The sequence below is a fragment of the Streptomyces sp. NPDC099050 genome, from assembly GCF_044759865.1.
In the GTDB taxonomy this organism is placed as follows: domain Bacteria; phylum Actinomycetota; class Actinomycetes; order Streptomycetales; family Streptomycetaceae; genus Streptomyces.
In genome coordinates, this window is sequence record NZ_JBIWAE010000005.1 from 111,921 (window position 1) to 168,146 (window position 56,226).

Consider the following 56,226-nt stretch of genomic DNA (forward strand, 5'->3'; position numbering starts at 1 on the left):
CGTAGTACCGCTCCCCCGGTGCGATCGAGTCCTTGTAGACCGACCCGGTCTTCAACTGCGGCGCTCCGGCCGTGGAGGGCTTCCCCGCGACCGCCAACGCCCCGTCGGCGCCCCGGTAGGCGGGCACCGGCTGCGGGCTCCCCGCCGCGCCCGCGGTCCCCGGGAGGGCCGCGGCCAGCCCGAGGGCGGCCAGCGTCGCCGCGGCGGCCGTCCGTACCCGACGTACCCCACCCATCACACGCACCCACCCCGAGTTTGCCAACGCAAGCAACTTCTTTGCATACCGCAATAATTCGTCACAGAGCAGCACAAAGCCCCGACCGCAGCGGCAGTCGGGGCTCTGAGATCAACCTCGGGTCTCACACACCGGAACCAGAAGGCACGGAGTCGGTTGCCTCCGTCCACAGGTCCTGCTCCGCACGGTCCGCCTGGATCTGGCGGTACACGAGGAGCCCGCCGATGGCGGCCAGTGCGACCAGGAGCAGCTTCTTCACCGCGCGACCTCGTCTTTCGTTGACGTAGGAGACTTCTGGCGCCCAACAATACACACCGACCGATACCGATCGGTGACCTACCGCCCGACGAACCGACCCACCCGCCGACCCACCAACCGGCCCAACGACAAAGACCCCCAGGCCATGGGCCTGAGGGTCTTCGACACTGTGGGGCTAACAGGATTTGAACCTGTGGCCTCATCCTTATCAGGGATGCGCTCTAACCAACTGAGCTATAGCCCCATCCGCGCTGCGCGCTGACTTCTGAAGGTTAGCGCACAGACCCGGTGACTCCAAAATCGGTTCCCGTGACCCGTCTGCGCAGGTCACCAGCCCCGTATTCGGAGCTCCTACTCGTCCTCGGCGAGCGTCAGCTCCACACCGCCGACGAAGCCCGCCGACAGGTTGTAGATGAACGCGCCCAGGGTCGCCAGCGCCGTCATGAGCACCACGTCGATGACCGAGATCACCGTCGTGAAGATCAGAACGCGCGGCAGCGAAAGGAAGGTCTGGAGGTCGAAGCCGTTGCTCTCGTTCGAGCCGGTCGCCTCACTGATCGTGCCGCCGACGCTGGAGAAGATGCCCATGGCGTCCATGACCATCCACAGCACCACCGACGCGACGATCGTGCACACGCCCAGCGCGATCGACAGCAGGAAGCTGACCTTCATCACCGACCAGGGGTCGGCCTTGGCCACCCGGAGCCGCGCCTTGCGCGTCCTGGGCGCCATACGGGCCCCCGTGCGCGGCTTGCGCTGCGCACCGGGGTCGCCCGCCCCCCGCGGCGCACCGGGGCCCTGGGGCACCGAGTACGCCTGCGGCGGGTGGTAGGGCTGCTGAGGGCCGGCCCCGGCCTGAGTCTGGTGCGACTGAGGCGCTTGGGGCGGCTGCGGTCCTCGGGTGTCCGTCACGGTTCCCCCCTGAGAGTCCGCGGCGGGGCCACGGGCACCGTTCGCTCCAGTGTGGGCCGGTCCGGCGCCCGTGGCTCCGCTCACGCTTACTCCTCGTGCTCCCCAGCCGAGGGCTCCGTGCCCTCGGCAGCCTCCGCGGCCTGTCCTTCGACAGCCGCGTCGGTCCCGATCTCGTTCTCGCTGTCGTCGGCCTCGTCAGTTTCCTGACCGGCCTCCGCGTTGCGGGCGATGCCGACGACGGCATCGCGCTTGCCCAGGTTGATCAGCTGGACGCCCATGGTGTCACGGCCGGTCTCCCGTACTTCGTTGACGCGCGTACGAATCACACCGCCGCCGAGCGTGATGGCGAGGATTTCGTCCGTTTCGTCCACCACGAGCGCCCCGACGAGCGAGCCGCGGTCCTCCACGATCTTCGCCGCCTTGATGCCCAGGCCGCCACGGCCCTGGACGCGGTACTCCTCCACCGGCGTCCGCTTGGCGTAGCCGCCGTCGGTCGCGGTGAAGACGAAGGTACCCGGCCGGACCACGCTCATGGAGAGCAGTTCGTCCCCACCCCGGAAACTCATGCCCTTCACGCCCGAAGTGGCGCGGCCCATCGGGCGCAGCGCGTCGTCGGTCGCCGTGAAGCGGATCGACTGCGCCTTCTTGCTGATGAGCAGCAGGTCGTCCTCGGCGGAGACCAGCTCGGCGCCGATCAGCTCGTCGTCGCTGCCGTCCTCGGTCTCCCGGAGGTTGATCGCGATGACGCCACCCGAACGGGGCGAGTCGTAGTCCTTGAGCGCCGTCTTCTTCACCAAGCCGCCCTTGGTGGCCAGGATCAGGTACGGGGCGATCTCGTAGTCGCGGATCGCGAGGATCTGGGCGATCTTCTCGTCCGGCTGGAAGGCCAGCAGGTTCGCCACGTGCTGCCCGCGCGCGTCACGGCCGGCGTCCGGGAGCTCGTACGCCTTGGAGCGGTAGACCCGGCCCTTGTTCGTGAAGAACAGCAGCCAGTGGTGCGTGGTGGACACGAAGAAGTGGTCGACGAGGTCGTCCTGCTTCAGCTTCGTGCCGCGCACGCCCTTGCCGCCGCGCTTCTGCGAGCGGTAGTCCTCGGTCTTGGTGCGCTTGACGTACCCGCCGTGGGTGATCGTGACGACGATGTCCTCTTCGGCGATCAGGTCCTCCATGGACATGTCGCCGTCGAAGGGCACCAGCTTGGAACGCCGGTCGTCGCCGAACTTCTCGACGATGGCCGCCAGTTCCTCGCTGACGATCTGACGCTGGCGCTCCTCGGAGGCCAGGATCGCGTTGTACTCGTTGATCTTCGCCTGGAGCTCGTCGTGCTCGGCGACGATCTTCTGCCGCTCCAGGGCCGCGAGGCGGCGGAGCTGCATCTCCAGGATCGCGTTCGCCTGGATCTCGTCGATCGACAGCAGGCCCATCAGGCCCTCGCGGGCGATCTCGACCGTGTTGCTGCGCCGGATCAGCGCGATGACCTCGTCGATCGCGTCCAGCGCCTTGAGCAGACCGCGCAGGATGTGGGCGCGCTCCTCCGCCTTGCGCAGGCGGAACTTCGTGCGCCGGACGATGACCTCGATCTGGTGCGTCACCCAGTGGCGGATGAACGCGTCGATCGACAGCGTGCGCGGCACGCCGTCCACCAGCGCCAGCATGTTCGCGCCGAAGTTCGTCTGCAGGTCGGTGTGCTTGTACAGGTTGTTCAGCACGACCTTGGCGACGGCGTCGCGCTTGAGCACGATCACCAGGCGCTGGCCGGTCCGGGACGAGGTCTCGTCGCGGACGTCGGCGATGCCGCCGACCTTGCCGTCCTTCACCAGGTCGGCGATCTTCTGCGCCAGGTTGTCGGGGTTGGTCTGGTACGGAAGCTCCGTGACCACCAGGCACTGGCGGTTCTGGATCTCCTCGACCTCGACCACCGCGCGCATCGTGATGGAGCCGCGACCGGTCCGGTACGCCTCCTCGATGCCCTTGCGGCCCACGACCAGGGCGCCCGACGGGAAGTCCGGGCCCTTGATCCGCTCGAGGAGCGCGTCCTGGAGCTCCTCGTGCGAGGCCTCCGGGTGCTCCAGCGCCCACTGGGCGCCGGCCGCGACCTCGCGCAGGTTGTGCGGCGGGATGTTGGTGGCCATGCCGACCGCGATGCCCGCCGAACCGTTGATCAGCAGGTTCGGGAACCGCGCCGGCAGGACGGTGGGCTCCTGGTTGCGGCCGTCGTAGTTGTCCTTGAAGTCGACGGTCTCCTCGTCGATGTCCCGGAGCATCTCCATGGCCAGCGGCATGAGCTTGCACTCGGTGTAGCGCATCGCGGCCGCCGGGTCGTTGCCCGGGGAGCCGAAGTTGCCGTTGGAGTCCACCAGCGGCATGCGCAGCGACCACGGCTGGGCCAGGCGGACCAAGGCGTCGTAGATCGAGGAGTCACCGTGCGGGTGGTACGTGCCCATGACGTCACCGACGACGCGGGCGCACTTGTAGAAGCCCTTCTCGGGCCGGTAGCCGCCGTCGTACATCGCGTACAGCACGCGGCGGTGGACCGGCTTGAGGCCGTCCCGTACGTCGGGCAGCGCGCGGGAGACGATGACGGACATCGCGTAGTCGAGGTAGGAGCGCTGCATCTCCGTCTCGAGCCCGACGGGCTCGATGCGTACGACGGGCTGCTCCTCCGCGGATTCCGCGGCGGTGGGCGTGATTTCGTCGGCCATTGCTGGTCAAAGGTCCTTTCAGGCGGTCAGCTGAGCCGACTCAGATGTCGAGGAAGCGAACGTCCTTGGCGTTGCGCTGGATGAAGGAGCGCCGGGCTTCGACGTCCTCACCCATCAGCACCGAGAACAGGTCGTCGGCCTGCGCGGCGTCGTCCAGGGTGACCTGGCCGAGCACGCGGTGGTCCACGTCCATCGTGGTGATGCGCAGTTCCTCGGCGTTCATCTCGCCCAGACCCTTGAAGCGCTGGATCGAGTCTTCCTTGATCCGCTTGCCGTTCTGCTTGCCGAGCTCCACCAGGGCGTCGCGCTCGCGGTCCGAGTACGCGTACTCGAAGTCGTCGCGGCCCCACTTGATCTTGTACAGCGGCGGACGCGACAGGTACACGTGCCCGGCCTCGACCAGCGGCCGCATGAAGCGGAACAGGAAGGTCAGCAGCAGGGTGTTGATGTGCTGGCCGTCGACGTCGGCGTCCGCCATCAGAATGATCTTGTGATAGCGGAGCTTCTCGATGTCGAAGTCCTCGTGCACACCCGTGCCGAAGGCGCTGATCAGCGCCTGGACCTCGGTGTTCTGGAGGATCTTGTCGATGCGCGCCTTCTCGACGTTCAGGATCTTGCCGCGGATCGGCAGGATGGCCTGGTACATCGGGTTACGGCCGGACTTGGCCGAACCGCCGGCCGAGTCGCCCTCGACGATGAAGATCTCGCACTTCGTCGGGTCGTTGGACTGACAGTCCGACAGCTTGCCCGGCAGCGAGGCCGACTCCAGCAGACCCTTGCGACGGGTCAGGTCACGGGCCTTGCGGGCCGCGACGCGCGCCGTGGCCGCCTGGATCGACTTGCGGATGATGTCCGCGGCCTCGTTCGGGTTCCGGTCGAACCAGTCGTTGAGGTGCTCGTGCACGACCTTCTGCACGAAGGTCTTCGCCTCCGTGTTGCCCAGCTTGGTCTTCGTCTGGCCCTCGAACTGCGGCTCGCCCAGCTTCACCGAGATGATCGCCGTCAGACCCTCGCGGATGTCCTCGCCGGCGAGGTTGTCGTCCTTCTCGCGGAGGAACTTCTTCTCGCGCGCGTAACGGTTCACCAGACCGGTCAGAGCCGCACGGAAGCCCTCCTCGTGCGTACCGCCCTCGTGCGTGTGGATCGTGTTCGCGAAGGAGTAGACACCCTCCGTGTACTGCGAGTTCCACTGCATCGCGATCTCGACCGAGAGCATGCGCTCCTTGTCCTCGGCCTCGACGTCGATGACCGTCGGGTGGATCAGCTCACCCTTGCGCGAGTTCAGGTGGTTCACGAAGTCGACGATGCCGCCCTCGTAGTAGTACTTGACCGTGCGCGCCTGCTGGTCGTCGGTCTCCTCGGCGGTGTCCGCGCCCATCGTGGCCTTCGCCGACTCGCGCTCGTCCGTCAGCGAGAGGGTCAGGCCCTTGTTGAGGAAGGCCATCTCCTGGAAGCGGCGCGAGAGCGTCTCGAAGGAGTACTCGGTGGTCTCGAAGATGTCGCCGTCGGCCCAGAAGGTGACCGAGGTGCCCGTCTCGGACGTCTCCTCGTTCTTCAGCAGGGCCGCAGTCGGGACACCGAGCTTGTAGTCCTGGGTCCAGCGGTAACCGTCGGTCTTGACCTCGACCGCGACCCTGGTCGACAGGGCGTTCACGACGGAGACGCCGACGCCGTGCAGACCGCCGGAGACGGCGTAGCCGCCGCCGCCGAACTTGCCGCCCGCGTGCAGGACCGTCAGCACGACCTCGACGGCAGGCTTCCCCTCGGACGGCACGATGCCGACCGGGATACCGCGGCCGTTGTCGACCACGCGCACGCCGCCGTCGGCGAGGATCGTCACGTCGATGGTGTCCGCGTGCCCGGCCAGGGCCTCGTCGACCGAGTTGTCGACGACCTCGTACACGAGGTGGTGGAGCCCGCGCTCACCGGTCGAGCCGATGTACATGCCGGGCCGCTTGCGGACGGCGTCCAGGCCCTCGAGGACCTGGATGGCACTGGCGTCGTACGAGGACGTGACCTCGCCGTTCTGGCCGACTGTGGACTGGTTGTCGTTGGGGTTGCCGGAATCGGCCACGAAGCGCCCTTTCTGGCACAGCACAGGCCGTACTCCGGGCCGGCATGCATGCAAGCGGGAGCGGCTGCGTCGATCTGCGTTGTCAGCGGTGGTCAGCTTTACTCGACTGAATCCCGCGCGTGCGCGGGATTCTCGTTCAGTCTACCGGTATCACCCCCATGAATGGGCGTTTGCCGGTACCTGAGTCCGCATGTGCCGCCCGGAAACTCCTCTCTCCGACTCCCCATATCCAGGGAGGGGCCCAAAGAGGCTCACACGGGCATTGAGCGCTTCGGGCTGTCAACCTCCCGCTACCGTGAGGGACACCACCCGCGGAGCCGTCCGTACGGGTGACCGCCGGATCCCTACTCACCCGTACGGGCGTGCTCGCCGGTGGGCACGCGAAGCCGCCCGCACGTGGTGAACCACGCCGGGTCGGACTCGCCCTCTCACCCGTAGGTGTCCCCCGGGCCGGTGCTCCCCGGCGCCCGCCAGGGCCCGTACCGCTTCGGCCCGCCACCCGGGCCGTGGACCTTGATCAGCCGGACGGTGCCCTGCCCCAGGTCCGCGTTGAGCCGCGCCACCAGCTGCGGGGCCAGCAGCTTCAGCTGCGCCGCCCACGCCGAGGAATCGCAGCGCACCACCAGCTCGCGGTCCTCGTACCGGTCCGGCACGCAGTGCGTCGCGATGTCCTGGCCGACGATCTCCGGCCAGCGCTCCATCACGCCCGCCACCGCCATCGGCATCTCCCAGCCGCGCTCCGTGCGCAGCCGGTCCAGCGCCGCCATCAGCGGCATCGGGTCCCGGCCGTCCGCGCGGGCGCCCGAGCGCAGCCCCGGCTGGTAGCGGCCCTTCTTGTTCTGCGCCGCGTTGCCACGGGCCCGTGCCTGCTCGCGCGCGGCCGCCAGCGCCTGGCGCGCCAGGTCCACGCCCGAGGGCTCGGCCGCCTTGCGCGGCTGATCCTGCGGCGGGGGGGTCTGCGGCGATGGGGGCCGGGGCGGTTCCGGCTCCTTGCCGTTCACAGCCGGGTCACCTCTCCGCCGGACACCGCGAACCTGGTCCCGACCAGCACCCCGGGCACGTCGTCGTCCACCGCCGCCGTCACCAGCACCTGCTCGCCCGGGGCCACCAGCTCGGCCAGCCGCTCCCGGCGCCGCACGTCCAGCTCCGCGAACACGTCGTCGAGGATCAGCACCGGCTCGCTGCCCTCCGAGCGCAGCAGCTCGTAGGAGGCCAGCCGCAGCGCCAGCGCGTACGACCAGGACTCGCCGTGGCTCGCGTACCCCTTGGCCGGCAGCTCCCCGAGGCGCAGCACCACGTCGTCGCGGTGCGGGCCGACCAGGGTCACCCCGCGCTCGATCTCGCCCTTGCGCACCTCGGCCAGCGCGCCGAGGAGGACCTCGTACAGCGCCTCGCGGGTGCGGGCCTCGCCGCTGTCCACCTGCTCGCCCGCGGAGGACTTGTACGCCGCCCCGAGCGGGCCGCCGCCCGGCGCGAGCTGTTCGTACGCCTTGTCCGCCAGCGGCAGCAGCGTCGCGAGCAGGTCGAGCCGGTGGGCCAGCAGCTCCGCGCCCGTGCGCGCCAGGTGCTGGTCCCACACGTCGAGCGTGGACAGGTCCATGGAGCGGCCGCCGTGCCGGCGGGCCATCGCCGCCGACTTCAGCAGGGTGTTGCGCTGCTTGAGCACCCGCTCGTAGTCCGAGCGGACGGCCGCCATGCGCGGCGAGCGTGCCGTGACGAGCTCGTCGAGGAAGCGGCGGCGCTCGCCGGGATCGCCCTTGACCAGGGCCAGGTCCTCGGGGGCGAACAGCACCGTGCGCACGATGCCCAGGACGTCCCGCGGTCTGACCTGCGAGGACCTGTTGATCCGGGCCCGGTTGGCGCGGCCCGGGTTCAGCTCCAGCTCCACGAGCTGCTGCCGCTCGCCCTGGGTGACGGCGGCCCGGATCACGGCGCGCTCGGCGCCCATCCGCACGAGCGGGGCGTCCGCGGAGACGCGGTGGCTGCCGAGGGTCGCGAGGTAGCCGATGGCCTCGACGAGATTGGTCTTGCCCTGCCCGTTGGGGCCCACGAAAGCGGTGACGCCCGGGTCGAGGGGAACCTCGGCCCGGGCGTACGAGCGGAAGTCGGCCAACGAGAGATGCGAAACGTGCATGTGGCGCCGACCTCCCCCGGCTTCCTGCTGCTCTGCCGTGCTCCGCTCCACAGGCTGTGCACAGGTGCACGGTGGACTTGTGGACCTGTGGAGCGGTTGTGGATTACTTCTTCTCGACCGCGTGGCCGCCGAACTGGTTGCGCAGCGCGGCGATCATCTTCATCTGCGGGGAGTCGTCCTGACGGGACGCGAAGCGCGCGAAGAGCGAGGCCGTGATCGCGGGCAGCGGCACGGCGTTGTCGATCGCGGCCTCGACCGTCCAGCGGCCCTCGCCCGAGTCCTGCGCGAAGCCGCGCAGCTGCTGCAGGTGCTCGTCCTCGTCCAGCGCGTTCACGGCCAGGTCCAGCAGCCAGGAACGGATGACCGTGCCCTCTTGCCAGGACCGGAAGACCTCGCGGACGTCGGTGACCGAGTCGACCTTCTCCAGGAGCTCCCAGCCCTCGGCGTAGGCCTGCATCATGGCGTACTCGATGCCGTTGTGGACCATCTTCGCGAAGTGCCCGGCGCCGATCTTGCCGGCGTGCACCGCGCCGAACTCACCCTCGGGCTTGAGGGCGTCGAAGACGGGCTGAACGGCCGCGACGTGCTCCTTGTCGCCGCCGTACATCAGCGCGTAGCCGTTCTCCAGGCCCCAGACGCCGCCCGAGACTCCGCAGTCCACGAAGCCGATGCCCTTGGCGGCCAGCTCGGCGCCGTGCTTCTCGTCGTCGGTCCAGCGCGAGTTGCCGCCGTCGACGACGATGTCGCCGGGCGAGAGCAGGCCCGCCAGCTCGTCCACGGTGGACTGGGTCGCCGCGCCGGCCGGGACCATCACCCACACCACGCGGGGGGCCTGCAGGCTGTCCACAAGTTCCGACAGGCTGTGGACATCGGCGAGGTCCGGGTTGCGGTCGTATCCGATGACGGTGTGGCCGGCGCGGCGGATGCGCTCGCGCATGTTGCCGCCCATCTTGCCGAGACCGACGAGACCAAGCTCCATCAGGTGGTTCCTTAAGCGTTGTGGCCGTCTGTGCCGGGGTGCTCCCCTGCCCGGGGACATCCCCCCGTGCCGAGCCTACGCCGGGCCGTGGCGCCCGGCGCCACGGGCACTCCGGGTGTCGGCTCGGCACGGGGGTCCGGGCGCGCGGCGGGCCGCGCACGAGGCTCCGGACGGGCCCCGGTGAGGCCCCCGGGGGCCCTGAGGGGCCGCTACGGGGCTGCGCGGGCGGGAGGCGGAACGCCCTCGGGCCCGGTCCCGCCAGGAGCGGGGACGGGCCCGAGGGGCTTGCCGCGTCGTGTCCGGACTCAGCCGGAGAGGCGGACCGGCATGATCAGGTACTTGTACGCCTCGTCGGCCTCGGCGTCGACCGCCGGGCGGCCGCTGAGCAGCGCCGGCTTGGTGGACGTGGTGAAGCTCAGCTGCGCGGCCGGCGAGTCGATCGCGCTCAGGCCGTCCAGCAGGAAGGTCGGGTTGAAGGCGATCGAGATGTCGTCGCCCTCCAGCTTCGCGTCGACGCGCTCCACAGCCTGTGCGTCGTCGGAGGAGCCGGCCTCCAGGATCAGCACGCCCTGCTCGAAGCTGAGGCGGACCGGGGTGTTGCGCTCGGCGACCAGGGCCACGCGCTTGACGGCCTCGACGAACGGGGCCGTCTCGATCACGGCGACCGAGTTGAACTCCGTCGGGAACAGCGTGCGGTACTTCGGCAGGTCGCCCTCGAGGAGGCGGGTGGTGGTGCGGCGGCCGGCGCCCTCGAAGCCGATGAGGCCCTCGCCCTGGCCGGAGCCCGACAGCGCGATGGTGACCGTGTCGCCGCTGGTGAGCGACTTGGCGGTGTCCAGGAGGGTCTTGGCGGGCACCAGGGCCACGGCCGAGGCCTCGGGGTCCTCCGGCTTCCACAGGAACTCGCGGACCGCGAAGCGGTAGCGGTCGGTGGAGGCCAGGGTGACCTTGTCGCCCTCGATCTCGATGCGGACACCGGTCAGCACGGGCAGCGTGTCGTCGCGGCCCGCGGCGATGGCGACCTGGGCGGCGGCGGAGGCGAAGACCTCGCCGGGCACGGTGCCGGTGGCGGTGGGCATCGTCGGCAGTGCCGGGTACTCCTCCACAGGCAGGGTGTGGAGTGTGAATCGCGAGGAGCCGCAGACCACGGTCGCCCGTACACCGTCTGTGGAAATCTCCACCGGGCGGTTGGGGAGTGCGCGGCAGATGTCGGCCAGCAGCCGGCCGGAGACCAGGACGGTGCCGTCCTCCTCGACGTCCGCCTCGACGGAGACGCGGGCCGAGACCTCGTAGTCGAAGCCGGAGAGGGACAGCTTGCCCTCCTCGGCCTTCAGCAGCAGGCCCGCGAGAACGGGCACCGGCGGCCGGGCCGGGAGGCTACGGGCAGCCCAGGCCACCGCCTCCGCGAGTACGTCGCGCTCCACCCGGATCTTCACCGGAAACCGCCTCCTGCTGTTGCTCGCTCGTCTGCCGGCCTTCGTCGTCGGCTCGTCGATGCCTCGACCGATGCCGGGGACCAGTCTGACGTACGGCGCCGACAGTCGTCGCTGCTGGCGGTCAAGTCGGGAGCGAGGTGTCGGGGAGGGCGATCCACCGAGTTGTGCACAGGACCTGCTTGAAAACCGAAACCGGGCTAACTCTCTATGGAGGTAGTAGTAGGGCCTGTGGAAACGGTGGATAACAGTGTTTTTGCAGGTCAGCCTGTGTTTTTTATGCACATGCCCTGTGGGCGACACCGGTGGACAACCACGTGTCTCTGTGGAGAACGAAAACTTCTGCACAGGCCATCCCCAGATGACCCCGAGTACTCCACAGGTGCGTCCCCAGGTTTTCCCGAGTACTCCACAACCCAAACGTCGACTTCGGTGTGACCGCTTTCACTCGGGGCGGTGATGGAGGGTTCCTTGTTGCCGAACAGTGGACAACGGTGTGGGGAAGTCGTCTGATCCTGTGCACAGGACCCGGGAAGCTGTGGACCGCCGGTGGACAACGCGGTGGACAGACCTGTGGACGAATTTTTCGTCCACAGCCTGTGGATAGACGTTGCGCACAATTCCACAGGGGTCTGACCAGCCCTGATGGTGCCTCACGCCAGGGGCCTGTGGACAGTCTTGTGGGCGGGGAACCCCGTCCCCAGGCTGTGGACGGAAGAAAGTCGCCCAATCTGTGGATGACTTGCCTCCAAGGGGGCGTATTCGAACAGTCCAGGGGCGCACGCACGAAGAAGGGCGCCCCCGAAGTGACCCGGGAGCGCCCTCTAAAAGCGTTTGGAAGGGCTCGGCGGGGCCCGTACGGCAGGTCCACAGAGCCGGCTTCAGCCGTTCTTGATGCGGTTGGTGAGCTCGGTCACCTGGTTGTAGATGGAGCGGCGTTCCGCCATCAGAGCGCGGATCTTGCGGTCCGCGTGCATGACGGTGGTGTGGTCGCGGCCGCCGAACTGCGCCCCGATCTTGGGCAGCGAGAGGTCCGTGAGCTCCCGGCACAGGTACATGGCGATCTGCCGGGCGGTGACCAGCACGCGGCTGCGCGAGGAGCCGCACAGGTCGTCCACGGTCAGCCCGAAGTAGTCGGCGGTGGCGGCCATGATGTCCGTCGCCGTGATCTCGGGCGCGCTGTCCTCGCCGCCGGGGATCAGGTTCTTCAGTACGTCCTCGGTCAGGCCCAGGTCCACCGGCTGCCGGTTCAGGCTCGCGAAGGCCGTGACCCGGATCAGCGCCCCCTCCAGCTCGCGGATGTTGCGCGAGATGCGGGAGGCGATGAACTCCAGGACCTCCGGCGGGGCGTTGAGCTGCTCCTGTACGGCCTTCTTGCGCAGGATCGCGATGCGGGTCTCCAGCTCGGGCGGCTGGACGTCGGTGATCAGACCCCACTCGAAGCGGTTGCGGAGCCGGTCCTCCAGGGTGACGAGCTGCTTGGGCGGCCGGTCGGAGGAGAGCACGATCTGCTTGTTGGCGTTGTGGAGCGTATTAAAGGTGTGGAAGAACTCCTCCTGCGTCGACTCCTTGCTCGCGAGGAACTGGATGTCGTCGACGAGCAGGATGTCCATCTCGCGGTAGCGCTTGCGGAACGCGTCGCCCTTGCCGTCGCGGATCGAGTTGATGAACTCGTTGGTGAACTCCTCGGAGCTCACGTACCGCACCCGGGTGCCGGGGTAGAGGCTCCGAGCGTAGTGCCCGATCGCGTGCAGCAGGTGCGTCTTGCCGAGGCCCGACTCCCCGTAGATGAAGAGGGGGTTGTACGCCTTCGCCGGCGCCTCGGCGACGGCCACCGCGGCGGCGTGCGCGAAGCGGTTGGAGGCGCCGATGACGAAGGTGTCGAAGAGGTACTTGGGGTTCAGCCGGGCGGTCGGCTCCAGCGGTCCCGAGGTGGAACCGCCGGACGGTGCCGAGGGCGCGGGCCGGCTGGGCACCGGGCGCGGGGAGGACTGCTGCTCGTACTGCTGCTGCTCGTACTGGCGGGAGGAGCGCTGCTGCTGGCCCTCGTACTGCTGCTGCTCGTACTGCTGCTGTTCGTACTTCTGCTGTTCGTAGGAGCCCTGGTCGTAGGAGGAGGGCTCGGACTGCTGCATGTAGCCCGGCTGCGGGGAGGCGTACGGGTCGCGCTCGGGGAAGCCGCCGAGGCGGGGCTGCTGCCAGCCGTAGTCGTCCTGCTGGCCGCCGCGGGGCCAGGCACCGGGCTCGGAGCGCTGCTGCTGGTAGTCCGGGTAGGCGGGGCGGGCGCTGGGGAGCTGGTCGTCGGCGGGGCCGGTGTGGCCGCCGGGGCCCGTGTGACCCATCGGCCCGGTGTGCCCGCCGGGGCGCTGACCGCCGTACGGTTCGTAGCCGTCGCGGGAGGAAGACGCGGACGGGGCCGGGGGCGAGGGCTCGCCGGCGGAGTCGTCGACGGTGATGGCGATCCGGATGGGGCGGCCGCACTCACGGCTGAGGGCGTCGCTGATGAGCGGGGCGAGCCGGCCCTCCAGGACGCGCTTGCCGTACTCGTTCGGCACGGCGAGCAGCGCGGTGTCCGCTACCAGGGCCAGGGGCTGACAGCGCTCGACCCACTGCTTGTCCTTGGGCTCGATGCTGTTCTGTCCCTCCCCGAGGAGCTTTTCGAGCACCCTTGGCCACACTGCGGCAAGATCGGCAGGTACGTCAGCCACAGAGCACGCTCTCTCAGAGGGGGTCCCACGAATGTGTGGTTCTTTGGGACGGTCGGGACAAAAAATCCGGGGTCAAGCAACGGTAGTCAGGCCAGCGGGTACGGTTCAAGTCGTTGTCCACAGCCTGTGCACAGTGTGGGGCACCGTCGGCTCGGTTTGACCGGATGGCGTAGCCGCGCGTACCGTAACGAGGTCGAGTTGTCGATGGCTGCTGCCGCCTGCCTACCGATGGGCGAAGATCACTGGTTGTGATCGTTTAGCGGTGCCACTCGGGCGTACACGCGAGTTTCCATTCCTTCGTGGGCGCACGGTGACAGCCAGGCGATGTCCCGCCACAACGATTTATTCTCTGGAGCCCCCGAGTGAGCAAGCGCACCTTCCAGCCGAACAACCGCCGTCGTGCCAAGACCCACGGCTTCCGTCTCCGGATGCGTACCCGTGCCGGCCGCGCCATCCTCGCGAACCGTCGTGGCAAGGGCCGCGCCGAACTCTCCGCGTAACTGACGGGCGGATCGTGACGTCGTGCTGTCTCCCGACAATCGGCTGAGGCGGCGCGAGGACTTCGCGAGCGCGGTACGTCGAGGTCGCCGGGCTGGTCGCCCGCTCCTCGTCGTCCACCTACGTACAAGCGGTGCAACGGACCCGCACGAGCCGGGGGAGATCGATCCCTCGACGCGTGCGGGTTTCGTCGTCAGCAAGGCTGTCGGCATCGCCGTCGTACGCAATCGGGTCAAGCGCCGTTTGCGCCATCTCGTCCGCGAGCGGCTGTCCCAGCTGCCCGAAGGTAGCCTGATGGTGGTACGGGCTCTGCCCGGAGCGGGTGATGCCGGTCTCGACGAGCTGGCCCGGGACCTCGATGCCGCACTGCTGCGGCTCTTGGGAGGCGTGGCTCGATGAAGTACCCGCTGCTCGCATTGATCAAGCTGTACCAGTGGACGATCAGTCCGCTGCTCGGGCCGGTGTGCCGCTACTACCCCTCGTGTTCGCACTACGGGTACACGGCCATCGACCGGCATGGTGCGGTGAAGGGGACGGCTCTGACCGCCTGGCGGATCCTGCGGTGCAATCCGTGGTCCCCGGGTGGCGTGGACCACGTCCCACCCCGGAAACGCCCGCGTTGGCACGAGCAGCTGCGCAGTGCGTTGCGTAGATCTCGCAATGCTCAAGGAGCCTGATTAGTGGACACGATTGCCAGTCTGTTCAGCTTTATTACCACGCCTGTCTCGTGGATCATCGTCCAGTTCCACAAGGTGTACGGCGCCATGTTCGGCGCCGACAGTGGCTGGGCCTGGGGCCTGTCCATCGTCTCCCTGGTGATCTTGATCCGCATCTGTCTGATCCCGCTCTTCGTGAAGCAGATCAAGGCGACGCGCGGCATGCAGGCGATCCAGCCGAAGATGAAGGCGATCCAGGAGCGCTACAAGAACGACAAGCAGCGCCAGTCCGAAGAGATGATGAAGCTGTACAAGGAGACGGGTACCAACCCGCTCTCCTCGTGCCTTCCCATCCTGGCGCAGTCTCCGTTCTTCTTCGCGCTCTACCACGTGCTCGCCTCCATCGCCAACGGCACGCCGATCGGCAAGATCGACGGCCCGCTGCTGGAGAGCGCGCGTAACGCGCACATCTTCGGTGCCCCGCTGGCGTCCAAGTTCACGGACAGCGCGGACAAGGTCGCCGCTCTGGGCGCCTCGGTCACCGACGTGCGGATCGTCACCGCGATCATGATCGTGATGATGTCGCTGTCGCAGTTCTACACGCAGCGCCAGCTGATGCAGAAGAACGTCGACCTCTCGGTCAAGACGCCGTTCATGCAGCAGCAGAAGATGCTGATGTACGTCTTCCCCCTGATCTTCGCGGTCATGGGCATCAACTTCCCCGTCGGTGTCCTCGTCTACTGGCTGACCACCAACCTGTGGACCATGGGCCAGCAGATGTTCGTCATCAGCCGGAACCCCACCCCGGGCAGCCTGGCCCAGGACCAGTACCTGACGCGCCTGCTGAAGCAGATCACCTCGCACGGCCAGCTCAAGAGCCGCGGCAAGAAGAAGATCGTCGCGGCGATCGTGGCCAAGGGCCCGGACCGCAACGACAACGAGCGCAAGTTCATCACCGGTCTGAGCAAGCAGGGCCTGGCCGCGCAGGCGGACGGCTCCGTGGCGAAGAGCGTCGAGGCGACCGTGGATTCGGATGCGGCCGGCGGTGGCGGACAGAAGCGCCAGCAGCCCAAGCGGCAGTCGAAGTCACAGCGTCAGACGCCCCCCAGCAAGCCCTCTCCCAAGAAGTAAGAAGGAGTCCCTCCCGTGACGGAAGGCACCACCACCGCCGCCGCTGAGAGTGGCGACACCCTGACCCGCCTCGAGCAGGAGGGTGAGATCGCGGCCGACTACCTTGAGGGTCTGCTGGACATCGCCGACCTGGACGGCGACATCGACATGGACGTCGAGGCGGACCGCGCCTCGGTTTCCATCGTCAGCGAGTCCGCGCGTGACCTGCAGAAGCTCGTCGGCCGCGACGGCGAGGTGCTGGAGGCTCTGCAGGAGCTGACCCGCCTCGCCGTGCACCGCGAGACCGGGGACCGCAGTCGGCTGATGCTGGACATCGGCGGTTTCCGGGCGAAGAAGCGCGAGGAGCTGACGGCGCTCGGCGCCAAGGCAGCGGAGGACGTGAAGGCGTCCGGCGAGCCCCTGAAGCTGGAGCCGATGACCCCCTTCGAGCGGAAGGTCGTGCACGACGCCGTGGCGGCGGCCGGTCTGCGGAGCGAGTCCGAGGGCGAGGAGCCGCAGCGCTTCGTCGTCGTGCTTCCGGTCTGATCGGAAGCCTGAGTGTCCGGCCCCGTCTGTCTCGCAGGCGGGGCCGATCTTTGTCAGCCTGGCAGTGCCGGCTGACAGCAGTGACGGCAGCGACGGCAGTGCTGTCGTCGGGTATTCACCACCATGCGGTACGGAAGGACGGTCCCCGTGACGGAGGCAGCTGAGCTTCCCCCGATGCCCGAAGAAGCGCCCCCGGCACCTGAAGAGGCGCGTGCGGTGTTCGGCGAGCATTTCCCGGAAGCTGTGCGGTACGCGGAGCTGCTGGCGGACGCGGGTGTCAAGCGGGGCCTGATCGGGCCGCGCGAGGTGCCGCGGCTCTGGGAGAGGCACCTGCTCAACTGCGCCGTGCTCTCGGAGGTGGTGCCCGAGGGCGTCACCGTGTGCGACGTGGGCTCGGGCGCCGGCCTCCCCGGCATCCCGCTGGCCCTGGTGCGCAGGGACCTGAAGATCACGCTGCTGGAGCCGCTGCTGCGCCGCACGAACTTCCTCCAGGAGGTGGTGGAACTGCTGGGGCTCGACCACGTGACGGTGGTGCGCGGGCGGGCCGAGGAAGTCCTCGGCAAGCTCCCCCCGGTGCACGTGGTGACGGCGCGCGCGGTGGCGCCGCTGGACCGGCTCGCCGGCTGGGGCGTGCCCCTGCTGCGCCCGTACGGCGAGATGCTGGCGCTGAAGGGCGACACCGCCGAGGAGGAGCTGGTGGCGGCGAAGGCCGCGCTGACCAAGCTCGGTGTGGTGAAGACCTCGGTGCTGCACGTCGGCGAGGGGGTCGTGGACCCGCTCTCCACCGTGGTGCGGGTCGAGGTGGGGGAAAGCCCCGGCGGGGTGCGGTTCGCGGCGAAGCGGGCCAAGGCCGCCCGTACGAGCCGTACGCGCAGGCGTCGCTGAGCCTCTTCCGGGCAGCGCTCACGGGCGTATCACAGGGGTGTTGAGCCCTATAGGTATGGATTTCGGAGTGTCGTAGCGGCCGGATGACTCCGTCCGGGCATCGTGTTTCACGTGAAACGTCGCTCTCTGCTGCACGGAATCATCAGCCGCGGTCGTGCGGCCACGTCCCCCCGTCTCCTCAAGGGCGAAGGGGGGACGGAGTTGTCCACATCGGTGGATTCATCCACAGGAGTCCGGGCCCCGCTGGTTCGCGACCCCGGTGACATGGCAGGCTCTGTTCATCGCGAGCCTGATGCCGAGGAGAGTGACACCGTGCGGTCAGACGCCAACCTTGCGGGGCCGATGGCCGATCCGGTCCCCGGTCCCCGCTCTGAATCCCCGGGCGACGATGTTTCACGTGAAACATCGGCCCCGCCCCTAGTGGACAACGAAGACACGCCCATCGGCCGGGCCGCCCAGATCGCGGTCGAGGCTCTGGGACGTGCGGGTGAGGGCCTGCCCAGGCCCCCGAAGACCCGGATCATGGTGGTGGCCAACCAGAAGGGCGGCGTGGGCAAGACCACGTCGACCGTGAACCTGGCTGCCTCCCTGGCCCTGCACGGTGCGCGGGTCCTGGTGGTCGACCTCGACCCTCAGGGCAATGCCTCGACGGCGCTGGGCATCGACCACCACGCGGACGTGCCGTCCATCTATGACGTGCTCGTGGACAGCCGCCCGCTGATGGAGGTCGTCCAGCCGGTGGCCGACGTGGAGGGCCTCTTCTGCGCGCCGGCCACGATCGACCTGGCGGGTGCCGAGATCGAGCTCGTGTCCCTGGTCGCACGGGAGAGCCGTCTCCAGCGGGCCATTCAGGCGTACGAGCAGCCGCTCGACTACATCCTGATCGACTGCCCGCCCTCGTTGGGCCTGCTGACGGTGAACGCCCTGGTCGCGGGCGCGGAAGTGCTGATCCCGATCCAGTGCGAGTACTACGCGCTGGAGGGGCTGGGTCAGCTGCTGCGCAATGTGGACCTGGTGCGGGCCCACCTGAACCCGACGCTGCACGTGTCCACGATCCTGCTGACGATGTACGACGGCAGGACCCGGCTGGCCTCGCAGGTGGCGGAGGAGGTGCGCACCCACTTCGGCAAGGAGGTGCTGCGCACGAGCATCCCGCGGTCGGTCCGCATCTCCGAGGCTCCGAGCTACGGGCAGACGGTGCTGACCTATGACCCGGGTTCCAGCGGTTCCCTTTCCTATCTGGAGGCGGCGCGGGAGATCGCGCTGCGCGGGGCCGGATTCCAGTACGACCCCCAGCACCCCCATCAGGGTGCGGGCATGAACAACACGCAGAGCATGGCGGAGGGGATCCAGTGAGTGAGCGACGTAGGGGTCTGGGGCGGGGGCTCGGCGCGCTGATTCCCGCGGCTCCCCAAGAGAAGGTGCCGCCGGTGATCGGTGCCGGGTCGACGTCTCCGTCGGCGGTGCCGGTGCTGCCCTCGGAGCGGGGCGTCGCGGCGGCGAAGCTGGCTTCGCTGGCGCAGGCCGATGTTTCACGTGAAACATCGTCGGTGGCCGCGTTCGCGAGCGTGCCGGAGCCGGTCGCCGCTCCGGAGGCCGGTGAGGTGGCGAGTGCTACGTTCGCGGAACTCCCGATGGACTCCATCACGCCGAATCCGCGGCAGCCGCGCGAGGTGTTCGACGAGGACGCGCTGGCCGAGCTGGTGACCTCCATTCAGGAGGTGGGTCTGCTCCAGCCGGTGGTGGTGCGCCAGTCCGGTCCGGGCCGCTACGAGCTGATCATGGGCGAGCGGCGCTGGCGGGCGTGCCGGGAGGCCGGCCTGGAGCGTATTCCGGCGATCATCCGGGCCACGGATGACGAGAAGCTGCTGCTGGACGCGCTCCTGGAGAACCTGCACCGGGCGCAGCTGAATCCCTTGGAGGAGGCGGCCGCGTACGACCAGCTGCTCCAGGACTTCAATTGCACGCACGACCAGCTGGCGGACCGGATCGGGCGTTCCCGTCCGCAGGTCTCGAACACGCTGCGTCTGCTGAAGCTCTCCCCGCCCGTGCAGCGGCGGGTGGCGGCGGGCGTGCTGTCGGCGGGGCATGCGCGGGCCCTGCTGTCGGTGGACAACTCCGAGGAGCAGGACCGCCTGGCGCACCGGATCGTGGCCGAAGGGCTGTCGGTGCGTGCGGTCGAGGAGATCGTGGCGCTGATGGGCTCGGAGTCGCCGAGCGCGGTGAAGCCGAAGGGTCCGCGAGCGGGTGCCCGGGTCGCGCCCGCGCTCAACGAGCTGGCGACGCGGCTGTCGGACCGGTTCGAGACGCGGGTGAAGGTGGATCTGGGCCAAAAGAAGGGCAAGATCACCGTCGAGTTCGCGTCGATGGAGGACCTGGAGCGGATCCTGGGGACCTTGGCTCCGGGCGAGGGCCGGGTGCTGGACCAGGGCGCTGCCGGGGAGTGACCCACGGCCTGGGGGCGGGTCGTGCCGGTGTGAGCCGGTGCGGCCCGCCCCCTTTGCCTTGTCGCGGTTTCGGGTGATTCGAGCTGTGGATACGATGCGGTCATGGGTCGTCGGCTGGTACCGCTCACGCTGGACAACCTTCAAGACCTGCCCCGGCGTTGCCGGTCCTGCGTCTTCTGGGAGCTGGACCCCGTCAGCGGCGAGGCCGCCGTGAAGGCGGGCAACCCTGCCGAGGAGAAGGAGGCGTGGATCTCCGCCGTCCTCCTGGAGTGGGGTTCGTGCGGCCGGGTGGTCTACGTGGACGAGGTTCCCGTGGGGTTCGTTCTCTACGCGCCGCCGGCTTACGTGCCGCGTGCGACCGCGTTTCCGACCAGCCCGGTGTCCCCGGACGCCGTCCAGCTCATCACCTCGTGGATCATGCCGGGGTATCAGGGCCAGGGGCTGGGACGGGTGATGGTCCAGACGGTGGCGAAGGATCTGTTGCGCAGGGGGTTCCGGGCCATCGAGGCGTTCGGTGACGCCCGGTGGGAAGGTCCGGCCTGTCTGTTGCCGGCGGACCATCTGCTGGCCGTGGGCTTCAAGACGGTACGCCCGCACCCGACGCGTCCCCGGCTGAGGCTGGAGCTGCGGTCCACGCTGTCGTGGAAGGAAGACGTGGAACTGGCCCTGGACCGGCTGCTGGGGGCGGCACGGAAGGAGCCGGCGCTGCGTCCGCTGTAGGACGGGTGCGGCCCGGTCCCGGGCAGGGCCGGGCTGGGCAGGGCCGGGCTGGCATGCGAACGGGGCCGCCCCCGGCAGGGGCGGCCCCGTGTCACGCGATCGCGTCCGCTCTGGGACGCGGGTGCGTCAGGCCTTGGCGGTGACGAAGCCGTCGAGGTCGCGCAGGATGGCGGCCTTCGGCTTGGCGCCGACGATGGTCTTGACGACCTCGCCGCCCTGGTAGACGTTCAGCGTCGGGATGGACATGACGCCGTACTTGGCCGCCGTCTCCGGGTTCTCGTCGATGTTGAGCTTGACGATCTCGATCTCGTCGCCGTATTCGGCGGCGATGGCCTCGAGGGACGGAGCGATCTGGCGGCACGGGCCGCACCAGGCGGCCCAGAAGTCCACCAGGACGGGCTTGTCGCTCTTGAGGACGTCGTCATCGAAGCTTGCATCGGTGACGGTCTTGAGGGTGCCGGCCACAGCGGCCTCCTTCTTTTCCTGCGGGGAGTGGGGTGTGGTGCTGCTTGAGGGTGTCAGACCGCTGCGTGCGCCTTCTCGGCGTCCGCGAGGGCGGCGAGGAAGCGCTCGGCGTCGAGGGCCGCGGAGCAACCCGTGCCCGCGGCGGTGATGGCCTGACGGTATGTGTGGTCGACCACGTCGCCCGCGCCGAACACACCGGGGAGGCTGGTGCGGGTGGAGGGCGCGTCGACCGTGAGGTAGCCCTCCGAGTCGAGGTCGAGCTGGTCCTTGAACAGCTCGGTGCGCGGGTCGTGGCCGACGGCGATGAAGAGGCCGGTCACGGGCAGCGCGGAGGTCTCACCGGTCTTGGTGTTGCGCAGGGTGAGGCCGGTGAGCTTCTGCTCGCCGTGGATCTCCGCGACCTCGCTGTCCCAGGCGAACGAGATCTTCGGGTCGGCGAAGGCGCGGTCCTGCATGGCCTTGGAGGCGCGCAGGGAGTCGCGGCGGTGGACGATCGTGACGGACTTGGCGAACCGGGAGAGGAAAGTGGCTTCCTCGATCGCGGTGTCACCGCCGCCGATCACGGCGATGTCGTGGTCCTTGAAGAAGAATCCGTCGCAGGTCGCGCACCAGGAGACGCCACGGCCGGAAAGGGCGTCCTCGTTGGGCAGGCCGAGCTTGCGGTGCTGGGAACCGGTGGTCACGATCACGGCCTTGGCGCGGTGCACGGTGCCGGCGGTGTCGGTGACGGTCTTGATCTCGCCGGTGAGGTCCACGGACACGACGTCGTCCGGAATCAGCTCGGCGCCGAAACGCTCGGCCTGTCCGCGCATGTTGTCCATGAGGTCCGGCCCCATGATGCCGTCCTGGAAACCGGGGAAGTTCTCCACCTCGGTGGTGTTCATCAGCGCGCCACCGGCGGTGACGGCGCCTTCGAAGACCAGGGGCTTGAGCGAAGCGCGTGCGGTGTACAGGGCGGCCGTGTAACCGGCCGGCCCGGAGCCGATGATGATCACGTTTCGTACGTCGCTCACGGGTTGATTCCTCGTCTCTGCGGACTGCCTGCTGCCTACCGGGGGGCCGGTGTGGACTCTCACCCCACCCAACGGATCCTACGGCGCCCGCATTCCCGAGTTGTCCCCCCGGGCTTCCGGGTCTGTCAGCTCCTGGGGTAGGTGCTGGTGAGCAGGGGCTTTCCGGGAGCGGCCGAGGGGTCGGTGACGCAGGCGGAGCCGATGAGATAGGCGTCCACGGAGCCGGGGTCCCCCGGATGGGGCAGGACGACGAGGAAGACGTCCTTGCCTTCGTAGGTGCCGGACTCGAAGCCCAGCGGGGTCTCGGTGCGGCCGGTGGCCTGCTCGACGCAGGCGGGTGCCCTGGGCGCCCTGCCGTCGGCCGGGGCGGGGCTGGGCTCGGACGGAGGGCTGATTTCCACTCCGAGGGTGTTGTTCTGCTCCCCCGTCGTCTTGTTCCCCTTGTCTCCCCGGGCGGCGGACGCGAGGAGCTCGCGCACCGTCCCGGGGAGCCCCTGAGCCGTGTACTCGGGCGAGCCGGAGCGGGTCTGTGCGCTGGAGGCGTCGCTCCGCACGGACAGGTCCTGAGCGGGACGGTCGCCGGACATCAGGCCGAACACGAGGATTCCGGCGGTGCACGCCGCGAGCAGCCCGCCCGCGAGGGCGATCCGGCGCCGTGCGCGACGGCGTCCGGGGCCGGTTGGGCCGGTCGGGTGACCGGAGGGGCGCAGGGCTCCGCCGTGGCCGGCCGGGTCGGGGGCGGTTTCACGTGAAACATCGGGGCCGGGTCCCCCGCCGGCTGCCCGGGTGGGGCTGACGGGCCCGGGGTCCCCGTGCGGGGTGGTGGCGTCGAGGAGTGCTTCGGCGGCGAGGGCCGCGTCGATCCGGCCGGCGAGGTCGACGGGCATCCGGGCGGGGCCGGGCAGGGTGCCGAGCAGGGACCGGATCTCCTCCAGGGAGGCCCGGACGTCCGCGCACAGGGCGCAGCCCCCGAGATGGCTGCGTACCTCCGCCGTGCGGGACGGGGAGAGGAGGCCTTCCGCCAGCTCGGAGATCTCCGAGACGTCGGGGTGCCCGATCGTGCCGATCGCGCCGGGTGTGGGGTTCACGCTCGTCCACCTCCGCCCTTCACTGCGTTGGGATCCGGGGCCGGGTCCCCGCGGTCTGCCGCCGGTGGGACGGTTGTCCCCGGTGTCCGGTTCCTTCCCCGCTCGGGATCGGTGTTATCCCCGGTAGGCGTGCGCAGATGAGTGAGGAGCGGGACGAGTTTCGCCCTGCCGCGGGCGCAGCGGCTCTTCACGGTGCCGACGGGGACGTCGAGGACGGCGGCGGCCTCGGCGACGGGGTAGCCCTGCATGTCGACGAGGACCAGGGCGGCCCGCTGATCGGCCGGGAGGGTGCTCAGGGCGGCCAGCAGCTGCCGGTGGAGGTCCTGGCGCTCCGCGGGCGCCTCGGCGGACTCGTGGGGCTCCAGAAGGCGCTCCAGGCGGTCCGTGTCGTCGAGGGGGGAGGTCCTCCGGGAGGCGGCCTTGCGGGCCCGGTCCAGGCAGGCGTTCACGGTGATGCGGTGCAGCCAGGTCGTGACGGCGGATTCGCCGCGGAAGGTGTGGGCGGCCCGGTAGGCGGAGACGAGGGCGTCCTGCACGGCGTCGGCGGCTTCCTCCCGGTCGCCGAGGGTGCGCAGGGCCACGGCCCACAGCCGGTCCCGGTGCCTGCGCACGAGCTCACCGAAGGCGTCCGGGTCTCCGGCGGCGTGCAGCGACAGGAGTTCCTGGTCGCTGCGGCCGCCGGGTGTGGCTTCGTCCAATGCCGGCCCCCTCCCCCGCTGTCCGTCAGCCCGTGAACTTCACGTCCGTGATGGCCTGCTTGTACCCGGCTCCGGTGTAGGTGTCGGAGGGGGCCCAGGGCATCGCGGTGATCCAGAGCAGCACGTACCGGGTCTTGACCGGCTTCTCCGCGGTCAGGTCGAAGCTGCTGTTCGATGTCTTGGCCGTGGCGATCTTCGGCATCCCGGAGATCTTGCCCGACGGGTCCAGGGAATCGACCGCGTAGAGCGTGGTGGTGGTGTGGTCGCCCGCGAACCGGAGCGCTATCGAGGCGCTGCTGACCTCGTGTTCGGCGCCGAGGTCGTAGACGATGCCGACACCGGCCTTGTAGTCCGTCTTCATGTCGGGGCCGTCGAGGTAGTACTTGGTCCGCCAGTAGGTGGAGGAGTCCCTGTCGAAGGTGTTCTTGACGCCTCCGGGGTCCTGCTCCTTGCCGTCCGGGGAGTACTCGCGGGCCCGGGAGATGGCGAGGGGAACGGGCGCCACCTTCTCCGGGGTGTCGTCGGCCTTCTCGTGCGTGGTCTGACTGCCGCCGGTGCTGCCCTGGTTGTTCCGGTTGAGCAGGGTGTCGGCGAGCTGCCAGCTGCCCAGTCCGAGGGCGGCGATCAGCAGGGCCGCGACGCCCCACTTGAGGACGCGGCCGGTGCGGCTCTGCAGCGGTGGCGGCGGGGGGACGACGGTGACCTGCGCGGTGGGCATGCCGGGGCCCTGGGGCCTGCCGTAGCTGCCCTGCTGGTAGGTGGTGTGCTGGTACTCCGGAGGCGCGGTGAAGGTGGGCTCCGGCGGCCGGATGCGGGGCATCGCGGCCACGGCCTTGGAGAGTTCCTCCGGGGTGGTGCAGGCGGGTTCCTGACGCGAGGCGGTGGCCCCGTCGTTGGCGAGGGCGCGCATGGCCAGTTCGCCCAGACCCCGGTGCACGCCCGCGCGGACCTGGTCGGGGGCGATCAGTCCGACGCCCTTGGGCAGGCCGGTGAGGCCGTAGGCGTCGCTCTCGTACGGCCAGCGCTGCGTCAGTGCGGCGTACAGCAGGGCGCCGATGGCCTCGGTGTCCGCGCGCTGCGGGGTCTCGCTGGTGATGCCGCGCAGGGCGGCGTTCACGGCGAGGCCGCGGATCCGGTACTGGCCGGAGGAGGTGCGCAGTATCGCGCTGGGGGTCAGGCGCAGGTGCGCGAGGCCCTCGCGGTGTGCCGCGGCCATGGCCTGGGAGACCTGGCTGACGAGTTGGTAGGCCTCGTGCGGCTCCATGGGGCCCGCGGCGAGGACCGCGGTGAGCTCCGTGGCGTCGGGGAGCCACTCGTGGACGACGTAGACGAGGTCGTTCTCTTCCACGGCGTCGAGGACCTGGACGAACCGGGGGTCGCCGAGCAGGGCCGAGGAGCGGGCGGCGGCCAGGACGGAGCGGGCCCGCGCGTGGTCGGCGGGCAGCAGGTGGACGCCAACGGCCCGGCGCAGCTTCTCGTCCATCGCGCGCCAGCTGCTGAATCCGTCCAGACGGGTGACGCACTCCTCGAGCCGGTAGCGTCTGGCCAGTTTGTGGCCGCTGTGCAGCTCGGGCGCGGCAGCGGGTGCCGCGTTCCGTCGATCGCCGTCCTTCTCGGGCATGGTTCCGTCCGCGGCTCGTCCGTTCTGGGTGTCCACCCCGTCGGCCGTGGCCTGGGCCGTCTCCGCGGCCAGCGGCTCGTCGCCGCCGTTGTCGGCCACGTCGACGGCAGCCGTGCTACGTTCCGCCACCGTCGTCCCCGCCTCCCCATCCGTTGCGCGCTGTCGGCCAGTCTGCGAAGCCATGCCAATTGTGCCCACAGTCCACCGATCTGCACGACACGCCAGAGAGGGGGAAGGTTGTACGCATCAGCGTCCCAGGCGTCCGCGGACCATCCCGACCATGGCGTTGAGTTCTTCGATGCGCATCCGCTTGGCGGCGACGAGGAACACCGCTGCCAGGGAGATGCCGCCGGCCACCAGGGCGGTGAGGGAGCCGAGGGCTCCGCTGCCGATGAAGTGCAGGACGGCGAAGGCGACGGCGCCGGCCACCGCGGCGGCGGGGACGCAGGCGCCGATGAGCCGGGTGTAGGTGCGCATCACGTGCGCCCCGTCGAGGTCCCCGCCGAGGCGGGTGCGCAGGCGGCGCCAGGCGACACCGACGCCCACGGCGTAGCCGAGGCCGTAGGCGGCGGCCATGCCGACGACGGCCCAGCGTGCGGGGAGCACGAAGAAGGCCACGACGGACATGCCCGCGTTGACGGCGGCCACGATGACCGTGTTGTAGAAGGGCGTCCGGGTGTCCTCGTAGGCGTAGAAGCCGCGCAGGACCACGTACTGGACGGAGTAGGGGATCAGTCCGAGGCCGAAGGCCATCAGGATGAAACCGATGTTCTGGGCGCTCTCCGAACCTGAACCGGCGTACAGCAGGCCGGCCATGGGGACGCCCAGGGCCAGGAACGCGAAGGCGCAGGGCACGATCGCGACGGCCGAGGTGCGCAGCCCGTAGGAGATGTCGTCACGGACGGCGGCGGCGTCACCGTCGTGGGCGGAGCGGGAGATGCGCGGCAGGACGGCGGTCATGACGGAGACGGTGATGATGGCCTGCGGCATCTGCCAGAGCAGAAGTGCGTAGTTGTAGCCGGTGATGCCGGTACCGCCGTGGCCCTGCTTGTCGGCCACCTCGCCCGCCCAGGTGGCGAGCTGGGTGACGACGATGAGGCCGAGCTGGTTGGCCAGGACGAAGAAGAACGTCCACTTGGCCAGGCCGGCGGCCTTGCCGAGGCCGTGGCCCTTCCAGTCGAACCGCAGGCGCGGCCTGAAGCCGGCGTCGCGCAGGTAGGGAAGCATCGCCAGGGACTGGACGACCAGTCCGAGCAGGGTGCCCAGGCCCAGCAGCCGGACGCCCTCGGGGGTGATGCCGGCCTCGGTGACGCCCGTGGTGGTGAAACCGCCGAAGGCCCAGATGAAGGCGCCGAAAGTGGCGATGACGACGATGTTGTTGAGGACCGGGGTCCACATCATCGCGCCGAACCGGCCGCGGGCGTTGAGGATCTGACCGAGGACCACGTGCACGCCCATGAAGAACATGGTGGGCAGGCAGTAGTGGGCGAAGGCTACGGCGACGTCCAGCCGGGCCGGGTCGTCGGCGATCTTCTGCGACATCATGCCGATGAACAGGGGTGCCGCGAGCACGCACACCACGGTGACGGCGCCCAGCAGGACCATGACGAGGGTCAGCAGGCGGTTGGCGTAGGCCTCTCCCCCGTCCTCGTCGTTCTTCATCGCCCGCACCAACTGCGGGATGAAGACGGCGTTGAGGGCGCCGCCGCCGACCAGGACGTAGATCATCGTCGGCAGGGTGTTGGCGACCTGGTAGCTGTCGTTGAGGGTGGCGACGCCGATGGCCCCGGCGATCACCAGGGTCCGCATGAAGCCGGTGATGCGGGAGACGATGGTGCCGGCGGCCATCAGGGCGCTGGACTTGAGCAGGCTGGAGGCGCGTCCGGCGGGCTTGCTCGGTGCCGGGGCGGCCACGGGAGCGTCCTCGGCGGGGGTGCGCGGCGCCGCGTCCTGGTCCCGGTACAGGTGGGCGAAGGCGTCGGGGCGGGGGTCCTGGTCGGCGGCCTTGGTCACGAGGGAGTCCACGCCGACGAACTGCGTGGTCGTCGCGTGGTCGCCGTAGGGCAGGTGCCGGGACGGACCGTCCGGCTCGGGCGGCGGCGTCTGGGCCCACACCCGGGGGTCCGGGGCGTACGCGGGGGCCGGCGGGGCCGCGTAGAGCGGACCGGGCTCCTGGAAGGTGCCGGGCGGCGGCGGCGGGTGCGAGGCCCGGTCGTACAGGACCTCCGCCACCGGGTCCTGGGCGGAGAGGTCCTGCGCCCGGTACGGGTCGTAGGCGTAGGCGCCCTGGACATAGGGGTCGTGGTCCGGCGCTTGCGCGGGCGCGGGAACCTGTCCCGGCACCGGGGCGCCGGGGGCAGTGCCCTGGGAGGGCGCGGGCCCGCCAGTGCCCTGCGCACGGTCACCTTCGTACGGCGCGTTCATCGAAACCCCACCTCATCGTCCCCAGGCCGACCGGCCACGGCGTCGCTCAACGGTCCACTGTCTCACCCGTGCCGGACGGGTCCGCGCTTTGCGGTCCGGTGTCCGGGGACTCGTCACTCTGCTGCGTGCTCTCCTCCGCGGCGACGCGCGCCGCGACACGCTTGCGGCTGGCGTACATCTTGATGCCGGCCAGCACGAGGAGAAGGACACCACCCGCGATGACGAGCATGACGGTCGGGGTCACCTCGGTGGCTTCGACGGTGAACTTGCGGGCCTTGCCGTAGGGCACGCCGTCGGTGGTGAAGAGCTGGGCCGTCACCTCGACTGGTCCGCTCGCGGTGGCGTTGGCGGGGAACTTCACGGTCTGGCTGTGCCCGCCCTGGATCGCGACTTCCTGCTGGGCCTCACCGCTGTCGCCGAACATCAGCCGGGTCGGGTTGGCGGACCGCAGCCGCAGGACCAGGTTGTGGGTGTCCTGGACGAGGCTGTTCTGGACGGTGACCGGGATGGTCGCGCTGTGTCCGGAGAGCGTCGCGTCGGACTTGGGGATGATCTTGACCTTCTCGGTGAGTCGGATCAGGTACTCCTGCACCTGGTCCCGGTACTCGCGCGCCGCGTCGGGGCGGCCGCGCCACGAGGAGGACATCTCCCGGTTGGTGGTGTTGCCGAAGGGGATCTCGACGCGGTCGGGCGCGGTCAGGATCACCTTGAAGTGGTCCAGGGTGGTCTCGGTGGTGCGGATCTTCTCGAAGGCGGAGACCGGCAGTTCCTGCTTGCTCAGTGCCTCGGGGTACTGGCCGGCTCCGGGGACCTGGGTGGCGGCGCGGGGGTCGGGGGTCGCGGCGGCCGCGGCCTCCAGGTCCACGGCCTGGCTCCAGCGGCCCGACTGCAGACCCCGGATGGCGGCGGCCATGGTCTGCGCCTGGCTGGCGCTGGGCATCCGCTGCGGGGCGACGACGAAGCTGCGCTGGCTGTCGGTCTCCTGCAGGTTCAGGGCGAGGGAATGGGCGAGGAACTGCTGCACCGAGGCGGTGGAGTTCCCGGCGCGGAGCATGTCGCCCTGGAAGGCGGTGGAGAGGTCGGCGTCGGCGACGACGGCCGTGGTACCCGCGCCGATGGGCCGCGCGGCCGACGGGGTGTAGCCCAGGGAACCGGTCTCCTGGAGGCTGTCGCTGCGGGTGAGGACGTTGTGGGCGCCGGCCGACGTCGCGACGTTCACGATCGACGGGTCGATCGCCCCGTCCACGGGCCAGGAGAAGTCGGTGCTCGCGGGGACGTGCAGGACCGTCTCGACGGCATCCTTCGCCTTGTCGGTGGCGGGCCGCAGTTGTCCCAGGGTGCCGGAGACGTCCTTGCCGCGGTGGGCGAGCGAGGCGATGTCCGGGTCCGCGAAGGGCAGTGCCACGACCTTCTTGCCCTGGACGGCGCTTTCCAGCGAGCTCAGCCACCGCTCGGCGATGGCCTTGTTCTTGCCCTGGACGGTCCGGCCGTCGGGGGTGCGGACCCGGTAGCCCTTGGTCATGGCATCGACGGTGTAGAGCAGGTCCGGGTCGATGACCCAGGTGATGGGGAGGTCCTTGCCGAGGGTGACCATCTGCTCCAGGCGGCCGCCGGGCTTCAGCTCGTCGGCGAGGCCGTCGTCGAGGAAGACGGGGGTCTGCACCTCGTCCGAGCCGGTCTCCGAGGTCAGGTGCGTGGTGGAGATCAACGGCCAGACGTACGCGAGCTGGGAACGCTTGGCGGCGGCCTCCGGCTGCCAGGGCAGGAAGGTCCGCTTGATGCCGAGGACCTGCTCGTACTGGCGGCTCTCGGTTTCCCCGGACAAGGAGACGCCGAGCTGGTAGACGCCGTCCTCGTCCAGGTCCAGCTTGTTCACCGGCACCTTGAGGGTGAAGGGCTGGCTGACCTTGGAGGGCAGCGAATCGATCTTCACGGCGAATTCGGGGCCGACCTCCGCCGGGTCGGCGCCCGCCCGGAACGCGCCGCGTTCCGCGGCCTCGTCGATGGAGCTGCGGTCCCCCAGCGCCGGCCCGACCCGCAGACCCACGTGCGCGTCGGTGATCTTCTCGGAGCCGTTGTTGATCACGGTGCCCGTGATGGTGAGGGTGTCGCCCTTGACCGGGGCGCTGGGCGCCAGGCCGTCGAGCTGGACGTCGACGGCGGCTGCCGCCGTGTCGGTGGCCTGGGCTTCGGGAGCGTGCGAGTAGACCAGGCCGGCGAGTACGGGCGTCCCGGCGAGCAGGACGACCGCGCGCCGCAGCCAGCGTCGCCGGGCAGGAGCGGGCGCCCCCTGGATGTCTGCCGCCTCGGCCAACGCGCTCGCCCGTCCCTCGGAGTGTCAGTGGTCGTCGTTTGTGCGTCCACGCATGGTAACGAGGCCCGCTGTGCGCGAGTGCCGCGCCTTGCTCCACATGATCGGGTCCGCCCCGGAGCGGCCGTGGGCCGGGGTGGCCGCAAAACACGGGCGCTCCCGGCGGGCCGGGCACGTACCCTTTTCTGTTGTGCCGAACGCCAACGAAGACAACCCCAGTGTCCTGAATCACGGGCAGGCCCGCGCGGTGAGTGAACTGCTGCGGATCGCCCCTGTCGCCGACGAGCTCGGCCGCCGTTTCCAGGAGGCGGGTTTCCGTCTCGCCCTGGTCGGCGGGTCCGTCCGCGACGCGCTGCTCGGGCGCCTCGGCAACGACCTCGACTTCACCACCGACGCCCGCCCCGAGGACGTCCTCAAGATCGTCAGGCCGTGGGCCGACTCGGTCTGGGACGTCGGCATCGCCTTCGGCACGGTCGGTGCCCAGAAGGATGCCCGCGTCGGAGACGCTCATAGAAGCTTCCAGATCGAGGTGACCACCTACCGCTCGGAGTCCTACGACCGGACCTCGCGCAAGCCCGAGGTCTCCTACGGCGACTCCATCGAGGAAGACCTCGTCCGCCGCGACTTCACGGTGAACGCGATGGCCGTCGCACTCCCCGAGAAGGAGTTCATCGACCCGCACGGCGGCCTGGAGGACCTCCGGGCGGGCGTGCTGCGCACTCCCGGCACCGCCGAGGACTCCTTCTCCGACGACCCGCTGCGGATGCTCCGGGCAGCGCGGTTCGCCGCCCAGCTCGACTTCGAGGTCGCGCCGGACGTGGTGACGGCGATGACGGAGATGTCCGGCCGCATCGAGATCGTCTCGGCCGAGCGGGTCCAGGGCGAGCTGAACAAGCTCCTGCTGTCCGCGCACCCGCGCAAGGGCCTGGGCCTGCTCGTGGACACGGGGCTGGCCGAGCACGTGCTGCCGGAGCTGCCGGCGCTGCGCCTGGAGAGCGATGAGCACCACCGGCACAAGGACGTCTACGACCACTCGCTGATCGTGCTGGAGCAGGCGATCGCGCTGGAGGAGGAGGGCCCGGACCTGGTCCTGCGGCTCGCGGCCCTGCTGCACGACATCGGCAAGCCGCGGACCCGCCGGTTCGAGAGCGACGGTCGGGTCTCCTTCCACCACCACGAGATGGTGGGCGCGAAGATGACCAAGAAGCGCATGGCCGCGCTCAAGTACTCCAACGACATGGTCAAGGACGTGGCCCGGCTGGTGGAGCTGCACCTGCGCTTCCACGGCTACGGGGACGGGGAGTGGACCGACTCTGCCGTGCGGCGCTACGTCCGCGACGCCGGTCCGCTGCTGGACCGCCTGCACAAGCTGACCCGTTCCGACTGCACCACGCGCAACAAGCGCAAGGCGAACGCGCTGTCCCGCACCTATGACGGGCTTGAGGAGCGCATCGCCCAGCTGCAGGAGAGGGAGGAGCTGGACGCGATCCGGCCCGACCTCGACGGCAACGAGATCATGCGGGTCCTCGACGTGGGCCCCGGCCCGGTGATCGGCAAGGCGTACGCGTTCCTGTTGGAGCTGCGGCTGGAGAACGGTCCCATGGAGCACGACGCGGCGGTCGCCGCGCTCAAGGAGTGGTGGGCCGCACAGGCCTGAGGGCCTGGAGGCCTGAGTGCCTGAGTGCCTGAGTGCCTGAGTGCCGCGATGTTTCACGTGAAACATCGCGGCGCGGGGCCGGTCGTACAAGGATCAGGGCGATGTTTCACGTGAAACATCGCCCTGACGCACGAGCAGTGCCGCGGTCGCGGCGTAGAGCATGGCCACCCCGAGGATCAGCGGGACGGAGTGCCCGTCGAGGGGGAGCACGAGCGCGGCCACCCCGGCGGCGCCGACGAAGGCGGCGTTGAAGAGCACGTCGTAGACCGAGAAGACGCGGCCTCGGAAGGCGTCGTCCACCTGGGACTGCACGACGGTGTCGGTGGAGATCTTGGCCCCCTGGGTGGCCAGGCCCAGGACGAAGGCCGCTGCCAGCATCGGTCCGGGCTCGAAGAACAAGCCGAGCGCCGGGACCAGTACCGCGGCGCCCGCCGCGCACAGGGTGATGGATCCGAGGGCGCCCAGCCGGCCCACCAGCCACGGAGCGATGACGGCGGCCGCGAAGAACCCGGCGCCGGAAACTCCGACCGTGACGCCCAGCAGCGCCAGCCCGTCAGCCTCGTTGTCCGACCAGGCGTAGCGGCAGAGCATGAGCAGCGTGACGAACAGGGCCCCGTAACAGAACCTCATGACAGTCATGGCGGTGAGCGCCCGGGCCGCCTCGCGCCGGGAGGCCAGGTGCCGCAGTCCCCCGACCAGGCCCCGCACGGTGAGGGCGATCCCCTGGCGGACCGTCGGGTTGATCCGGCCGGGAGGGTGGTCGGGCCCTAGCAGGTCCAGGGCCAGGCGCAGGGAGGTCAGAGCCGCACAGAGGTAGAGGCCGGCTCCGAGGAGCACGACCAGGGCGTCGGACTCGTCGGCCAGGACCCGGACGAGGAAGGCCAGACCCCCGCCGGCGACGGCGGCGAGCGTTCCCGCGGTGGGTGAGAGGGCGTTCGCGGTGACCAGCTGGCCGGGTGCGACGACCCGCGGCAGGGAAGCGGCCAGCCCGGCCAGGACGAAGCGGTTGACCGCGGTCACGGACAGGGCCGAGGCGTAGAAGAGCCAGTCGGGGACGTGCGCGACGATCAGCATGCCGGTGACGCAGGCGAGGAGGGCGCGCAGCAGGTTGCCGTAGAGGAAGACCTGACGGCGGCGCCAGCGGTCCAGCAGGACTCCCGCGAAGGGGCCGACCACCGAATAGGGCAGCAGGAGCACCGCCATGGCCGAGGCGATGGCCGCGGGTGAGGCCTGCTTCTCCGGGGAGAAGACGACATAGGCGGCCAGCGCGACCTGGTAGACCCCGTCGGCGGCCTGGGACAGCAGCCGTACGGCGAGCAGGTTGCGGAAGTCCCGCAGACGCAGGAGTACGCGCAGATCACGTACGACAGCCATGAGGGAAAGGGTCACACACGCGGAGGGTCCCCGGGCATATTGCCCGGGGACCCTCCGCGGAAGAACTGCCGAAGTCCAGGTGCCCTCGCGGACGCCGGGGTTCGACTAGCGCTCGACCTCGCCCTTGATGAACTTCTCGACGTTCGCGTAGGCCTCGTCGTCGAAGTACTGCACCGGCGGGGACTTCATGAAGTAGCTCGAAGCCGACAGGATCGGGCCACCGATGCCGCGGTCCTTGGCGATCTTCGCCGCGCGCAGGGCGTCGATGATGACACCGGCGGAGTTCGGGGAGTCCCACACTTCGAGCTTGTACTCGAGGTTCAGCGGGACGTCGCCGAAGGCGCGGCCTTCAAGACGGACGTAGGCCCACTTGCGGTCGTCGAGCCACGCCACGTAGTCGGACGGGCCGATGTGGACGTTCTTCTCGCCGAGCTCGCGGTCGGGGATCTGCGAGGTGACGGCCTGAGTCTTGGAGATCTTCTTCGACTCGAGGCGGTCGCGCTCCAGCATGTTCTTGAAGTCCATGTTGCCGCCGACGTTGAGCTGCATGGTGCGCTCAAGACGGACACCGCGGTCCTCGAACAGCTTCGCCATCACGCGGTGCGTGATGGTGGCGCCGACCTGCGACTTGATGTCGTCGCCGACGATCGGGACACCGGCCTCGGTGAACTTGTCCGCCCACTCCTTGGTGCCGGCGATGAAGACCGGGAGGGCGTTGACGAAGGCGACCTTGGCGTCGATGGCGCACTGGGCGTAGAACTTCGCCGCAGCCTCGGAACCGACCGGCAGGTAGCAGATCAGGACGTCGACCTGGCGGTCCAGAAGGGTCTGGACGATGTCGACCGGGGTCTCGGCCGACTCCTCGATGGTCTCGCGGTAGTACTTGCCCAGACCGTCCAGGGTGTGGCCGCGCTGAACGGTCACGCCCGCACTCGGGACGTCACAGATCTTGATGGTGTTGTTCTCGCTGGCGCCGATGGCGTCCGAAAGGTCGAGGCCGACCTTCTTCGCGTCGACGTCGAACGCGGCGACGAACTCGATGTCGCTCACGTGGTAGTCGCCGAACTGGACGTGCATCAGACCGGGGACCTTGGCCGCCGGGTCGGCGTCCTTGTAGTACTCGACGCCCTGCACCAGCGAGGCGGCGCAGTTGCCTACGCCGACGATGGCTACGCGAACCGAACCCATTCCGGTTGCTCCCTGTTTGTTCTCGGACGAGGCCTGCGAGATGCAGACCTCACTTTGCAGTTTCGTCGGACGGACCGGGTCGTCTCTGATCCCGTCCCGCCCGCTCACTCTCGATGAGCTCGTTCAGCCAGCGCACTTCGCGCTCCACGGATTCCATGCCGTGGCGTTGCAGCTCGAGCGTGTAGTCGTCGAGCCGCTCGCGTGTGCGAGCCAGCGAGGCGCTCATCTTCTCCAGGCGCTCCTCAAGGCGGCTGCGACGGCCCTCCAGTACCCGCATGCGTACGTCTCGTTCGGTCTGGCCGAAAAAGGCGAAGCGGGCGGCGAAGGACTCGTCCTCCCAGGCATCGGGGCCCGTGTGGGAGAGGAGCTCCTCGAAGTGCTCCTTACCTGCTGCCGTCAACCGGTAGACGATCTTGGCGCGGCGCCCTGCGAGTGAAGCGGCGAGAGCGTCCTCCGGGGCATTGCCCGGCTCTTCGATCAACCAGCCGTTGGTGACGAGCGTCTTGAGGCAGGGGTAGAGCGTCCCGTAGCTGAACGCTCTGAACACCCCCAGCGAGGTGTTGAGCCGCTTGCGCAGCTCGTAACCGTGCATGGGGGATTCGCGAAGCAGGCCGAGAACAGCGAACTCAAGAATGCCTGAGCGCCTGCTCATCCGCTTGCCCTTCCCCCGCCTCGGAGTCTTTATGTCGAGCTGATGTATCGACTCGATACATCCAGACGATAGAACGGGTAGCCCTCCGCTACAAGTGGTGACACGGTGACCGGCGTCACATCGTGGATTTGCGCGGGGCAAGTTGCCTGATTTGGGGTGAACTTCGGCACTGATTGGCTTTTGGGCGTGCGTAGTCTGTGCGCCATGACACCGGGGGGACCGGAACTCACCTGCCGCTTCCAGGCCACTCGCCTGCCCGAGGAGTAGTCGTTCGATGAGCGAGCACCGCCGCAAACCGCAACAGCCCCAGGGCGGCGGCCGCGCCGCCGCCCGCAAGGCCGCCCAGCAGCGCCCTTCCCGGGGTGCCGGGCGTGACGTCCCCACCGCGTCACCCAGCGGGTCGTACGGGCAGCAGCCGGGCCACGGCGGCCGGGCGGACGCCCGGAGAGCCGCCGGCCGCGCCCCGGCCGGACGGGGCCGTGGCGCCGCGGGCGCCGGCCGCCCCAAGCGGTTCATCAATTACCCGCGCGGCGAGAAGACCGGCTGGCAGCGCTTCGTCCCCTCCTGGAAGCTCGTCGGCGGCACCACCCTGGGCTTCTTCGCGATGATCACGTTGGGCGCCGGCATCGGCATCGCCATGGTGAACAAGCCCGACGTGAACAAGACGGCCAAGGCGCAGAACAACGTCTTCTACTGGGAAGACGGCACCCAGATGGTCGCGACGGGTGGTTCCGTCAACCGCCAGATCGTCTCCATCGACAAGATCCCCCGGTCCATGCAGAACGCCGTGATCGCGGCGGAGAACGAGTCCTTCGATTCGGACAAGGGCGTCGACCCGATGGGCATCGCCCGCGCCGTGTGGAACATGGCCAAGGGCGGATCCACCCAGGGCGGCTCCACGATCACCCAGCAGTACGTGAAGAACCAGTACCTGGACTCGGACCAGACGCTGAAGCGAAAGGTCACCGAGCTCTTCATCTCCATCAAGCTGGGTACCACCGAGGAGAAGAACGTGATCCTCGCCGGCTACCTGAACACCGCCTACTACGGCCGTGACGCCTACGGGATCCAGGCGGCCGCGCGCGCCTACTTCGGCAAGGACTGCGACGAGCTCACGCCCTCCGAGAGCGCCTTCCTCGCGGCCGTGCTCAAGGGCCCGAACCTCTACAACCCCGACGGCGGCATCGGCTCCGCGGCCACGCCCGAACAGAACACCAAGCGGGCCCAGGACCGCTGGGCCTGGGTGCTGAACCGCGAGGTCAAGGTCGGGCGCATGCAGCAGGCCGAGCGGGACAAGTACACGACCTTCCCCACCTTCATCGAATCCGCCCAGGCCGCCGGCATGTCCGGGCAGATCGGCTACCTGGTCGACACCGCCAACCTGTACCTGGCGAAGAAGGGCATCAAGGCCGAGGACCTGGCCAAGGGCGGCTACCAGATCCACACCACCTTCAAGAAGAGCAAGGTGGATGCGCTGGTCAAGGCCGTCGAGAACACCCGCGACGGGATGCTCGACGAGAAGGCGCGGCCCGATACCGACACCTTCGTGCAGTTCGGCGCGGCCTCGGTCGACGTGAAGACCGGAGCCCTCGTCGCCCTGTACGGCGGTCCCGGCATCGACAAGAAGCACTTCAACAACAACGCCAACACCTCCGGTGTACAGGTCGGCTCGACCTGGAAGCCGTTCGTGCTGGCGGCGGCCATGGAGTACGGCACCCAAAACTCCAGGGGCAAGGGGATCTCGGCCGACAGCAAGTACCAGGCGAACGACCTCACCGTGATCAACAACCGTGCCGGCGAGCCGCTGCGCGACGGCTCCGGCAAGCCGTTCCGGCAGAAGAACGAGAGCCCGACCGCTTACGGGTACGTGACCCTGAACGAGGCGATGGAGAAGTCCATCAACGTCCCCTTCGCCCAGCTCGTCTTCGACGTCGGCCACGACAAGGTGAAGAAGGTCGCCGAGGCGACCGGCATCCTTCCGGACTCCATGGACCCCAACTCCAACGCCTCCTTCGCGCTGGGCACCTCGACCCCCAGTGCCATCCGGATGGCCAACTCGTACGCCACCTTCGCCGCCTCCGGCATCCACCACGAGCAGTACTCGGTGACCAGCGTCCAGAAGATGGGCAAGGACCTGCCGAACTTCGTTCCTCCCAAGGGCCAGCGGGCCATGGACGACTCGATCGCGGACAACGTCACCAAGGTCCTGCAGAACGTCGTCGAGAACGGCACCGGTACGAAGGCCAAGAAGCTCAACCGGCCGGCCGCGGGCAAGACCGGTACCACCGACAAGAACATGTCGGCCTGGTTCGTCGGCTACACCCCCGAGCTGTCCACCTCCGTGGCGCTGTTCCGCTCGGACCCGAGCGCGAAGAAGAAGGAACTGATCTCGATGAGGGGCGTGGCGGGCATTCCCTCCCTCCACGGTGGTGACATCCCGGCCGAGATCTGGACGAAGTACATGAAGGAGGCGCTGAACGGCGTCAAGGAGTCGGACTTCCCGGAGCCCGAGGACATCGGTGTCGTCGCGGACGCCTCCGGAGCCCCCTCGCCCACGCCTTCCCCCTCCCCGTCCCCCTCCCCCTCGCCGTCTCCGTCGAACTCGCCCTCCCCGAGCCCGTCCCCCAGCCCGAGCCCGTCGCGCAGCGGTGGCAAGCCGACCTGTAAGCCGTGGGCCATCTGCGACCCGGACCCCAGTCCCAGTTCCTCCCGGTCGCCCTCGCCCTCGCCCAGCAAGACGGGCGGCGGCCGGCCGGGCGGCGCGACGAACGGCGGGAGCGGAGGCTTCCCGATAGGGGGCTCCACGGGCGGCTGACCGGCCGCCCCACGACACGGCAGGCCCATGACGGGCAGGAGAGGGCCGTCGCACCGAGTGCGGCGGCCCTCTCGCACGCTGTCCATGGGAGACGGCGGCGCCGTACGGCAGGATGTGCGCATGACGAAGGTGCACGAGGACAGCCCCGTACTGCCCACCCAGCAGGACGAGGTGGCCGCCGCGGGGAGCGAGCTCATCGGCGGCCCGCTGGGCCGCTACGCCCGGCTGGGCGGCCATTGGCTGAACCCCGTACGAGTCGTTGTCCTCGTGACCCTGGGGATGTTCGCGCTCGGCATGGCGCAGAAGCTGCCCTGCTACAACTGGGCGTGGTTCCGCGGGGCCGGCTCCCAGTACACCCACGCCTGCTACTCGGACATCCCGCACCTCTTCGTCGTACGCGGCTTCGCCGACGGCCTCGTCCCGTACTTCGACCGGATCCCCGGCGACATGCCGTTCCTGGAGTACCCGGTCCTCACCGGGCTCTTCATGAAGGTCGCCTCATGGATGACCCCCGGCAGCGGCTCCATGCAGCACCGCGAGCAGATGTACTGGATGGTCAACGCGGGCATGCTGATGGTCTGCGCCGCCGTGATCGCGGTGTGCGTGGCCCGCACCCACCGCCGCCGCCCGTGGGACGCACTGCTCTTCGCCCTCGCGCCCGGTTTCGCGCTGACCGCGACCATCAACTGGGACCTGATGGCGATCGCGCTGACCGCCGCCGCGATGCTCATGTGGTCGCGGAGCCGGCCGCTGGCCTTCGGCGTGCTGCTCGGCCTGGCCACCGCGGCCAAGTTCTATCCCCTGCTGCTGCTCGGGGCCGTGTTCGTGCTCTGCTGGCGGGCCGGGAAGTGGCGTGCCTTCGGCGCGGCCGTCGGCGGCACCGTGGCCTCCTGGCTCGTGGTGAACCTGCCCGTCATGCTCTTCGCGTGGGAGGGCTGGCAGAAGTTCTACACCTTCAGCCAGGAGCGGCCGATCGACTTCGGATCCGTGTGGCTGCTGATCTCCCAGCGCTCCGGGAACCCGCTCGAGGACGCCAACACCTACGCGACGGGCCTGACGCTGCTGCTGTGCGCGGCCATCGGCCTGCTCGCGCTCACCGCGCCCCGCCGCCCCCGCTTCGCCCAGCTGGCCTTCCTGCTGGTGGCCGCCTTCATCCTGGTCAACAAGGTCTACTCGCCCCAGTACGTGCTGTGGCTCATCCCGCTCGCCGCACTGGCCCGGCCGCGCTGGCGGGACATCCTGATCTGGCAGACCGGCGAGGTCATCTACTTCCTGGGCATCTGGTTCTACCTCGCCTACACGACCAGCGGCGACAAGCACCAGGGCCTGCCGCTGGAGGGCTACCAGCTGTCGATCGCGGCCCACCTGCTGTGCACGCTCTACCTGTGCGCGGTGGTCGTACGCGACATCCTGCTGCCCGATCGGGACGTGGTGCGGCGCGACGGCTCGGACGACCCCTCGGGAGGCGTCCTGGACGGTGCGGAGGACGTCTTCACGTTCTCGCAGACGGCGAAGGCGCCGCGGGACGCGGCGCCTTCGGAGGGTCAGCGGGTCGACTGGGGCGCACGCCCCGGGGAGTGACTCAGGCGTCGAGGACCCGGTCGAACTGCGTGGTGGTGTGGCGCAGGTGCGCCACCAGCTCGTCGCCGACCTTCGGCTCGGGAGAGTCCGACGGCACGAACAGGATGGACACCTGCATGTGCGGCGGCTCGGCGAACCAGCGCTGCTTGCCCGCCCACACGAACGGCGACAGGTTCCGGTTGACGGTGGCGAGTCCGGCGCGGGCGACGCCCTTGGCACGCGGCATCACCCCGTGCAGGGCCTTGGGGGCCTCCAGGCCGACTCCGTGCGAGGTACCGCCGGCGACGACGACCAGCCAGCCGTCGGAGGCGGCCTTCTGCTGCCGGTAGCCGAACCGGTCGCCCTTGGCGACGGGGGTGACGTCGAGCACCGCGCCGCGGTACTCGGTCGCCTCGTGGTCGCCCAGCCACAGCCGGGTGCCGATGCGGGCCCGGAAGCGCGTCTGCGGGAACTGCTGCTGCAGCCGCGCCAGCTCCGAGGCCTTCAGGTGGCTGACGAACATCGTGTGCAGCGGCAGCCGGGCCGCGCGCAGCCGGTCCATCCAGCCGATGACCTCTTCGACGGCGTCCGAGCCGTCCGGTCGGTCCAGCGGCAGGTGCAGGGCGAAGCCCTCCAGCCGGACGTCCTCGATCGCCGCGTGCAGGTGGCCGAGCTCCTGCTCGGAAATGCCGTGCCGGCGCATCGAGCTCATGCACTCGATGACCACACGGGCCCCGACCAGCCCGCGCACCCCGTCCAGCGAGGACACCGAGCGGATGACCCGGTCCGGCAGCGGCACCGGCTCCTCGCCGCGCCGGAACGGGGTGAGGACGAGCAGGTCACCCCCGAACCAGTCCTTGATGCTTGCGGCCTCGTACGTCGTGCCGACCGCGAGGACGTCGGCACCCATCCGGGTGGCCTCCTCGCAGAGCCGCTCGTGACCGAAGCCGTAGCCGTTGCCCTTGCAGACGGGGATCATCCCCGGGAACTGGTCCTGGATCTGCTTCTGGTGCGCACGCCAGCGCGCGGTGTCGACGTAGAGCGTGAGCGCCATGCCCGTCCGGAGCCTCTCTCGAAAAGCTGCGTGGTGCAGCGGTGCGGTGTGTGTGGATGGGGCGGGTCAGCGACGCGACATGTAGATGTCGAGCGCCTTGTGCAGCAGCTTGTTGAGCGGGAAGTCCCACTCGCCGACGTACTCGACGGCCTCGCCGCCCGTGCCGACCTTGAACTGGATCAGGCCGAACAGGTGGTCGTTCTCGTCCAGGGTGTCACTGATGCCGCGCAGGTCGTAGACGCTTGCGCCGAGCGCGTAGGAATCGCGCAGCATGCGCCACTGCATCGCGTTCGAGGGACGGACCTCGCGCTTGTGGTTGGCTGAGGCGCCGTACGAGTACCAGACGTGCTGGCCGACGGTGAGCATCGTGGCGGCGGCCAGCGGCTCCCCCTCGTGGGTGGCGATGTAGAGCCGCATCCGGTTGGGGTCCTCGGAGTTGAGGGCCGTCCACTGGCGCTGGAAGTAGCTGAGCGGGCGCGGGCGGAACTTGTCGCGCTCGGCCGTGACCTCGTACAGCTTCTGCCAGGTCGGCAGGTCCTCGTATCCGCCCTGGACGACCTCGACGCCGGCCTTCTCGGCCTTCTTGATGTTGCGGCGCCACAGCTGGTTGAAGCCCTTGAGGACGTCGTCCAGCGAGCGGTTGGCCAGGGGTACCTGGAAGACGTACCGGGGCTGGACGTCGCCGAAGCCGGCGCCGCCGTCCTCGGCCTGCTGCCAGCCCATCCGGCGCAGCTTGTCGGAGACTTCGAAGGCGCGGGGCTCGATGACGGAGGCCTCCACGTCACGCAGGCGCTTGACCTCCGGGTCCTGGATCCCGGCCTTGATGGCGGTCGAGTTCCAGCGGCGGATGACGACGGGCGGGCCCATCTTCACGGTGAAGGCGCCCTGCTGCTTGAGGTGCGCCAGCATCGGCTGGAGCCACTCTTCGAGATTGGGGGCGTACCAGTTGATGACAGGGCCCTCGGGGAGGTACGCGAGGTACCGCTTCACCTTGGGCAGCTGTCGGTACAACACGAGTGCGGCGCCGACGAGTTCGCCGGACTGGTCGAACCATCCGAGGTTCTCGGAGCGCCACTCGTTCTTCACGTCGGCCCACGCCGGGACCTGGCAGTGGCTAGCCGAGGGCAGGCTCTGGAGGTAGCCCAGGTGCTGCTCTCGGCTGATGGTCCTCAGGGACAGGCTCATGCGGGGCGTCTCCTCGGCGGCTTCGCTGGCTATGGCGCGAAGCCTACTGCGACGGGGGCGCCACCCATCTGGGGGACAGGCCGGGCCCGGGCCGGTGGGAGGCCGGCGCCCCGTCGCGAAGGCACCCGGTCAGCCCAGCCAGCCGCCGAAGAGACCGCCGTGCGCCATGCCGAGGAAGAAGCCGATGGCCGAGGCTCCGAGGCCGATGATCAGTGCTGTCCGCTCGCGTGTCGTGGCGGAGATGAACTGGCCGTAGAGCCCGGTGACGATCCCGATCAGCCCGGTCCACGAGCTGAGCAGGTGCAGATGGTGGAAGAAGCCCGTGACGAACGCCACGGCGCCGAGGATCAGAGTGAGCGCCACCAGGGTGTCCTGGAGCGGATGGGGCTTGCCGTCGGTCGCGAAGAGCGAGATGGAGGACTGGCGTCGCATTGCCTGTGCCATCGGAAGGCACCTCCTGGCTGCAGCAGAGCGGTGCTGCGGGCTTCCCGCGGCAGGGGCCGAAGGCATAGCACCGAGCACACCCGATGCCTACAGATTGTGGCCTCCTGCTGGTGGATTTCAACCGGAAGGAGTCGAGGAGGTAGTCTGTACAGCTGCGCGGTGTCTGCTCTGCAGATGCCGTGCGCACGCATCACGACCCTCCTGCCACGGAACGACCGTGGCCGCTGAGTCCAAAGGAGGTGGGTTCCACATGCGTCACTACGAAGTGATGGTCATCCTCGACCCCGATCTCGAGGAGCGCGCTGTCTCCCCGCTGATCGAGAACTTCCTTTCTGTCGTCCGTGAGGGCAACGGAAAGGTCGAGAAGGTCGACACCTGGGGCCGTCGTCGTCTCGCTTACGAGATCAAGAAGAAGCCCGAGGGCATCTACTCGGTCATCGACCTCCAGGCCGAGCCTGCGGTCGTCAAGGAGCTTGACCGACAGCTGAACCTGAACGAGTCGGTTCTCCGGACCAAGGTCCTTCGCCCCGAGACCCACTGAACTTCGGTTCAGCGGTAATCGGGACCGAGTAGCACAGCAGCCCAGCAGCAATCCCCGCCGAGAGGTTCATCCATGGCAGGCGAGACCGTCATCACGGTCGTCGGCAATCTCGTCGACGACCCCGAGCTGCGCTTCACCCCCTCGGGTGCGGCGGTCGCGAAGTTCCGTGTCGCGTCCACTCCCCGCACCTTCGACAAGCAGACCAATGAGTGGAAGGACGGCGAAAGCCTGTTCCTGACCTGCTCGGTCTGGCGCCAGGCGGCTGAGAACGTCGCCGAGTCCCTTACGCGGGGCATGCGCGTCATCGTGCAGGGCCGGCTGAAGCAGCGGTCGTACGAGGACCGTGAGGGTGTCAAGCGCACGGTCTACGAGCTGGACGTCGAGGAAGTCGGCCCCAGCCTGAAGAACGCCACGTCCAAGGTCACCAAGACCACTGGTCGCGGTGGTCAGGGTGGATACGGCGGCGGTGGCGGCGGTCAGCAGCAGCAGGGCGGCGGCGGCGGCAACTGGGGCGGAGCCCCCGGTGGCGGCGCCCCCCAGGGCGGCGGAGCACCTTCCGACGACCCCTGGGCGTCCAGTGCGCCGGCCGGCGGCCAGCAGCAGGGCGGCGGCGGTGGCGGTTGGGGCGGAAGCTCCGGCGGCTCCGGCGGTGGCTACTCGGACGAGCCGCCCTTCTAGGGCAGCTCGCACCCCCACTTCTTGATTTCACAGGAGAGACACAATGGCGAAGCCGCCTGTGCGCAAGCCTAAGAAGAAGGTCTGCGCGTTCTGCAAGGACAAGACCGCGTACGTGGACTACAAGGACACGAACATGCTGCGGAAGTTCATTTCCGACCGTGGCAAGATCCGTGCCCGCCGCGTCACCGGCAACTGCACGCAGCACCAGCGTGACGTCGCCACGGCTGTGAAGAACAGCCGTGAGATGGCACTGCTGCCCTACACGTCCACCGCGCGATAAGGAAAGGGTGACCGAATAATGAAGATCATCCTGACCCACGAGGTCTCTGGCCTCGGCACCGCTGGCGACGTCGTCGACGTCAAGGACGGTTACGCTCGCAACTACCTGGTCCCGCGTGGTTTCGCGATCCGCTGGACCAAGGGTGGCGAGAAGGACGTGGCGCAGATCCGCCGCGCCCGCAAGATCCACGAGATCGCGACCATCGAGCAGGCCAACGAGTTCAAGGCCAAGCTCGAGAACGTCAAGGTCCGTCTGGCCACCCGCGCGGGTGACGCCGGTCGTCTCTTCGGTTCCGTCACGCCCTCCGACATCGCCACGGCGATCGAGGCGTCCGGTGGCCCGAAGGTCGACAAGCGCCGCGTGGAGCTGGGCTCCCCGATCAAGACCCTCGGCTCGTACCAGGTCTCCGTGCGTCTGCACGCTGACGTGGCCGCGACCGTCGGCATCGAGGTCGTCGCCGCCTAAGGGCTGCGCATGAAGGGCCGCACCCCTGTGGGGGTGCGGCCCTTCTTCGTTGTTTCACGTGAAACATGAGCCTGCTCATCGGCCCTGTTTCACGTGAAACAACGCGTCGGGGCTCCTCAGGGCTCCTCAGGGCTCCTCCGGGCTAGCGCGTGGCCCCGGCGACCAGCCAGCGGCCCGAGCGGGCGCGCAGCTGGAGGGTGACCATCCGGACCAGCATCATCAGGGTCATGGCGCACCAGAGGGCCGTCAGGCCGCCGCCCAGGGCCGGTACGAGCAGGGCGGCCGGGGTGAAGACCGCGAGGGTCAGGAGCATGGCCCAGGCCAGGTAGCGTCCGTCGCCCGCGCCCATCAGGACGCCGTCGAGAATGAAGACGATGCCGGAGACGGGCTGCGAGAAGGCCACCACGAGCAGGGCCGGCAGCAGGGCGTCCTCGACGGCGGGGTCGCTGGTGAAGAGCGGGATGAACACCGGTCGGGCCGCGATCACGAGGAGGCCCAGGACGATGCCGGAGACGATCCCCCACTGCACCATGCGGCGGCAGGCGGCCTTGGCCCCCTCGGTGTCGCCCGCGCCGAGGTAGCGGCCGATGATGGCCTGCCCGGCGATCGCGATCGCGTCGAGCGCGAAGGCGAGCAGGCTCCACAGGGAGAGCAGGATCTGGTGGGCGGCGATATCGGCGTCCCCGAGGCGTGCGGCCACGGCGGTCGCGATCAGCAGGACGGCCCGCAGGGACAGGGTGCGGACCAGCAGGGGCGCACCCGCCTGCGCACAGGCCCGGATGCCCTCGGCGTCGGGTTTCAGGGAGGCGCCGTGCTTGCGGGCGCCCCGGACGACCACGATCAGGTAGGCGGCGGCCATGGCCCACTGGGCGATCACCGTTCCCCAGGCGGAGCCCGCGATGCCGAAGCCGGCCCCGTAGACGAGGGCGACGTTCAGGCCTCCGTTGAGGGCGAAGCCGCCGATCGCGACGTAGAGCGGGGTGCGGGTGTCCTGGAGGCCGCGGATGACGCCGGTGGCGGCGAGGACGATGAGCATCGCGGGGATGCCGAGGGCCGAGATCCGCAGGTAGGTGAGCGCGTACGGGGCGACGGTGTCGGACGCCCCGAAGAAGGAGATCAGGGTGGGTGCCGTGGGGAGCACTACGGCGACCACGGCCGCACCGAGGAGCAGGGCGAGCCAGATGCCGTCCATGCCCTGCCGGATGGCGGCCTGGAGGTCGCCCGCACCGACGCGGCGGGCCACGGCGGCGGTGGTGGCGTAGGCGAGGAAGACGAAGATGCTCACGGCTGTGGTGAGCAGTGCGGCGGCGATGCCGAGACCGGCCAGCTGGGGTGTGCCGAGGTGACCCACGATGGCGCTGTCGGCCATCACGAAGAGGGGTTCGGCTACGAGGGCGCCGAAGGCGGGGACGGCGAGTGCGAGGATCTCGCGGTCGTGTCGTCTCGGGGCAGCCTTCGGCGCGGTGGGGGCCTGTCTCATGTGCTCAATCTAATCTTCCACAGGTAATAGACACAAGGCCTATTGGATCCTTACCGATACGCCGATTCGAGCGTTCGTCGCACCTCGTTGGAGGCGATCTCGAGACAGTGGCGAAAAATTTTCTCTCCCACAGCCGGTGGAGGGAGAAATCCCAGGTCAGGTGGGGTAAGTGGGTGGGGCAGGTGATTTTGTCCACAGCGCCGTCCCCCGGTCCGTGCACAGCTTCCGGGGAGTTACCCACAGCATTGGCGCCGTCATCCACACCTCATCCACACAGCCTGTGGATAACAAGATTGGCTGACGTCGCCGGCGGCCCTACCGTTGGGCGTTGTCCGACTCGCCGAGAGCCGATTCGGGTGCCCCAAATGTCAGAGCCGTGTCGTAGAAAGAGTGACACGGCAAGGTCCGCGTTGCGGACGGGAGGAGGCGGCCCGGTGAGCATGTCCGAGCCCATGGACGACCCCTGGGCCGACAGCGGTCCAGGTGACCGTCTGCCCGCCCGTCCGCGCCGCAACGGCGAAGGCCGTGGCCGCGGGGACGAACAGAGCGATCGGGGCCGTGAGGGCGGCTCCTGGGACGGCGGTGGCGGCGGCTTCGAGCGGGTCCCGCCCCAGGACCTCGACGCCGAGCAGTCCGTCCTGGGCGGCATGCTGCTGTCCAAGGACGCCATCGCCGACGTGGTCGAGGTGCTGAAGGGCCACGACTTCTACCGCCCGTCGCACGAGACGATCTACCAGGCCATCCTGGACCTGTACGCCAAGGGAGAGCCGGCCGACCCGATCACCGTCAGCGCGGAGCTGACCAGGCGCGGTGAGATCAGCAAGGTCGGCGGAGCCCCCTACCTGCACACCCTGGTCCAGTCGGTCCCCACGGCGGCGAACGCCGAGTACTACGCGGAGATCGTCCACGAGCGGGCGGTCCTGCGCCGGCTGGTCGCCGCGGGTACGAAGATCACGCAGATGGGCTACGCCGCCGACGGGGACGTCGACGAGATCGTCAACAGCGCCCAGGCAGAGATCTACGCCGTCACCGAGCAGCGGACCTCCGAGGACTACCTGCCGCTCGGCGACATCATGGAAGGCGCCCTCGACGAGATCGAGGCGATCGGTTCCCGCAGCGGCCAGATGTCGGGCGTCCCGACCGGCTTCACGGACCTGGACTCGCTGACCAACGGTCTGCACCCGGGCCAGATGATCGTCATCGCGGCCCGCCCCGCCATGGGCAAGTCCACCCTCGCCCTGGACTTCGCCCGTGCCTGTTCGATCAAGGCCAACCTCCCCAGCGTCATCTTCTCCCTCGAAATGGGGCGCAACGAGATCGCGATGCGCCTGCTCTCGGCGGAGGCCCGGGTGGCGCTGCACCACATGCGCTCCGGCACGATGACGGACGACGACTGGACCCGGCTGGCCCGCCGGATGCCGGACGTCTCCGCGGCCCCGCTCTACATCGACGACTCCCCGAACCTGTCGATGATGGAGATCCGGGCGAAGTGCCGCCGGCTCAAGCAGCGCAGCGACCTGTCGCTCGTCGTCATCGACTACCTCCAGCTGATGCAGTCGGGCGGCTCGCGCCGGCCCGAAAGCCGCCAGCAGGAGGTCTCCGACATGTCCCGAAACCTCAAGCTCCTGGCGAAGGAGCTGGAGGTCCCGGTGATCGCGCTGTCCCAGCTGAACCGTGGTCCCGAACAGCGCACCGACAAGAAGCCGATGGTCTCCGACCTGCGTGAGTCCGGTTCGATCGAGCAGGACGCCGACATGGTGATCCTGCTGCACCGCGAGGACGCGTACGAGAAGGAGTCCCCCCGGGCGGGCGAGGCGGACCTGATCGTGGCGAAGCACCGTAACGGTCCGACGGCCACCATCACCGTGGCCTTCCAGGGCCATTATTCGCGGTTCGTGGACATGGCCAACACGTAGCATCCGCACCATGGATGCCGCACTGAACGATCATTTCCTCCTGCCCGCGACCAGGCGTGCGCTGAGTCACCGGATCGCGGTCGCGCAGCGCGAAGGCCGCTCCCCGTCTCTGGTGGCGGCCGTGGTGCGGGGCGGTGAGGTGGTCTGGGAGGGGTCCCGGACCATGGTCGAGGGGCATGGCCCCGACGGAAACGTGCAGTACCGGATCGGGTCGATCACCAAGACGTTCACCGCCGTGCTCGTGATGCGGCTGAGGGACGAGGGCCTGCTCGAACTGGGCGACCCGATCGAGAAGTTCCTTCCGGGTACGGGCGTCGGCGAGGTGACGGTGGGGCAACTGCTGTCCCACACCTCCGGACTGGCGGCCGAGACGCCCGGCGAGTGGTGGGAGCGCACGGCGGGCACCCTGCGGCCGGAGCTCTCCGACGTCCTGGGCGAGCGCCCCTTCCGCTTCGAGCCCGGACGGCGCCACCACTACTCCAACCCCGGCTACACCCTGCTCGGTTCACTCGTGGAGGCCGTCCGGGGGAGGCCCTGGGAGGAGGCGCTCCGCACCGAGGTGCTGGAGCCGCTGGGGCTGGAGCGCACCACCGCGCAGCCGGTGGCCCCGCACGCCGGCGGCTGGGCGGTGCACCCTTGGGCCGACGTGATGATGCCGGAACCCATGGAAGACCTCGGCCTCATGGCCCCGGCCGGCCAGCTGTGGTCCACCACCGGCGATCTGGCGAAGTTCGCCGCGTTCCTCGTACGGGGCGACGCGCGCGTGCTGAGCGCCGGGTCCGTACGCGAGATGCGGACGTCGGCCACTCCCCCGGAGCCGGGTATCGCCGACCTCGGATACGGACTCGGGATGCAGCTGACGCTGAACGGCGGCCGCCGGATAGCGGGCCACAGCGGCTCGCTGCCGGGGTTCCTCGCCGGGCTGTGGCTGAGCGAGGAGGACGACGTGGCGGCGGTGGTGCTGGCCAACTGCACCTCGGGGCTGCCCGCTTCGACCCTCGCGGCCGAACTGGTGGGCATCGTCGCCGAGGCCGAGCCGCGGATCCCCGAGCCGTGGCGGCCGCTGCGGGAGGCCGATCCCGTCGCTCTGGAGCTGTGCGGCCCCTGGTACTGGGGCACGTCGGCCCAGGCCGTACGGCTGACCTTTGACGGGTTCCTGGAGCTGGGCCCGGTGGGCGGGAGCGGCCGGGCCGCGCGTTTCCGGCAGGAGCCGGACGGCAGCTGGACGGGACTGGGCGGCTACTACGCGGGTGAGTCGCTGCGGGCCGTACGGCGGCCGGACGGATCGGTGAGCCACCTCGACCTCGGCTCGTTCGTGTTCACCCGCGAGCCCTATGACCCGCAGGCACCGGTGCCCGGCGGGGTCGACCCGCAGGGCTGGCGGGGCATCGGCTAGCGGACCGCGCTCCTCGGTGGTGACGAGGGGAAGGCTGCTCATCCTCCCGATCGTGGGCCGGGCCGCCGACAGCGACCCGGCCCACACGGGGTCTCAGAGCTGGAGCTTGAACCCGACGTGGGAAGCGGTGAAGCCGAGCCGCTCGTAGAAGCGGTGGGCGTCGGTGCGGCTCACGTCCGAGGTGAGCTGGACGAGCGCGCAGTTCTCGGAACGGGAGCGCTCGATCGCCCATTCGATGAACCGGGTCCCCAGTCCACTGCCGCGTTCGTCGGCGTGGACGCGTACGCCCTCGATGATCGAACGGGTGCTCCCCTTGCGGGAGAGTCCGGGGACGATCGTCAGCTGGAGGGTTCCGACGACGCGGCCCGCGCGGACGGCGACGACCACGTGCTGGTGCGGATCGTTCGTCAGCCGCTTGAGCGCCGCCGTGTACGGGCCGAGGTCGTCGGGGGACTCCCGGGTGGCGCCGAGCGGGTCGTCCGCGAGCATCGCGACGATCGCGGGCAGGTCCTCCTCGGTGGCGGGACGGATGAGCAGCCCGGAGGCGCTGTCGGTCATGGTCTGGTGCTCCTCGCTCAGCCGGCCGCGACGGTGAGCGGGGCCCAGCGGCGGGTCCAGTCACCGGGCAGACCGGGGATGTCCCGGGTCATCACGGCATTGAAGGCCACGGAGCCGAGACCGCGGTCCTTGAGCCAGCCGAGCAGCTCTTCGTGGCGGACGTCGACATCGGTGCGCAGGTGCCGGTCGGTGGTGGCCGCGAGGGCGGTGACGAGGGCCTGGGCCGTGCCGGTGTCCCGGGCCACCAGCGGTCCGATGACATGGGTGTCCATGTTCGGCCAGATGGCTCCGTAGCCGATCAGTTCCCCCGAGGGATCCTCGGCGACGAGCAGCCGGTCCGTGAAGGCGGGCAGCCGGGTGACCAGATGGGTCCGGTCGGCGCCGAAGACCTCGGCGTCCAGCCGGAGGATGCGGGGGATGTCCCCGGCGCCGGCGGGCCGGACGCGGACGGCTTCCTGTGCGGGGGCGGCGGCATCCGGGCTGAAGGAACCCCGGAGCATCTCTGCGCGGCCGGTGGTCTCGAAACCGAGCTCCTCGTAGAGGGGGCGTCCGTACGGGGTGGCGTGCAGGGTGAGCGGAACGCCCTTGAGGACGTCGTCGCAGATGTACGTCATCAGGCGTCGGCCCAGACCCTGGCGTGCGTAGCGCTCGGCGACCAGGACCATGCCGATCGCGGCGAGTTCCGGATCGGCCAGCGGAGGCCCGTAGTGGGTGACCACGCAGGCCGTGGCGAGTCCCCGGCCGTCGGGGGCGTCGATGCCGTAGCCGTGTCCGGCGGCGAGCAGCAGGCCCCATTTGTGTTCCTCGCGGGGCCAGCCGCGGTCTTCGGAGAGATCGGCGCAGTGGTGGAGGTCGTCCACGGTCAGTGCGCGGATGGGGAGGGCGGTGAGATGGGGTGGTGTCACGGCCTCAGCCTGGTTCATCGAACCGGGCCGGGTCCAGGGGATTTGGGGTGGATGTTTCACGTGAAACATCGACGCGTCGCGGACGCGGCATCGACGCGTCCGCGGCCCACTGTTTCACGTGAAACCAACGCACTAACCTCGTTGGCTATGACCCTCCTCCACCTGTTCGACCTCGACGGGACACTGATGTACGGCTCGGCCTCGCCGGTCGAGATCTCCCGGCAGCTCGGGCTGTCCAGCGAGATCGCCGAGCTGGAGCGGGCCTTCGTCGCGCAGAAGCTCCAGCCGCACCAGTTCGCACTGGCGGTGCAGGAGCTCTGGACGGATCTGACTCCGGCACACGTCCGGGCGGCGTTCGACGGGGCTCCGTGGCTGTCGGGGATCCGGGATGTCTGGCAGGAGATCCGTGCGCGCGGGGACTACTGCGCGGTGATCTCGCTGTCGCCGTCGTTCTTCGTGGAACTCCTGCTGGAGTGGGGCGCGCACGCCACGCACGGTTCGGTCTTCCCGGAGGTGCCCTTCACCCGCCTGGTGGACGTGGCCGGGATCCTGACACCGGCAGCGAAGGTCACGGTCGCCGACCGGCTGTGCGAGCGGTTCGGTGTCACCCGGGCCGACTGCGTCGCGTACGGGGACTCCAGCACCGACGTGGCGCTCTTCGAGGCGGTCCCGCTCTCGGTCGCGGTGAATGCCCGGCCGTACCTGGTGGAGCGGGCGACGCACGTCTACGAGGGCCGGGACCTGCGCGAGGCATACCAGCTGACAGGGGTGGCGCGCACTGGAGTTGAGGCATCTTAAGGGGAAAGTGGGTTCGAAACGCGGATTTCCCGCATTTCCCCGCAGGCTCTGGGGCGGACTGGCACGCTGTGAAACCCGGAACCACGGATTCGAAGGCCGTGGCGTGTGCAGACCTACCGAGATGCTCGAAGCGAGGCACCGCATGGACGCTCCGCCCACCAGATCGGCAAGACGGGGGCCGTCCCGGATACCGTCCGGGGACGGTGAGCCCGAGCCCTCCCCCGGACCTTCCCCCGAGCCCTCCCCCGACGCCGTGCTCATCCGCCGGACCCTCGCGGAGATCGCACCTGTCGCCGACCGGGTGACCTCCTACTTCTACGCCCTCGTGTTCACGGCCCACCCGGATCTTCGGGGGATGTTCCCCGCCGCGATGGACGTCCAGCGCGACCGGCTGCTGAAGGCACTGCTCACGGCCGCCGAGCACATCGACAACCCCGAGGTGCTCACCACCTACCTGCGCAGGCTGGGCACGGGGCACCGCAAGTACGGAACCCGGCCCGAGCACTATCCGCCGGTGGGTGAGGCCCTGATCGGGGCGCTGGCCAAGTACGCGCAGGACACCTGGGGGCCGGAGACCGAGGCCGCCTGGGCCCGGGCGTACACCGCGATCTCCCAGATCATGATCGACGCGGCGGCCGAGGACGAGCCCAAGGCGCCGCCGTGGTGGCACGCGGAGGTGGTCTCCCACGATCTGCGCACCTCCGACATCGCGGTGATCACCGTCCGCCCCGACCAGCCCTACACCTTCCTCGCGGGCCAGTACACGAGCCTGGAGACGCCGTGGTGGCCGCGGATCTGGCGGCACTACTCCTTCGCCTCGGCCCCTCGAGCGGACGGACTGCTGTCCTTCCACGTCAAGGCCGTTCCCGCGGGATGGGTCTCCAACGCGCTCGTCCGGCACGCCCGGCCCGGCGACGTGCTGAGGCTCGGTCCTCCGGCGGGGTCGATGGTGGTCGACCACAGCACCGACAACGGAATGCTGTGCCTGGGCGGCGGCACGGGGATCGCCCCGATCAAGGCGCTGATCGAGGACGTGGCCGAGCACGGAGAGCGGCGCCCGGTGGAGGTGTTCTTCGGGGCGCGCAGCGACGACGACCTGTACGACAAGGACACCCTGCTGGGGCTGCAGCGCTCGCACCCCTGGCTGTCGGTGCGCCCGGTGGTCTGCGACGAGGGCCTTGCCGGGCAACTGCCGCAGGCCGTCGGCACCCACGGGCCCTGGAGCTCGTACGACGCGTTCGTCTCGGGGCCGGCCGCGATGATCCGCAGCGGGGTGGACGCGCTGAAGAGGATCGGGATCCCCCATGAGCGGATCCGGCACGACGAGGTGGAGGAACTGGCGGGCGTCGCCGGCTGATCGCGGCGGCGCCCGCGTGCGGTGGGTCAGCCCAGGTCGGGGGCGTGCATCGCGCGCACGCCCTCGATGTTGCCGTCGAGGTAATGGCGCAGGGACAGCGGGACGAGGTGCACCGCGGCGATGCCGACGCGGCTGAAGGGCACGCGGACGATCTCGTATTCGCCCTCGGGCTCGTCGATCTCGGGGCCGTGTCGTCGGCTGGGGTCCATGGATTCGAGATGGCAGACGAAGAAGTGCTGCACCTTGACGCCGGTCACTCCTTTGTCGGCGATGTGCTCGACGGTGTCGACGAAGCAGGGCACGACATCGGTGATCTTCGCGCCGAGTTCTTCGTCGAGCTCTCGGTGGAGGGCGTCGACGACGGTCAGGTCCGAGGGCTCCACGCCCCCGCCGGGGGTGAGCCAGTACGGGTCGACGCCGGGTTTGGTCCGCTTGATGAGGATCAGGTCGCCACCGTCGAGCAGGATCGCGCGGGCGGTGCGTTTGACCACTGGACGTTCGGTCATGGGAGAAGAGTGGCCCAGACTTCCGCTTCTGAAACGCGTGCCGGTGAAACCCGCCGGGCGGGGAACCGGGCGGGCCGAGCCGCACCAGGGCGTGCTCGGACCGCCTCCGGCCGGCCGGTCAGCTCTTCGGGGCCGCCAGGTCGAGTGCCCGCAGCACGTCCGCGACCAGGTCCTCGGTGTCCTCGGCCCCCGCGGAGAAGCGGATGAATCCCTCGGGAACGTCGTCGCCTCCCCACCGCCGGCGGCGCTCCGCGGTGGACCGGACCCCGCCGAAACTGGTGGCGTCCTCGACGAGCCGCAGGGCGGCCATGAAGCGTTCCGCGTGCGCGCGGTCGGCCAGGGTGAAGGAGACCACGGAGCCGAAGCCCCGCATCTGCCGCGCGGCCGTCTTGTGGGACGGGTCCGACGGCAGGCCCGGGTAACGCAGCCCGGTGACGTCGGCGCGGTCGCGCAGTGCCTCGGCGACGGCGAGCGCGTTGGCCCACTGGCGCTGGGCGCGCAGCTGGATGGTGGACAGGGACCGGTGCGCGAGCCACGCCTCCATGGGGCCGGGGATCGCGCCGACCACCTTGCGCCAGCGGCGGATGCCCGCGGCGAGCTCGGCGTCGCGGCAGACGACGTAACCGAGCAGCAGGTCGCCGTGGCCGGTCAGCCCCTTGGTGCCGCTGGCCACCGAGAAGTCGGCACCCAGTTCGAGGGGGCGCTGGCCGAGCGGGGTCGCGAGGGTGTTGTCGACGGCGACGAGGGTTCCGCCCGCGTGCGCCGCGTCCACGAGGCGTCGCACGTCGCAGACGTCGAGTCCCGGGTTGGACGGGGTCTCCAGCCACAGCAGCCGGGCTCCGTCGAGCACCGAGAGCTGGGCGTCCTCGCCGGTGGGGGCGGTGCGCACGTGGACCCCGTACGCCTCCAGCTGCTCCCGTACGAGGGGCAGCACCTGGTAGCCGTCGTCCGGCAGGACGACGGTGTCGCCGGCGCGTGCCTGGGAGAGGAGTACGGCGGAGACCGCGGCCATGCCGGAGGCGAAGACGACCGTGTCGACCCCGTCCAGGCCGGGGGCCTCCAGCTCCCCGATGGCCCGCTCCAGCAGGGTCCAGGTGGGGTTGGTGTCCCGGGCGTAGGCGTAGGGGCCCTCGACGTCGCCGGGAAGGTGGAAGTGGGCGGCGAACACGGGGCCCGGCAGCGGAGGCTCGTTCTTGACGGGCTCCGGCAGGCCGGCGCGGACGGCGACGGTGCCGTCGCCGAGCCGCTCCTGCCTCGGGGTCGCGGGGTCGGGGGCGCTCATGGGGTGTGCTCCTTCACGGCTTCGCTTACGGCGGCCAGCAGGCCGGGGCTCGCCGCCTCGACCAGCTGCAGGCACTCCTCGAATCCGTCGAGGGGCCCGTAGTAGGGGTCCGGTACGTCGCTCCGCTCGGCGGAGGCCGCCGGGTCGTAGGACCGCAGCAGCCGGACCTTGGCGGCGTCCTCCGCGGTGGGGGCGAGCGCTCTGAGATCGCGCAGGTGCCCGGCGTCGAGCGCGATGACGAGGTCGAGGCCGGCGAACCAGGAGGCCCGGAACTGCCGGGCCCGGTGGCCCGGCTCGTATCCCGCGGCCTCCAGGACGGCCACGGTGCGCGGGTCGGACCCGTCCCCCTCGTGCCAGCCGCCGGTGCCGGCGCTGTCGACCTCGACCAGGCCCGAGAGCCCGGCGTCGGCCACGTGGGAACGGAAGACCGACTCGGCCATGGGCGAGCGGCAGATGTTGCCGGTGCAGACGAAGCACACGCGGTACATGGGCCCCGGCTTCAGTTCTTGTCGGGCAGGACCATGTTCAGGGCCCAGGAGACGATGGAGATGATCAGGGCGCCGACGATCGCCGACCAGAAGAAGTCGGCGACGTGGAAGCTGAGGTCGAACTGCTCGGCCAGCCATGAGGTCAGCAGCAGCATCGCCGCGTTCACCACGATGGTGAAGAGGCCGAGGGTGAGGACGAAGAGGGGCAGCGAGAGCAGCTTCACCACGGGCTTGACGATGAGGTTCACCAGGCCGAAGATCAGCGCGACCAGGATCAGGGAGAGCGCTTGGTGGGCCGTGCTGCTTTCGTCGGCCAGGGTGATGCCCGAGACGAGCCAGATGGCGACGCCCAGGGCTGCCGCGTTGGCGAGGGTCTTGACTACGAAATTCGTCATGTGTCTGATCGTTGCAGAGATGGTCGCGGTGGAACATCTGCTGATCTGCGGATGCTCGCCGGACGAGAGAGCACAAGGGGTACGAAGAAGATGAAGGCCTTCCGGCTGGACGCGCTAGAGGCCGAGCGGGCCGCGAACGAGGGTGCCTACCTGCAGTTCCTGCGCGAGCGGAACATGTCGGTCGGGCTGTACGCACTGGACGCCGGACAGAGCGACCCCCAACAGCCCCACGGCCAGGACGAGGTGTACTTCGTGGTGAGCGGTCGCGCCTCGATCACCGTCGGGGAAGAGACGACGACGGTCGCCAACGGCAGCGTGGTCTACGTGCCGGCCGGAGTTCCGCACAAGTTCCACCACATCACCGAGAACCTGAAGGTGATGGTCGTCTTCTCTCCGCCGGAAGGGTGAACGGACCCCGGGACTGAGGGTCCACGGCCCCCGCCCCCTAGGGGGCGGATCAGGGGAGTACGGGGGCTCGCGGGCCCCCGCCGGGGGCCGCGGCCTCCTAGCATCGAGAGCAGGAAGTCACGGATCGCACGGACTAGGAAGAAGAGGTCGAGGACATGGAAGGCATCCGAGGGATATTCGAAGGCATGCCCTGGTGGGTCAAGTGGGTAGCCGTTCCGCTGCTGGTGCTGTTCGTCTTCGGTGGTGTGATCACCAGCATCATCGGTGCGCTGATCGGCTTCCTCTTCAAGGTGCTGCTCCTCGTGGCCCTCGTCGGCGGCCTGATCTTCCTCGTCAGGAAGTTCAAGGGCACCGAGTCGAAGTCCTCCGCCGGAGAGTGGTAGAACTGGCGCATCCAGGGTCACAGTGGGATTAACCCAGCTGAGGGAACGTGAAGCGCCAAACCGCTCACGGCCCGGGAATCGGCGGATAGAGTGGCAATCTGTGCCGTTCCCTGGGCACCGAACGCCGGTAGTACCGCTCTGACCTGCGGTCCTTTTCTACAGCCACCGAGCACGACCCCAGGAGTCACGGCACACGCGGGGGCGGCCCCCGCAGGGCGGGCCCCCCCAAGGCCCGCCGCCACGCCTGGGGGTGAGCTTTGTCTTCGGTTCACAATGCCGGTGTGCCGACTCTGATCGGTTCGGTGCAGCGGGCACTGAGGCTGCTCGAAGCGGTGGGTTCCCATAGTGAGGGAGCCCCGGCGAAACAACTGGCGCGCGAGGCCGGGCTCCCGCTTCCCACCGCGTACCACCTGCTGCGCACCCTGACGCACGAGGGCTATCTGCGCCGGGAGAGCGGGGTCTTCGTCCTGGGGGACGCCGCCGGCCGGCTGGCCGGTGGGGGGCTTCAGCAGAAACGTCGCAGCATGATCCTCGACTCCCTCGC

53 protein-coding genes and 1 tRNA gene (2 of these 54 running past the window's edge) are annotated in these 56,226 nt (G+C 69.5%); 23 read left to right on the top strand and 31 right to left on the bottom strand.

Annotated elements, in window-relative coordinates:
- The 11 genes from ACIQV3_RS10695 to dnaA form a co-directional block, all read right to left on the bottom strand.
- Window positions 1-235, bottom strand: partial view of a hypothetical protein gene (locus ACIQV3_RS10695; protein WP_403711838.1) — the 5' portion only. 1,088 nt of this gene lie to the left of the window's left edge; only the first 235 of its 1,323 coding nucleotides appear in the window; its start codon is at window positions 233-235; its stop codon lies beyond the left edge, outside the window.
- Window positions 236-359: 124 nt separating this feature from the next.
- Complete coding sequence (locus ACIQV3_RS10700) at window positions 360-494, bottom strand: DLW-39 family protein (protein ID WP_208809277.1); 135 nt, start codon at window positions 492-494, stop codon at window positions 360-362.
- Window positions 495-663: 169 nt separating this feature from the next.
- Window positions 664-737 (bottom strand) — tRNA-Ile (locus tag ACIQV3_RS10705).
- Window positions 738-844: 107 nt separating this feature from the next.
- Window positions 845-1,489, bottom strand: coding sequence for a DUF3566 domain-containing protein (locus tag ACIQV3_RS10710; protein ID WP_403711840.1), 645 nt, complete (start codon window positions 1,487-1,489; stop codon window positions 845-847).
- Between the two features lie 2 nt (window positions 1,490-1,491).
- Window positions 1,492-4,107 (bottom strand): DNA gyrase subunit A, encoded by a 2,616-nt coding sequence (gene gyrA, locus ACIQV3_RS10715; protein ID WP_403711842.1) that lies wholly within the window; start codon window positions 4,105-4,107, stop codon window positions 1,492-1,494.
- Between the two features lie 40 nt (window positions 4,108-4,147).
- Window positions 4,148-6,205, bottom strand: coding sequence for a DNA topoisomerase (ATP-hydrolyzing) subunit B (gene gyrB, locus ACIQV3_RS10720; RefSeq protein WP_403711844.1), 2,058 nt, complete (start codon window positions 6,203-6,205; stop codon window positions 4,148-4,150).
- 404 nt (window positions 6,206-6,609) lie between these two features.
- Window positions 6,610-7,089, bottom strand: a complete 480-nt coding sequence (locus tag ACIQV3_RS10725; protein ID WP_403712296.1) for a DUF721 domain-containing protein — start codon at window positions 7,087-7,089, stop codon at window positions 6,610-6,612.
- An 89-nt stretch (window positions 7,090-7,178) separates the two neighbouring features.
- Window positions 7,179-8,315: a DNA replication/repair protein RecF gene (gene recF, locus ACIQV3_RS10730; RefSeq protein ID WP_403711846.1), complete on the bottom strand. Its 1,137-nt coding sequence runs from the start codon at window positions 8,313-8,315 to the stop codon at window positions 7,179-7,181.
- 103 nt (window positions 8,316-8,418) lie between these two features.
- Complete coding sequence (gene gnd / locus ACIQV3_RS10735; protein ID WP_243331108.1) at window positions 8,419-9,294, bottom strand: phosphogluconate dehydrogenase (NAD(+)-dependent, decarboxylating); 876 nt, start codon at window positions 9,292-9,294, stop codon at window positions 8,419-8,421.
- A 305-nt stretch (window positions 9,295-9,599) separates the two neighbouring features.
- Window positions 9,600-10,730, bottom strand: coding sequence for a DNA polymerase III subunit beta (gene dnaN / locus ACIQV3_RS10740; protein ID WP_243331110.1), 1,131 nt, complete (start codon window positions 10,728-10,730; stop codon window positions 9,600-9,602).
- Window positions 10,731-11,608: 878 nt separating this feature from the next.
- Window positions 11,609-13,435, bottom strand: a complete 1,827-nt coding sequence (gene dnaA / locus ACIQV3_RS10745; RefSeq protein ID WP_403711849.1) for a chromosomal replication initiator protein DnaA — start codon at window positions 13,433-13,435, stop codon at window positions 11,609-11,611.
- A gap of 362 nt (window positions 13,436-13,797) precedes the next feature.
- Between dnaA and rpmH the strand changes: the two genes are divergently transcribed.
- The 9 genes from rpmH to ACIQV3_RS10790 all read left to right on the top strand — a co-directional run bounded on the left by rpmH (window position 13,798) and on the right by ACIQV3_RS10790 (window position 20,297).
- On the top strand, window positions 13,798-13,935 hold the full coding sequence (gene rpmH, locus ACIQV3_RS10750; RefSeq protein WP_100597229.1) for a 50S ribosomal protein L34: 138 nt from the start codon (window positions 13,798-13,800) through the stop codon (window positions 13,933-13,935).
- Window positions 13,936-13,957: 22 nt separating this feature from the next.
- A complete protein-coding gene (gene rnpA, locus ACIQV3_RS10755) occupies window positions 13,958-14,332 on the top strand; it encodes a ribonuclease P protein component (RefSeq protein WP_243331112.1) in 375 nt (124 codons plus the stop codon).
- Window positions 14,329-14,610: a membrane protein insertion efficiency factor YidD gene (yidD, locus tag ACIQV3_RS10760; RefSeq protein ID WP_076043740.1), complete on the top strand. Its 282-nt coding sequence runs from the start codon at window positions 14,329-14,331 to the stop codon at window positions 14,608-14,610. The genes rnpA and yidD overlap by 4 nt, the downstream gene beginning before the upstream one ends.
- A gap of 3 nt (window positions 14,611-14,613) precedes the next feature.
- The gene (yidC, locus tag ACIQV3_RS10765) at window positions 14,614-15,720 is read left to right on the top strand and encodes a membrane protein insertase YidC (RefSeq protein ID WP_403711852.1); all 1,107 of its coding nucleotides are present in this window, start codon (window positions 14,614-14,616) and stop codon (window positions 15,718-15,720) included.
- A 15-nt stretch (window positions 15,721-15,735) separates the two neighbouring features.
- Window positions 15,736-16,245: a protein jag gene (locus tag ACIQV3_RS10770; protein WP_403711854.1), complete on the top strand. Its 510-nt coding sequence runs from the start codon at window positions 15,736-15,738 to the stop codon at window positions 16,243-16,245.
- A 174-nt stretch (window positions 16,246-16,419) separates the two neighbouring features.
- On the top strand, window positions 16,420-17,130 hold the full coding sequence (rsmG, locus tag ACIQV3_RS10775; protein WP_403712298.1) for a 16S rRNA (guanine(527)-N(7))-methyltransferase RsmG: 711 nt from the start codon (window positions 16,420-16,422) through the stop codon (window positions 17,128-17,130).
- A 264-nt stretch (window positions 17,131-17,394) separates the two neighbouring features.
- The gene (locus ACIQV3_RS10780; RefSeq protein ID WP_266956733.1) at window positions 17,395-18,486 is read left to right on the top strand and encodes a ParA family protein; all 1,092 of its coding nucleotides are present in this window, start codon (window positions 17,395-17,397) and stop codon (window positions 18,484-18,486) included.
- Window positions 18,483-19,577 (top strand): ParB/RepB/Spo0J family partition protein, encoded by a 1,095-nt coding sequence (locus ACIQV3_RS10785; protein ID WP_403711856.1) that lies wholly within the window; start codon window positions 18,483-18,485, stop codon window positions 19,575-19,577. The genes ACIQV3_RS10780 and ACIQV3_RS10785 overlap by 4 nt, the downstream gene beginning before the upstream one ends.
- A 102-nt stretch (window positions 19,578-19,679) precedes the next feature.
- On the top strand, window positions 19,680-20,297 hold the full coding sequence (locus ACIQV3_RS10790) for a GNAT family N-acetyltransferase (protein WP_327305750.1): 618 nt from the start codon (window positions 19,680-19,682) through the stop codon (window positions 20,295-20,297).
- Between the two features lie 126 nt (window positions 20,298-20,423).
- Here ACIQV3_RS10790 and trxA read toward each other — a convergent pair whose 3' ends face one another.
- The 7 genes from trxA to ACIQV3_RS10825 form a co-directional block, all read right to left on the bottom strand.
- On the bottom strand, window positions 20,424-20,762 hold the full coding sequence (gene trxA, locus ACIQV3_RS10795) for a thioredoxin (protein ID WP_327305751.1): 339 nt from the start codon (window positions 20,760-20,762) through the stop codon (window positions 20,424-20,426).
- Between the two features lie 53 nt (window positions 20,763-20,815).
- Window positions 20,816-21,775, bottom strand: a complete 960-nt coding sequence (gene trxB, locus ACIQV3_RS10800) for a thioredoxin-disulfide reductase (protein ID WP_403711859.1) — start codon at window positions 21,773-21,775, stop codon at window positions 20,816-20,818.
- Window positions 21,776-21,900: 125 nt separating this feature from the next.
- Window positions 21,901-22,863: an anti-sigma factor family protein gene (locus ACIQV3_RS10805; protein ID WP_403711861.1), complete on the bottom strand. Its 963-nt coding sequence runs from the start codon at window positions 22,861-22,863 to the stop codon at window positions 21,901-21,903.
- A complete protein-coding gene (gene sigM / locus ACIQV3_RS10810; RefSeq protein WP_403711863.1) occupies window positions 22,860-23,561 on the bottom strand; it encodes an RNA polymerase sigma factor SigM in 702 nt (233 codons plus the stop codon). Before sigM ends, ACIQV3_RS10805 begins: the two co-directional genes overlap by 4 nt.
- 25 nt (window positions 23,562-23,586) lie before the next feature.
- Window positions 23,587-25,311: a serine/threonine protein kinase gene (locus tag ACIQV3_RS10815; RefSeq protein ID WP_403711866.1), complete on the bottom strand. Its 1,725-nt coding sequence runs from the start codon at window positions 25,309-25,311 to the stop codon at window positions 23,587-23,589.
- Window positions 25,312-25,428: 117 nt separating this feature from the next.
- Window positions 25,429-27,606 (bottom strand): murein biosynthesis integral membrane protein MurJ, encoded by a 2,178-nt coding sequence (murJ, locus tag ACIQV3_RS10820; RefSeq protein ID WP_403711868.1) that lies wholly within the window; start codon window positions 27,604-27,606, stop codon window positions 25,429-25,431.
- A gap of 46 nt (window positions 27,607-27,652) precedes the next feature.
- Entirely contained in the window at window positions 27,653-29,920 is a 2,268-nt protein-coding gene (locus tag ACIQV3_RS10825; RefSeq protein WP_403711870.1) for a DUF6049 family protein, read from the bottom strand.
- 187 nt (window positions 29,921-30,107) lie between these two features.
- Here ACIQV3_RS10825 and ACIQV3_RS10830 point away from each other — a divergent pair, with 187 nt between their 5' ends.
- Window positions 30,108-31,574, top strand: coding sequence for a CCA tRNA nucleotidyltransferase (locus tag ACIQV3_RS10830; RefSeq protein WP_403711871.1), 1,467 nt, complete (start codon window positions 30,108-30,110; stop codon window positions 31,572-31,574).
- Between the two features lie 93 nt (window positions 31,575-31,667).
- On the opposite strand, the gene ACIQV3_RS10835 is transcribed toward ACIQV3_RS10830, so the two are convergent.
- The 3 genes from ACIQV3_RS10835 to ACIQV3_RS10845 all read right to left on the bottom strand — a co-directional run bounded on the left by ACIQV3_RS10835 (window position 31,668) and on the right by ACIQV3_RS10845 (window position 34,788).
- Entirely contained in the window at window positions 31,668-32,948 is a 1,281-nt protein-coding gene (locus tag ACIQV3_RS10835) for an MFS transporter (protein ID WP_403711873.1), read from the bottom strand.
- A gap of 105 nt (window positions 32,949-33,053) precedes the next feature.
- Window positions 33,054-34,136, bottom strand: a complete 1,083-nt coding sequence (locus ACIQV3_RS10840; RefSeq protein ID WP_250738618.1) for an inositol-3-phosphate synthase — start codon at window positions 34,134-34,136, stop codon at window positions 33,054-33,056.
- Window positions 34,137-34,185: 49 nt separating this feature from the next.
- Entirely contained in the window at window positions 34,186-34,788 is a 603-nt protein-coding gene (locus tag ACIQV3_RS10845; RefSeq protein ID WP_250738617.1) for a PadR family transcriptional regulator, read from the bottom strand.
- Window positions 34,789-35,062: 274 nt separating this feature from the next.
- On the opposite strand from ACIQV3_RS10845, the gene ACIQV3_RS10850 reads away from it, so the two are divergent.
- Together ACIQV3_RS10850 and ACIQV3_RS10855 are read left to right on the top strand one after the other, a co-directional pair.
- Window positions 35,063-37,603 (top strand): transglycosylase domain-containing protein, encoded by a 2,541-nt coding sequence (locus tag ACIQV3_RS10850; RefSeq protein ID WP_403711876.1) that lies wholly within the window; start codon window positions 35,063-35,065, stop codon window positions 37,601-37,603.
- Between the two features lie 120 nt (window positions 37,604-37,723).
- The gene (locus ACIQV3_RS10855) at window positions 37,724-39,184 is read left to right on the top strand and encodes a glycosyltransferase family 87 protein (RefSeq protein ID WP_403711878.1); all 1,461 of its coding nucleotides are present in this window, start codon (window positions 37,724-37,726) and stop codon (window positions 39,182-39,184) included.
- Window position 39,185: 1 nt separating this feature from the next.
- On the opposite strand, the gene ACIQV3_RS10860 is transcribed toward ACIQV3_RS10855, so the two are convergent.
- From ACIQV3_RS10860 to ACIQV3_RS10870, 3 genes are all read right to left on the bottom strand, one after another.
- Window positions 39,186-40,217: an alanine racemase gene (locus ACIQV3_RS10860; RefSeq protein ID WP_403711880.1), complete on the bottom strand. Its 1,032-nt coding sequence runs from the start codon at window positions 40,215-40,217 to the stop codon at window positions 39,186-39,188.
- 66 nt (window positions 40,218-40,283) lie between these two features.
- Window positions 40,284-41,402, bottom strand: a complete 1,119-nt coding sequence (locus ACIQV3_RS10865; RefSeq protein WP_243331146.1) for a peptidoglycan bridge formation glycyltransferase FemA/FemB family protein — start codon at window positions 41,400-41,402, stop codon at window positions 40,284-40,286.
- A gap of 129 nt (window positions 41,403-41,531) precedes the next feature.
- Entirely contained in the window at window positions 41,532-41,846 is a 315-nt protein-coding gene (locus ACIQV3_RS10870; RefSeq protein WP_403711882.1) for a hypothetical protein, read from the bottom strand.
- Window positions 41,847-42,096: 250 nt separating this feature from the next.
- Between ACIQV3_RS10870 and rpsF the strand changes: the two genes are divergently transcribed.
- The 4 genes from rpsF (at window position 42,097) to rplI (ending at window position 43,810) form a co-directional block, all read left to right on the top strand.
- A complete protein-coding gene (gene rpsF, locus ACIQV3_RS10875; RefSeq protein WP_015034882.1) occupies window positions 42,097-42,387 on the top strand; it encodes a 30S ribosomal protein S6 in 291 nt (96 codons plus the stop codon).
- A gap of 72 nt (window positions 42,388-42,459) precedes the next feature.
- The gene (locus tag ACIQV3_RS10880) at window positions 42,460-43,065 is read left to right on the top strand and encodes a single-stranded DNA-binding protein (protein ID WP_403711884.1); all 606 of its coding nucleotides are present in this window, start codon (window positions 42,460-42,462) and stop codon (window positions 43,063-43,065) included.
- A 43-nt stretch (window positions 43,066-43,108) separates the two neighbouring features.
- Complete coding sequence (gene rpsR, locus ACIQV3_RS10885; RefSeq protein WP_005315025.1) at window positions 43,109-43,345, top strand: 30S ribosomal protein S18; 237 nt, start codon at window positions 43,109-43,111, stop codon at window positions 43,343-43,345.
- Window positions 43,346-43,363: 18 nt separating this feature from the next.
- A complete protein-coding gene (rplI, locus tag ACIQV3_RS10890) occupies window positions 43,364-43,810 on the top strand; it encodes a 50S ribosomal protein L9 (protein WP_243331152.1) in 447 nt (148 codons plus the stop codon).
- 142 nt (window positions 43,811-43,952) lie between these two features.
- Here rplI and ACIQV3_RS10895 read toward each other — a convergent pair whose 3' ends face one another.
- The gene (locus tag ACIQV3_RS10895) at window positions 43,953-45,290 is read right to left on the bottom strand and encodes an MATE family efflux transporter (protein ID WP_403711886.1); all 1,338 of its coding nucleotides are present in this window, start codon (window positions 45,288-45,290) and stop codon (window positions 43,953-43,955) included.
- 452 nt (window positions 45,291-45,742) lie between these two features.
- Here ACIQV3_RS10895 and dnaB point away from each other — a divergent pair, with 452 nt between their 5' ends.
- Together dnaB and ACIQV3_RS10905 are read left to right on the top strand one after the other, a co-directional pair.
- Window positions 45,743-47,206: a replicative DNA helicase gene (gene dnaB, locus ACIQV3_RS10900; RefSeq protein ID WP_266882008.1), complete on the top strand. Its 1,464-nt coding sequence runs from the start codon at window positions 45,743-45,745 to the stop codon at window positions 47,204-47,206.
- Between the two features lie 10 nt (window positions 47,207-47,216).
- The gene (locus tag ACIQV3_RS10905; RefSeq protein ID WP_403711888.1) at window positions 47,217-48,602 is read left to right on the top strand and encodes a serine hydrolase domain-containing protein; all 1,386 of its coding nucleotides are present in this window, start codon (window positions 47,217-47,219) and stop codon (window positions 48,600-48,602) included.
- Window positions 48,603-48,695: 93 nt separating this feature from the next.
- Here ACIQV3_RS10905 and ACIQV3_RS10910 read toward each other — a convergent pair whose 3' ends face one another.
- Together ACIQV3_RS10910 and ACIQV3_RS10915 are read right to left on the bottom strand one after the other, a co-directional pair.
- Window positions 48,696-49,160, bottom strand: a complete 465-nt coding sequence (locus ACIQV3_RS10910) for a GNAT family N-acetyltransferase (protein WP_403711890.1) — start codon at window positions 49,158-49,160, stop codon at window positions 48,696-48,698.
- Window positions 49,161-49,177: 17 nt separating this feature from the next.
- Window positions 49,178-50,065 carry a GNAT family N-acetyltransferase gene (locus ACIQV3_RS10915; protein ID WP_403711892.1) on the bottom strand — a complete coding sequence of 296 codons (888 nt, stop codon included), beginning with the start codon at window positions 50,063-50,065 and terminating at the stop codon, window positions 49,178-49,180.
- 147 nt (window positions 50,066-50,212) lie between these two features.
- Between ACIQV3_RS10915 and ACIQV3_RS10920 the strand changes: the two genes are divergently transcribed.
- Window positions 50,213-50,863 carry an HAD family hydrolase gene (locus ACIQV3_RS10920; RefSeq protein WP_403711894.1) on the top strand — a complete coding sequence of 217 codons (651 nt, stop codon included), beginning with the start codon at window positions 50,213-50,215 and terminating at the stop codon, window positions 50,861-50,863.
- 103 nt (window positions 50,864-50,966) lie between these two features.
- Window positions 50,967-52,220: a globin domain-containing protein gene (locus tag ACIQV3_RS10925; protein WP_403711896.1), complete on the top strand. Its 1,254-nt coding sequence runs from the start codon at window positions 50,967-50,969 to the stop codon at window positions 52,218-52,220.
- 26 nt (window positions 52,221-52,246) lie between these two features.
- Here the strand turns inward: ACIQV3_RS10925 and ACIQV3_RS10930 are convergent, their stop codons facing one another.
- The 4 genes from ACIQV3_RS10930 to ACIQV3_RS10945 all read right to left on the bottom strand — a co-directional run bounded on the left by ACIQV3_RS10930 (window position 52,247) and on the right by ACIQV3_RS10945 (window position 54,891).
- A complete protein-coding gene (locus ACIQV3_RS10930) occupies window positions 52,247-52,726 on the bottom strand; it encodes an NUDIX domain-containing protein (protein ID WP_403711898.1) in 480 nt (159 codons plus the stop codon).
- 118 nt (window positions 52,727-52,844) lie between these two features.
- Window positions 52,845-54,008, bottom strand: a complete 1,164-nt coding sequence (locus tag ACIQV3_RS10935; protein ID WP_403711900.1) for a cystathionine gamma-lyase — start codon at window positions 54,006-54,008, stop codon at window positions 52,845-52,847.
- The gene (locus tag ACIQV3_RS10940) at window positions 54,005-54,496 is read right to left on the bottom strand and encodes a low molecular weight protein-tyrosine-phosphatase (protein WP_403711902.1); all 492 of its coding nucleotides are present in this window, start codon (window positions 54,494-54,496) and stop codon (window positions 54,005-54,007) included. Before ACIQV3_RS10940 ends, ACIQV3_RS10935 begins: the two co-directional genes overlap by 4 nt.
- An 11-nt stretch (window positions 54,497-54,507) precedes the next feature.
- Window positions 54,508-54,891, bottom strand: a complete 384-nt coding sequence (locus ACIQV3_RS10945) for a phage holin family protein (protein WP_403711904.1) — start codon at window positions 54,889-54,891, stop codon at window positions 54,508-54,510.
- A gap of 90 nt (window positions 54,892-54,981) precedes the next feature.
- Between ACIQV3_RS10945 and ACIQV3_RS10950 the strand changes: the two genes are divergently transcribed.
- The 3 genes from ACIQV3_RS10950 to ACIQV3_RS10960 form a co-directional block, all read left to right on the top strand.
- Entirely contained in the window at window positions 54,982-55,299 is a 318-nt protein-coding gene (locus ACIQV3_RS10950) for a cupin domain-containing protein (protein WP_327305775.1), read from the top strand.
- 155 nt (window positions 55,300-55,454) lie between these two features.
- Window positions 55,455-55,682, top strand: a complete 228-nt coding sequence (locus tag ACIQV3_RS10955) for a DUF5326 family protein (protein ID WP_403711906.1) — start codon at window positions 55,455-55,457, stop codon at window positions 55,680-55,682.
- A 290-nt stretch (window positions 55,683-55,972) separates the two neighbouring features.
- On the top strand, window positions 55,973-56,226 hold the 5' portion of the coding sequence (locus tag ACIQV3_RS10960) for an IclR family transcriptional regulator (RefSeq protein ID WP_403712301.1). 484 nt of this gene lie beyond the right edge of the window; only the first 254 of its 738 coding nucleotides appear in the window; the start codon lies at window positions 55,973-55,975; its stop codon lies off the right edge, out of view.

Bases quoted from the DNA above. Each gene is read 5' to 3' on its own strand.
- gyrA (WP_403711842.1), bottom strand. From the start codon at position 4,107: ATGGCCGACGAAATCACGCCCACCGCCGCGGAATCCGCGGAGGAGCAG.
- recF (WP_403711846.1), bottom strand. From the start codon at position 8,315: ATGCACGTTTCGCATCTCTCGTTGGCCGACTTCCGCTCGTACGCCCGG.
- gnd (WP_243331108.1), bottom strand. From the start codon at position 9,294: ATGGAGCTTGGTCTCGTCGGTCTCGGCAAGATGGGCGGCAACATGCGC.
- yidD (WP_076043740.1), top strand. From the start codon at position 14,329: ATGAAGTACCCGCTGCTCGCATTGATCAAGCTGTACCAGTGGACGATC.
- rsmG (WP_403712298.1), top strand. From the start codon at position 16,420: ATGCCCGAAGAAGCGCCCCCGGCACCTGAAGAGGCGCGTGCGGTGTTC.
- ACIQV3_RS10780 (WP_266956733.1), top strand. From the start codon at position 17,395: ATGGCAGGCTCTGTTCATCGCGAGCCTGATGCCGAGGAGAGTGACACC.
- ACIQV3_RS10790 (WP_327305750.1), top strand. From the start codon at position 19,680: ATGGGTCGTCGGCTGGTACCGCTCACGCTGGACAACCTTCAAGACCTG.
- murJ (WP_403711868.1), bottom strand. From the start codon at position 27,606: ATGAACGCGCCGTACGAAGGTGACCGTGCGCAGGGCACTGGCGGGCCC.
- ACIQV3_RS10835 (WP_403711873.1), bottom strand. From the start codon at position 32,948: ATGGCTGTCGTACGTGATCTGCGCGTACTCCTGCGTCTGCGGGACTTC.
- ACIQV3_RS10840 (WP_250738618.1), bottom strand. From the start codon at position 34,136: ATGGGTTCGGTTCGCGTAGCCATCGTCGGCGTAGGCAACTGCGCCGCC.
- ACIQV3_RS10845 (WP_250738617.1), bottom strand. From the start codon at position 34,788: ATGAGCAGGCGCTCAGGCATTCTTGAGTTCGCTGTTCTCGGCCTGCTT.
- ACIQV3_RS10850 (WP_403711876.1), top strand. From the start codon at position 35,063: ATGAGCGAGCACCGCCGCAAACCGCAACAGCCCCAGGGCGGCGGCCGC.
- ACIQV3_RS10855 (WP_403711878.1), top strand. From the start codon at position 37,724: ATGACGAAGGTGCACGAGGACAGCCCCGTACTGCCCACCCAGCAGGAC.
- ACIQV3_RS10860 (WP_403711880.1), bottom strand. From the start codon at position 40,217: ATGGCGCTCACGCTCTACGTCGACACCGCGCGCTGGCGTGCGCACCAG.
- ACIQV3_RS10865 (WP_243331146.1), bottom strand. From the start codon at position 41,402: ATGAGCCTGTCCCTGAGGACCATCAGCCGAGAGCAGCACCTGGGCTAC.
- ACIQV3_RS10870 (WP_403711882.1), bottom strand. From the start codon at position 41,846: ATGGCACAGGCAATGCGACGCCAGTCCTCCATCTCGCTCTTCGCGACC.
- rpsF (WP_015034882.1), top strand. From the start codon at position 42,097: ATGCGTCACTACGAAGTGATGGTCATCCTCGACCCCGATCTCGAGGAG.
- ACIQV3_RS10880 (WP_403711884.1), top strand. From the start codon at position 42,460: ATGGCAGGCGAGACCGTCATCACGGTCGTCGGCAATCTCGTCGACGAC.
- rpsR (WP_005315025.1), top strand. From the start codon at position 43,109: ATGGCGAAGCCGCCTGTGCGCAAGCCTAAGAAGAAGGTCTGCGCGTTC.
- rplI (WP_243331152.1), top strand. From the start codon at position 43,364: ATGAAGATCATCCTGACCCACGAGGTCTCTGGCCTCGGCACCGCTGGC.
- ACIQV3_RS10895 (WP_403711886.1), bottom strand. From the start codon at position 45,290: ATGAGACAGGCCCCCACCGCGCCGAAGGCTGCCCCGAGACGACACGAC.
- dnaB (WP_266882008.1), top strand. From the start codon at position 45,743: ATGGACGACCCCTGGGCCGACAGCGGTCCAGGTGACCGTCTGCCCGCC.
- ACIQV3_RS10905 (WP_403711888.1), top strand. From the start codon at position 47,217: ATGGATGCCGCACTGAACGATCATTTCCTCCTGCCCGCGACCAGGCGT.
- ACIQV3_RS10910 (WP_403711890.1), bottom strand. From the start codon at position 49,160: ATGACCGACAGCGCCTCCGGGCTGCTCATCCGTCCCGCCACCGAGGAG.
- ACIQV3_RS10920 (WP_403711894.1), top strand. From the start codon at position 50,213: ATGACCCTCCTCCACCTGTTCGACCTCGACGGGACACTGATGTACGGC.
- ACIQV3_RS10930 (WP_403711898.1), bottom strand. From the start codon at position 52,726: ATGACCGAACGTCCAGTGGTCAAACGCACCGCCCGCGCGATCCTGCTC.
- ACIQV3_RS10935 (WP_403711900.1), bottom strand. From the start codon at position 54,008: ATGAGCGCCCCCGACCCCGCGACCCCGAGGCAGGAGCGGCTCGGCGAC.
- ACIQV3_RS10940 (WP_403711902.1), bottom strand. From the start codon at position 54,496: ATGTACCGCGTGTGCTTCGTCTGCACCGGCAACATCTGCCGCTCGCCC.
- ACIQV3_RS10945 (WP_403711904.1), bottom strand. From the start codon at position 54,891: ATGACGAATTTCGTAGTCAAGACCCTCGCCAACGCGGCAGCCCTGGGC.
- ACIQV3_RS10950 (WP_327305775.1), top strand. From the start codon at position 54,982: ATGAAGGCCTTCCGGCTGGACGCGCTAGAGGCCGAGCGGGCCGCGAAC.
- ACIQV3_RS10955 (WP_403711906.1), top strand. From the start codon at position 55,455: ATGGAAGGCATCCGAGGGATATTCGAAGGCATGCCCTGGTGGGTCAAG.